The organism is Prosthecobacter sp. (genome assembly GCF_044236155.1).
Classification (GTDB): domain Bacteria; phylum Verrucomicrobiota; class Verrucomicrobiia; order Verrucomicrobiales; family Verrucomicrobiaceae; genus Prosthecobacter.
The window spans coordinates 1-57671 of the sequence record NZ_JBIIHA010000021.1; the positions used below are offsets into that span (position 1 = coordinate 1).

General features: G+C 60.8%; 46 protein-coding genes (1 of these 46 running past the window's edge). 5 read left to right on the plus strand and 41 right to left on the minus strand.

The genetic code is table 11. From position 1 onward, the window contains the following. Positions 1 to 136 precede the first annotated feature (136 nt). Together ACILSE_RS16615 and ACILSE_RS16620 are read right to left on the minus strand one after the other, a co-directional pair. A complete protein-coding gene (locus ACILSE_RS16615) occupies positions 137 to 1639 on the minus strand; it encodes a sulfatase (protein ID WP_395718541.1) in 1503 nt (500 codons plus the stop codon). Positions 1640 to 1866: 227 nt separating this feature from the next. Beyond that, entirely contained in the window at positions 1867 to 2505 is a 639-nt protein-coding gene (locus tag ACILSE_RS16620) for a DUF1080 domain-containing protein (protein WP_395718542.1), read from the minus strand. Positions 2506 to 2644: 139 nt separating this feature from the next. Here ACILSE_RS16620 and ahcY point away from each other — a divergent pair, with 139 nt between their 5' ends. After that, positions 2645 to 4048, plus strand: coding sequence for an adenosylhomocysteinase (ahcY, locus tag ACILSE_RS16625; protein ID WP_395718543.1), 1404 nt, complete (start codon positions 2645 to 2647; stop codon positions 4046 to 4048). A gap of 113 nt (positions 4049 to 4161) precedes the next feature. On the opposite strand, the gene ACILSE_RS16630 is transcribed toward ahcY, so the two are convergent. Continuing rightward, the gene (locus ACILSE_RS16630) at positions 4162 to 4890 is read right to left on the minus strand and encodes a pseudouridine synthase (protein WP_395718544.1); all 729 of its coding nucleotides are present in this window, start codon (positions 4888 to 4890) and stop codon (positions 4162 to 4164) included. A gap of 89 nt (positions 4891 to 4979) precedes the next feature. On the opposite strand from ACILSE_RS16630, the gene ACILSE_RS16635 reads away from it, so the two are divergent. Beyond that, complete coding sequence (locus tag ACILSE_RS16635; protein WP_395718545.1) at positions 4980 to 5702, plus strand: L,D-transpeptidase; 723 nt, start codon at positions 4980 to 4982, stop codon at positions 5700 to 5702. A 2-nt stretch (positions 5703 to 5704) separates the two neighbouring features. Here the strand turns inward: ACILSE_RS16635 and rsgA are convergent, their stop codons facing one another. Both rsgA and ACILSE_RS16645 read right to left on the minus strand, forming a co-directional pair. Beyond that, positions 5705 to 6826, minus strand: coding sequence for a ribosome small subunit-dependent GTPase A (gene rsgA, locus ACILSE_RS16640; RefSeq protein ID WP_395718546.1), 1122 nt, complete (start codon positions 6824 to 6826; stop codon positions 5705 to 5707). Next, positions 6823 to 8340, minus strand: a complete 1518-nt coding sequence (locus ACILSE_RS16645) for a glucan biosynthesis protein (RefSeq protein WP_395718547.1) — start codon at positions 8338 to 8340, stop codon at positions 6823 to 6825. Before ACILSE_RS16645 ends, rsgA begins: the two co-directional genes overlap by 4 nt. Positions 8341 to 8443: 103 nt before the next feature. On the opposite strand from ACILSE_RS16645, the gene ACILSE_RS16650 reads away from it, so the two are divergent. Then, complete coding sequence (locus ACILSE_RS16650; RefSeq protein ID WP_395718548.1) at positions 8444 to 9067, plus strand: DUF2238 domain-containing protein; 624 nt, start codon at positions 8444 to 8446, stop codon at positions 9065 to 9067. Here the strand turns inward: ACILSE_RS16650 and ACILSE_RS16655 are convergent. From ACILSE_RS16655 to ACILSE_RS16680, 6 genes are all read right to left on the minus strand, one after another. Then, entirely contained in the window at positions 9057 to 9653 is a 597-nt protein-coding gene (locus ACILSE_RS16655; protein WP_395718549.1) for a family 16 glycoside hydrolase, read from the minus strand. The two genes, ACILSE_RS16650 and ACILSE_RS16655, sit on opposite strands and share 11 nt — an antisense overlap. A 5-nt stretch (positions 9654 to 9658) precedes the next feature. After that, positions 9659 to 10639, minus strand: a complete 981-nt coding sequence (locus tag ACILSE_RS16660) for a C-terminal binding protein (RefSeq protein ID WP_395718550.1) — start codon at positions 10637 to 10639, stop codon at positions 9659 to 9661. Next, entirely contained in the window at positions 10636 to 12048 is a 1413-nt protein-coding gene (locus tag ACILSE_RS16665) for a DUF1501 domain-containing protein (protein WP_395718551.1), read from the minus strand. The genes ACILSE_RS16660 and ACILSE_RS16665 overlap by 4 nt, the downstream gene beginning before the upstream one ends. Before the next feature lie 148 nt (positions 12049 to 12196). Beyond that, positions 12197 to 13663, minus strand: a complete 1467-nt coding sequence (locus ACILSE_RS16670) for a sulfatase (RefSeq protein ID WP_395718552.1) — start codon at positions 13661 to 13663, stop codon at positions 12197 to 12199. A 54-nt stretch (positions 13664 to 13717) separates the two neighbouring features. Then, entirely contained in the window at positions 13718 to 14473 is a 756-nt protein-coding gene (locus ACILSE_RS16675; RefSeq protein WP_395718553.1) for a sialate O-acetylesterase, read from the minus strand. Between the two features lie 102 nt (positions 14474 to 14575). Continuing rightward, complete coding sequence (locus ACILSE_RS16680; RefSeq protein WP_395718554.1) at positions 14576 to 16075, minus strand: sulfatase; 1500 nt, start codon at positions 16073 to 16075, stop codon at positions 14576 to 14578. A 75-nt stretch (positions 16076 to 16150) separates the two neighbouring features. Here ACILSE_RS16680 and ACILSE_RS16685 point away from each other — a divergent pair, with 75 nt between their 5' ends. Continuing rightward, positions 16151 to 17641 carry an aminoacyl-histidine dipeptidase gene (locus ACILSE_RS16685; RefSeq protein ID WP_395718555.1) on the plus strand — a complete coding sequence of 497 codons (1491 nt, stop codon included), beginning with the start codon at positions 16151 to 16153 and terminating at the stop codon, positions 17639 to 17641. Positions 17642 to 17643: 2 nt separating this feature from the next. Here the strand turns inward: ACILSE_RS16685 and ACILSE_RS16690 are convergent, their stop codons facing one another. From ACILSE_RS16690 to ACILSE_RS16705, 4 genes are read right to left on the minus strand one after another with little or no spacing between them, the layout of a single operon-like run. Continuing rightward, complete coding sequence (locus ACILSE_RS16690; protein ID WP_395718556.1) at positions 17644 to 19095, minus strand: arylsulfatase; 1452 nt, start codon at positions 19093 to 19095, stop codon at positions 17644 to 17646. Further along, entirely contained in the window at positions 19092 to 19757 is a 666-nt protein-coding gene (locus tag ACILSE_RS16695; protein WP_395718557.1) for a hypothetical protein, read from the minus strand. Before ACILSE_RS16695 ends, ACILSE_RS16690 begins: the two co-directional genes overlap by 4 nt. Positions 19758 to 19792: 35 nt before the next feature. Further along, on the minus strand, positions 19793 to 19918 hold the full coding sequence (locus ACILSE_RS16700; RefSeq protein ID WP_395718558.1) for a hypothetical protein: 126 nt from the start codon (positions 19916 to 19918) through the stop codon (positions 19793 to 19795). Positions 19919 to 19920: 2 nt separating this feature from the next. Continuing rightward, positions 19921 to 21141 (minus strand): substrate-binding domain-containing protein, encoded by a 1221-nt coding sequence (locus tag ACILSE_RS16705; protein WP_395718559.1) that lies wholly within the window; start codon positions 21139 to 21141, stop codon positions 19921 to 19923. 176 nt (positions 21142 to 21317) lie between these two features. Between ACILSE_RS16705 and ACILSE_RS16710 the strand changes: the two genes are divergently transcribed. Next, positions 21318 to 23198, plus strand: a complete 1881-nt coding sequence (locus ACILSE_RS16710) for a T9SS C-terminal target domain-containing protein (RefSeq protein WP_395718560.1) — start codon at positions 21318 to 21320, stop codon at positions 23196 to 23198. A 5-nt stretch (positions 23199 to 23203) separates the two neighbouring features. On the opposite strand, the gene ACILSE_RS16715 is transcribed toward ACILSE_RS16710, so the two are convergent. The 26 genes from ACILSE_RS16715 to ACILSE_RS16840 all read right to left on the minus strand — a co-directional run. Next, positions 23204 to 25066: an alpha/beta hydrolase family protein gene (locus tag ACILSE_RS16715; RefSeq protein WP_395718561.1), complete on the minus strand. Its 1863-nt coding sequence runs from the start codon at positions 25064 to 25066 to the stop codon at positions 23204 to 23206. Positions 25067 to 25078: 12 nt separating this feature from the next. Then, the gene (locus tag ACILSE_RS16720; protein ID WP_395718562.1) at positions 25079 to 26371 is read right to left on the minus strand and encodes a DUF1552 domain-containing protein; all 1293 of its coding nucleotides are present in this window, start codon (positions 26369 to 26371) and stop codon (positions 25079 to 25081) included. A 90-nt stretch (positions 26372 to 26461) separates the two neighbouring features. Beyond that, entirely contained in the window at positions 26462 to 28972 is a 2511-nt protein-coding gene (locus ACILSE_RS16725; RefSeq protein ID WP_395718563.1) for a DUF1592 domain-containing protein, read from the minus strand. Next, positions 28969 to 29940 carry an alpha/beta hydrolase fold domain-containing protein gene (locus ACILSE_RS16730; protein ID WP_395718564.1) on the minus strand — a complete coding sequence of 324 codons (972 nt, stop codon included), beginning with the start codon at positions 29938 to 29940 and terminating at the stop codon, positions 28969 to 28971. Before ACILSE_RS16730 ends, ACILSE_RS16725 begins: the two co-directional genes overlap by 4 nt. A gap of 71 nt (positions 29941 to 30011) precedes the next feature. After that, a complete protein-coding gene (locus ACILSE_RS16735; RefSeq protein WP_395718565.1) occupies positions 30012 to 30719 on the minus strand; it encodes an SGNH/GDSL hydrolase family protein in 708 nt (235 codons plus the stop codon). Between the two features lie 291 nt (positions 30720 to 31010). Then, positions 31011 to 33230, minus strand: coding sequence for a hypothetical protein (locus tag ACILSE_RS16740; protein WP_395718566.1), 2220 nt, complete (start codon positions 33228 to 33230; stop codon positions 31011 to 31013). 16 nt (positions 33231 to 33246) lie between these two features. Next, complete coding sequence (locus ACILSE_RS16745) at positions 33247 to 34488, minus strand: DUF1552 domain-containing protein (RefSeq protein ID WP_395718567.1); 1242 nt, start codon at positions 34486 to 34488, stop codon at positions 33247 to 33249. Positions 34489 to 34546: 58 nt separating this feature from the next. Further along, entirely contained in the window at positions 34547 to 35377 is an 831-nt protein-coding gene (locus ACILSE_RS16750; protein ID WP_395718568.1) for a GxxExxY protein, read from the minus strand. A 51-nt stretch (positions 35378 to 35428) separates the two neighbouring features. Beyond that, positions 35429 to 38026, minus strand: a complete 2598-nt coding sequence (locus ACILSE_RS16755) for a DUF1592 domain-containing protein (protein WP_395718569.1) — start codon at positions 38024 to 38026, stop codon at positions 35429 to 35431. Positions 38027 to 38115: 89 nt separating this feature from the next. Beyond that, a complete protein-coding gene (locus ACILSE_RS16760; RefSeq protein WP_395718570.1) occupies positions 38116 to 38943 on the minus strand; it encodes a GDSL-type esterase/lipase family protein in 828 nt (275 codons plus the stop codon). A gap of 116 nt (positions 38944 to 39059) precedes the next feature. Beyond that, the gene (locus ACILSE_RS16765) at positions 39060 to 43790 is read right to left on the minus strand and encodes a DUF1592 domain-containing protein (protein WP_395718571.1); all 4731 of its coding nucleotides are present in this window, start codon (positions 43788 to 43790) and stop codon (positions 39060 to 39062) included. Between the two features lie 87 nt (positions 43791 to 43877). After that, the gene (locus tag ACILSE_RS16770) at positions 43878 to 45152 is read right to left on the minus strand and encodes a DUF1552 domain-containing protein (protein ID WP_395718572.1); all 1275 of its coding nucleotides are present in this window, start codon (positions 45150 to 45152) and stop codon (positions 43878 to 43880) included. A gap of 174 nt (positions 45153 to 45326) precedes the next feature. Continuing rightward, positions 45327 to 46343 (minus strand): BPSS1187 family protein, encoded by a 1017-nt coding sequence (locus ACILSE_RS16775; protein ID WP_395718573.1) that lies wholly within the window; start codon positions 46341 to 46343, stop codon positions 45327 to 45329. A 66-nt stretch (positions 46344 to 46409) separates the two neighbouring features. Continuing rightward, a complete protein-coding gene (locus tag ACILSE_RS16780; protein WP_395718574.1) occupies positions 46410 to 47357 on the minus strand; it encodes a hypothetical protein in 948 nt (315 codons plus the stop codon). Continuing rightward, a complete protein-coding gene (locus ACILSE_RS16785; protein ID WP_395718575.1) occupies positions 47354 to 47869 on the minus strand; it encodes a sigma-70 family RNA polymerase sigma factor in 516 nt (171 codons plus the stop codon). Before ACILSE_RS16785 ends, ACILSE_RS16780 begins: the two co-directional genes overlap by 4 nt. A 63-nt stretch (positions 47870 to 47932) precedes the next feature. Continuing rightward, positions 47933 to 48817 carry a ThuA domain-containing protein gene (locus ACILSE_RS16790; protein WP_395718576.1) on the minus strand — a complete coding sequence of 295 codons (885 nt, stop codon included), beginning with the start codon at positions 48815 to 48817 and terminating at the stop codon, positions 47933 to 47935. A 27-nt stretch (positions 48818 to 48844) separates the two neighbouring features. Next, a complete protein-coding gene (locus ACILSE_RS16795; protein ID WP_395718577.1) occupies positions 48845 to 49564 on the minus strand; it encodes an SGNH/GDSL hydrolase family protein in 720 nt (239 codons plus the stop codon). Positions 49565 to 49568: 4 nt separating this feature from the next. Continuing rightward, entirely contained in the window at positions 49569 to 50456 is an 888-nt protein-coding gene (locus tag ACILSE_RS16800) for a DUF6528 family protein (RefSeq protein ID WP_395718578.1), read from the minus strand. Positions 50457 to 50538: 82 nt separating this feature from the next. Continuing rightward, positions 50539 to 51102 carry a DUF4304 domain-containing protein gene (locus tag ACILSE_RS16805; RefSeq protein ID WP_395718579.1) on the minus strand — a complete coding sequence of 188 codons (564 nt, stop codon included), beginning with the start codon at positions 51100 to 51102 and terminating at the stop codon, positions 50539 to 50541. Between the two features lie 160 nt (positions 51103 to 51262). After that, entirely contained in the window at positions 51263 to 51397 is a 135-nt protein-coding gene (locus ACILSE_RS16810; RefSeq protein ID WP_395718580.1) for a hypothetical protein, read from the minus strand. A gap of 34 nt (positions 51398 to 51431) precedes the next feature. Beyond that, on the minus strand, positions 51432 to 52412 hold the full coding sequence (locus tag ACILSE_RS16815) for an alpha/beta hydrolase (RefSeq protein WP_395718581.1): 981 nt from the start codon (positions 52410 to 52412) through the stop codon (positions 51432 to 51434). A gap of 21 nt (positions 52413 to 52433) precedes the next feature. Then, positions 52434 to 54104 carry a sialidase family protein gene (locus ACILSE_RS16820; protein ID WP_395718582.1) on the minus strand — a complete coding sequence of 557 codons (1671 nt, stop codon included), beginning with the start codon at positions 54102 to 54104 and terminating at the stop codon, positions 52434 to 52436. Positions 54105 to 54159: 55 nt separating this feature from the next. After that, positions 54160 to 55878 carry an alpha/beta hydrolase family protein gene (locus ACILSE_RS16825; protein ID WP_395718583.1) on the minus strand — a complete coding sequence of 573 codons (1719 nt, stop codon included), beginning with the start codon at positions 55876 to 55878 and terminating at the stop codon, positions 54160 to 54162. Between the two features lie 74 nt (positions 55879 to 55952). Then, positions 55953 to 56171, minus strand: a complete 219-nt coding sequence (locus ACILSE_RS16830; RefSeq protein WP_395718584.1) for a hypothetical protein — start codon at positions 56169 to 56171, stop codon at positions 55953 to 55955. A 29-nt stretch (positions 56172 to 56200) separates the two neighbouring features. Then, entirely contained in the window at positions 56201 to 57037 is an 837-nt protein-coding gene (locus tag ACILSE_RS16835) for a hypothetical protein (RefSeq protein WP_395718585.1), read from the minus strand. 17 nt (positions 57038 to 57054) lie between these two features. Further along, positions 57055 to 57671, minus strand: the end of a protein-coding gene (locus ACILSE_RS16840) for a FlgD immunoglobulin-like domain containing protein (RefSeq protein ID WP_395718586.1). It continues 2566 nt past the right edge of the window; only the last 617 of its 3183 coding nucleotides appear in the window; the start codon falls outside the window, past its right edge; its stop codon occupies positions 57055 to 57057.

The window sequence follows — 57671 nt, forward strand, 5'->3', positions numbered from 1 at the left end:
GCATGCAACGCGTGGCCACCCGGTATGACAAAACCGATGTTTCATTCATGGCTTTTGTCCTTCTTGCCATCTGCACTTTATCCCTCAGAAACCAATTTTAAAACACGCCCTAGACTCCAACTTCTGTCTGCGGCCGCTACTTCCTCCGCTTCTTCCCTTCCGCGGCGGGCGGGGCTTTGAACTCCTGAACGGGGAATTTTTCTCGCAGGCGTTTACCGAGGGCTTCGATCACTTTTTCGTGCTCGGGCTTCGCGGCGACGTTTTGGTTGTTCTGCGGGTCTTGGACCATGTTGTAGAGCTCGCGGACGGTTTCGGCGCCGGGCTTGGTCCATTCGACGTAGCGCCATTTATCCGTGCGCATGGCGACGCCGAGGTAGCCCTGGCCTTTCGGATACCAACTGAAGGCCGCGTCGTTCACCTTGGCCTCCGGATCATCGAGCACAGGCTTCAAACTGCGACCTTGGAAGGCCGTGTGCACGGGCAGGCCGCACAATTCGGTGAGCGTGGGCGCGAGATCGACGCTCTGCGCCAGCGAATGCGTTTTCCCGCCGGCGTGCTTCATGCCGGGCTGCGAGATGATGAGGCAGTTGTTGGTGGCGCCTTCGTAGTTGTTGTGCTTCGCGCCCCACCAGGTGTGCTCGCCCATGTAGTAGCCGTGATCGCTCCAAAACACGACGATCGTGTTCTTCGCGAGGCCGGTTTCATCGAGCGCGGCCATCAAGCGGCCGACTTGCGCATCGACGTAGCTGATCGCGGCGTAGTAGCCGTGCAGGCACTGGCGTTTGAAGGTCTCTGGCAGCTTGTCGCCCGTGACCTGCGGCACGTCGCGATACCAAAAGAAGTCCGCGCCGCTTGTGGCGGCAAAATCGGGCGCGTCCTTTGGCAGGAACTCGTTGCTAGCGAGCGTGAACTTGGCGGGATCGTAGAGATCCCAGTATTTCTTCGGCGAGATCCACGGCACATGCGGATTGGCAAAACCGACGGCGAGGAAGAAGGGCTGCGCGGGGTTTTTCGCATGCTCTTTGAGCTGCGCGATGGCCTGCAATGCGCAATCGCCATCCAGCAGATCATCGTCGCCGCATTCGACGGACTCAAACGCGGGCACGGCGCTGTTGCGGCTGCCTTTGCCCTTCTGCGGCAGCGCGATGCCTTTCGCCTTTGCCTCCTCGATGAACTTCTTCACGCCCTCCTGCGTGGCGGTGCTGGTGCGCGGCATCTTGCTGTGCCAGGCCGGCACGGTCCACGAGGCGTCGTCATCAATGCCCACATGGTAGATCTTGCCGAGGCTGCGCGTGTGGTAGCCGTTGTTTTTGAAGTGCTGCGGCATCGTGGTGATGTCCGGCATGGTGGTGCGCAGCGTGCGGCCGATTTCAAAGATCTCCGTCGTGGCCGGATACCGCCCGCTGAGCATCGAGATGCGCGAGGGCGAGCACAGCGCCTGCTGCACGTAGCTGCGCTGAAACACCATGCCGCGTTTCGCCAACGCATCGAGGTTCGGCGATTTCACCGTCGTATCGCCATAACAGCCGAGCTGCGGTCGCATGTCATCGCTGGCGATGAAGAGGACGTTGGGCCGCTCCACGGCCAATGACGAAACCAGAATGGCGAATGACGAAACGAAGACGAGGAGTGATCTCATGGCGGGGCGTGAACGATCAGGAGAGGCGTTTCCTTCCTGTTCTTGGGTAAGGAAGATGGCGTCAGCAAAGTAGTCATCTTGCTCCGCAAGATGAGCCGAGGGCTTTCACAGCTCCTGAAGTCGTCCGAAATGGGATGAAGCTGGTGGGAATCACACGCTGAGTTCCTCTCGCGGAGCTAGAGGACCACTTTGCTTCGCCTGCTCGATGACGCTGGGGTTCCCAAGTGCTACTTCAGCTCCTTGATCCGCACATTGCGATACCACACGCGTAGCGCCTCATCTTGGAAGGCGATGTGGCCGAGATTGGGGCGGTCGGCCATGTTCATGGCCTCCAGCGTGGTGTCGATGACTTGCTCGCCGTTGAAGACGACCTTCACAGTGCGGCCTTGGACGGTGATGGTGTAGCGATTCCACTCACCAGCGGGTTTGACCATGTTCTTCGAGGGGCCGGTGCCGTGGACGATGCCGCCGCAGTCGTGGTGGCCGGGCTTGGCGAGGCCGTAAGTGTCGAGGATTTGGACCTCGAAGCCGGTCTTAACGGGCTCCTTCATGTCCGCCACGCGCATGAAGACGCCGCTGTTACCCTTCGCGTTGATCTTGAACTCGAGGTCGAGCACGAAGTCGCCATACAGCTTTTCGGTGGCGATGTAGGCATCGAAGCGTTTCCAGCCTTTCTCGCCTTCGCGAGGATGCAGCGAGACACTGCCATCCGGCTCGACGAGCCAGTTGCCGGTCGTTTTCCAGCCGGTGAGGTCCTTGCCGTTAAAAAGTGGCACAAATCCGGTGGCGCCGGCAGCAGGATGGAGGTCTTCGGCTTGGAGTGAAAAGGCGACGAGGAGGAAGGTGAGGGCGTGAGCGAGCTTCATGGTGGTCAGCCTCAAACGGCGACACAAAGCCGGATAAATCCCCGATTGACACCCCGGCATGCCTTTGGAACATATCAACGCATCCTGATACGTTGATTTGTTTCTTTTCACCCCAAACCTGAACCCACACACGCCCACTATGAGCGACTACAAAGTCAAAGACATCGCCCTCGCCGACTTCGGCCGTAAGGAACTCACTATCGCCGAAAGCGAAATGCCCGGCCTCATGGCCACCCGCGAGAAGTACGGCCCGAAAAAGCCCCTCGCTGGCGTCCGCATCACCGGCTCCCTGCACATGACCATCCAGACCGGCGTGCTCATCGAGACGCTGAAGGAACTCGGTGCCGACGTGCGCTGGGCCTCCTGCAACATTTTCTCCACCCAGGACCACGCCGCGTCCGCCATCGCCGCCTCCGGCACGCCCGTCTTTGCCTGGAAGGGCGAAACGCTCGAAGAATACTGGTGGTGCACCTGGCAGGCCATCATGTTCCCTGGTGAAAAAGGCCCGCAGCTCATCGTCGACGACGGTGGCGACGTGACCCTCCTCATCCACAAGGGCTACGAAATGGAAAACGGCGACAAGTGGGTCGAGACCCCCTCCGACAACCACGAAGTGAAGGTCATCAAGGACCTCCTCAAGGACATCGCCAAGAAGCAGCCCGGCATCTTCCACGAGATCGTGAAGGAACTGAAGGGCGTCTCCGAAGAGACCACCACCGGCGTGCATCGCCTCTATGAAATGGCCAAGGCTGGCAAGCTGCTCTTCCCTGCCATCAACGTGAACGACAGCGTCACGAAGTCCAAGTTCGACAACCTCTACGGCTGCCGCGAATCCCTCCTCGACGGCATCAAGCGTGCCACCGACGTCATGATCGCCGGCAAGGTTGGCGTCGTCTGCGGCTACGGCGATGTGGGTAAAGGCTGCGCCTTCGCCCTCCGCGGCATGGGCGCCCAGGTCGTCGTGACCGAAATCGACCCCGTGTGCGCCCTTCAGGCCGCCATGGAAGGCTTCCGCGTCATGCCCATCGAAGACACCCTCGGCTGGGGCGACATCTACGTCACCACCACCGGCAACAAGGACATCATCCGCCTTGAGCACATGGAGAAGATGAAGGACCAGGCCATCGTCTGCAACATCGGTCACTTCGACAACGAGATCCAAGTCGATAAGCTCAACGCCCGCACGGACGTGAAGCGCCTCAACATCAAGCCGCAGGTGGACAAATACACCTTCCCGGCCGGCAACAGCATCTTCATGCTCGCCGAAGGCCGTCTCGTGAACCTCGGCTGCGCCACCGGCCACCCGAGCTTCGTGATGAGCAACAGCTTCACCAACCAGTGCCTCGCGCAGATCGACCTCTGGGAAAACAAGGACAAGCGCCCCGTCGGCGTCACCGTGCTGCCGAAGAAGCTCGACGAAGAAGTCGCCCGCCTGCACCTCGCCAAGATCGGCGTGAAGCTCACCGTCCTCTCCAAAGACCAGGCCGACTACATCGGCGTGCCCGTCGATGGCCCCTACAAGACGGATCACTACCGTTATTAATGTGGATTCAGCCCTCCGGGCTGAAAACGCAGGCCAGAGGCCTGCACCACACTTCCCATCACCACCCCCAAAACCCCAAAGCGCGTCCGGTCGAAAGGCCGGGCGCGTTTTGGCTATCTCATCGCGGCCACTTCGCGCTTGGTCAGTTCCCGCCATTTTCCTTTCGGAAGATCGCCCAAGGCAAGAGGTCCTATCGCAACGCGCACGAGACGCAGCACTTCGATGCCAAACGCGTCGAGCAGACGCCGGATGTGCCGGTTGCGGCCTTCGTCGAGCGTGAACTCGAGCCAGGTGTTCTTTTCACCCGTGCGCAAAACCGTCACGTTCTTTGCCGAGAGATGCTCGTCATGGTCATGGATGCCGCTTTTCAGCCGAGAAAGCAGCGATTCATCCACAAGGCCGGTAATCTGGACGTGATAAGTCTTGTCCAGGTGCGTCGTGGGATTTGTGATCCTGTCCGCCCAAGTGTTGTCATTTGTGAAAAGCAGCAAACCCTCGCTCGCCTTGTCGAGACGGCCCACGGGGGAGAGATGCGGCAACCTGGAATGCTCGAAGCACGAAAACACCGTCTCGCGGCCGAGTTCATCCGAAGCGCTGGTCACCAGGCCGCGCGGTTTGTTCAGCATGACGTAAACCTGCTTCGCCTGGTTGATGCTCACATCATCCATGATGATGATGTCCTGTCCGAGGATGACCGGGAACTCGGGATTCTTCCGCACCACGTGGTTTACGCTCACCTTGCCCATGCGGATGAGCTCCGTGGCACGGCTACGCGAGCAGAAACCGAGCTTTGACATGGCTCGGGCGAGTCCGGTGCGTGTGGCGGCGGGCGGCGGTGGCATGGCGCAGACTTAGCTCAGCAGAAGCCGCTTTGCCGGAGGAATCTCGTGCAAGACATGCGAGAGACGCCACAGTCCCCTCCTCACACACCATGTCCCGGCGTTTCAGCCTGCTTTTCATTTCTCCATGCCTGATCGCGATCCTGCAGATCGCTTGTCCGGCCGTGTCGCTCGGCGGGACCATTGAGGCCATCACCTTCCACGCGGAGCCGGGAAAGCTCTTTCTACCTGTGGACGAAGCGGTGGACGAGCTGAAGTGGCCGGTGCGGCGAGACGACATGGGCAAAGTTTTTCAATTGAACGAAATGATGCTGCCGCCTGCATCGCTGCGTACTTTGACCGACGGAACGGAAGTGGTGAGCACGGATCAACTGACCCAGGCCGGCGCTGAGGTCTCCCCGCCGGATGAGAATGGCCGTGTCCGTGTCGGCGGCTTCTTCCGTGGTTTCACCCTCGTGGTTTCACCGCAGCGTGTGGTGGTCAGCTTGAAAAGGCAGCAGCTTCAAGGCTGGCAGGGCGATCGCCTGGTCCTGCAAACGCGCATTAGTTCCGGCCGCAACGGCCGCACCCCGGCGGGCGAGTTTCGCGCAGGTCCGTTTCGCACCGTGATGCACCACTCCACCCTTTATCAAAACGCGCCCATGCCCTGGAGCGTGCAGATCAACGGCAATGTCTTCATCCACGGCTTCACCAGTGTTCCCAATTACCCCGCCTCGCACGGCTGCATCCGCGTGCCGCTCAACGAGGGCAATCCGGCGAAGTTTTTTTATGAATGGGTGCTCGACAGCACGCCAGTGAGCGTGACGAGAGACTGATCTCAGGCCCTCGGTTTCAAATCACGCTCGATGTCCTCACGGTCCACGCGGTTGCGCGCCTTGATCTTGTGATCGCGCTTGTTGCGGCGTTCGACAGTCATCTGACGCTTCTTGCGCTTTTTGCGCAGCGCTGCGATCTCGTCCTCAAGCTTCAAATAGCCTTCGTAGCGCTCCGCATCCAGCGTTCCGGCCTCCACGGCACCACGAATGGCACATCCGGCGTCCTTGCCGTGTTTGCAGTCGTGAAAGCGGCACTGTAGCGCGATCTCGTCGATGTCAGCAAAGCGTTCGCGCAGCGTGGTTTCGTCCGTCCACATCTGCACTTCCTTGATACCCGGGTTATCGATGAGGATGCCGCCTTTTTCGAGCACCAGCAGCTCGCGCGCTGTGGTGGTGTGGCGGCCTTTGCCAGTGACCTCATTCACCTCGTCCACCCACTGCCAGTCTTCGCCGAGCAGCAGGTTCACCAGTGCTGACTTCCCCACACCGCTGGAACCGATGATGGCGACGGTTTGACCACGCCTGAGGTGATCCTTGAGCACCTTGAGTCCCTTGCGCTTCTTCACGCTGGTCACATGCACTTCGGCCTCCGTGTTTAGCGCACGGATCTCTGCAGCGGCCTGCTGGTTCTGCTCGTCAGGGTAAAGATCGGCCTTGTTGATCAGCACGACGGCTTGGGCGCCGCTGCGGGCGATGAGCGTGAAGTAGCGCTCCATGCGCCGTGGACTGAAATCGGGTCCCGCATCAGTCACGACGATCACCGTGTTCACATTCGCCGCGATGACCTGCTCCTCGGCGCTTTCACCAGCCGCTTTGCGGGAAAAACAGGTCTGCCGCTGCAAGCGGGCACGGATGACGTTGTCGCCGTTCTCGCCGCCGACTTCCAAAGCCACCCAGTCGCCGACCGCTGGCAGTTCGGCATCGGTTTCAGCATCGTGATACACCTTGCCGCTCAAAACGACCTCGAATTCGTCGAAGCCATTCGCTCCGTCTTCCAGCAGAGCGCCGTAGCTGATCTTGTTGTCACGGATCAACCGTGCTGGCTTCCAGCCTTCCGCCCGGAACGGCTCAAACTGCCGTTCGAAGAAGTCATTCCAGCCGAGATCGAGGAGGTTCAGCTTCATCGACGCCACTGGTACATCCAGCGTTCGGAGATCACCTTCTTGCCATCCTTCAGCTCCATCATGATCTCCAGGAGGTTGCTCTTTTCAGGGATGTCGAGCTTGAAGAAGGCACGCCAGCCGCCGGTCTCGTTGTTCTTCATCACACGTTTGTCGATCACCTGTCCCTCGCCACCGCTGAGCACCACGTCGATGTCCGGCGTCCATTCCTTGTCCTGCGGATTCCGCGTGACTTTCTGCGGCGCGAAGTCGATGACGTAGAGATGATCGTCCGAGTCCATCACGAAGCCGCGGCGTGAGCTGATCACCTTGTACAGGCCGGCTGGCTCGTGCTGGTCAAGCCAGTGCAGCTTGTACTCGACTTTGAGCGGCTCGGCGGGTGTGGCGGGCAGTTGATCCGGCTTCCACATCGCCACGATGTTGTCCCAAGTTTCCTCACCGGTGGAAAGCTCGACCAGCGTCACCGCTCCTTTGCCAAATCCGCTCACCGGTTCCACCCACACGGCGGGACGACGGTGGTAGTTTGCCTCGAGGTCCTGGAAGTTGTTGAAGTCGCGATCACGTTCCGCAAGACCGAAGCCCTTCAGCCGGTCCGTCTCGAAAATGCTCAGGCGAAGATCGCGGCTGACATCCAGAGGCCGCCAGATGGACGGGCCGCCTTCGATTTCAATCTGCAAGCCGTCGGAATCATGCACCTCCGGACGGAAATCGTAGGGCTTCGGGTTCGAGTTCTCACCAAACCAGAACATGCTCGAGAACGGTGCGATGCCGAGCATCTTCACCGCCTTGCGCAGGTGCAGCGTGGCCTTCACCTTCATCTCCGTCGTCACGCCCGGCGTTGATTCGAACTCGTAGGCACCGGTGATGCTCGGCCCGTTCAGCAGCGCGAGCAGCTTGAAGGACTTGTCGCCTGGTTTGGGCTGCTGGAACCAGAAATGCGTGAAGTCCGGGAACTCCTCCGGTTCCCCGCCGATCGTGTTCACCGCGACACCGCGTGCCGAGATGCCGTAGCCGAGCTCGGTGGTCACCGCACGATAGTAACTCGCGCCCATGAAGACCATGAACTCAAATGGCCGCTTCACCAGCGAGTCGGGCGCCAGCACGCGGAAGCCGGCGTAGCCCACCGGGTTCTTTGCCTCCGCAGGCACTTTGAGGTCGCCGTACTCGAAGTGCGTCCGGTCGAAAGGCACATCCACCGTCTTCGCCGCCTGCATGTTGTAGAAGACGACCGGCTTCTTAAACATCCAGCCAGGATGGAAGAACTCGATGCGATACGTATCGCCAAGCTCGGCAAAGAGCGCCTTGTCACGCAGGAAGCGGATCTGGCGGTGCCCGTCGTATTTCAAGCCTTCGAAGAAGGGATCAAGCTGCTGCGAAGGTGCTTGGTAAGGCTGCGTGGCGAGTTGAGCAGCGACTTTCTCAAGATCACCAAACCCCTTCACCGAGTCCAAGGCCACCTGTGAGAACACGGGCGTGGCAAGCAACGACAGTACAGCAAGGGGGAGTGGAAATTTCATGCAGGGGAGAGGGCGGCGCTAGGATGCAGCACGAGGGATGCCAGTCAACCACCCTGGCAGGAAGCTCTTGCCACGGGGCGGGCCACCTTGTCATGATACGGCCATGAGCACCTCTCCTCCCGCGAAGCTGCTACCCGTCCTGCTTTTCAATGCGGCCTACATCGCCCTGGCGGCCTCGGTCTCCGTCTCGCGTGGCAACCGCGAGTTCGTCTTTTACATCGTGGTGATGCTCGTGCTCATCGCGGTGATGAGCCTCGTTCACAGCCGCGTGAAGCTCACCACTGGCCTGCTGTGGGCCTTTTCGATGTGGGGACTGGCGCACATGGCAGGCGGCCTCTGCCCGCTGCCTTCGGGATGGCCTTACAATGGCGACCAGGAGGTGCTCTACAGCCTCTGGCTCATTCCAAACCGCCTGAAATACGATCAAATCGTCCACGCCTACGGTTTCGGCATCACCACCTGGCTGTGCTGGCACATCCTGCGTCAGGCGTTGCGTCAGCCAGACGGTGGTTCCGTGCGGCCGACCTTCGGCATGCTGGCGCTCTGTGCTGCCGCAGGCATGGGCTTCGGCGCTTTGAACGAGGTGATCGAATTCATCGCCGTGCTCACGATTCCGAACACCAACGTCGGTGGTTATGAGAACACCGGCTGGGACTTGGTCGCGAATCTCGTCGGCAGCACCATCGCCGCGATGATCATCCGCCTGCGCACCCACCCTACTGCGTGATCTTCAGGCTGCGGAACTCCAACGCGCCCGCTTTTTCGCCCTCCGGCCCGCCTGAATCACCGCCGAGGCCGAAGGTGAGCTTTTCCTCGGCGATGCAGGCGTTCTCGGCGGAAATCGTCTGGTCATCGATCGTGGCGGTCATGGTGGGTCCTTTGAAAACGAGCTTCACGCGATGCCAGTCACCCACGGCGAGCTTCGCGGGCGTTTTTAGCAACTCCTTCGTCTCGCCCTTCTTCGGATGCGCCAGGATGCGCAGTTGATCCTTCCCCATGACCAGATGCACGAGGTGTCCACGCTCCTGCGAGCCATTGAAAATGATACCGGCAAACGTTGCCCGGCCTTCGAGGCGGAACTCGCACTCCACCGTGGCGTCCTTCAGCGGCAGCTTGCGCATCTTCACGGGACCGTGACGCCGTGCTCCAGACTCAAAGCCGCGCAAAACGCCGTTTTCAGCCTTCCAAGTGCCGAGACCCCAGAACCAGTCTTTGGACAAGTCTTCTTGGAATGACTCCTGAAGCAACACCGCCGGCTCAACGGCACGGAGTTGCATCACGAAAGCGAAAATGAGGGCGGCGAGCAGGCGCATGGCCATCAAACGACACCGTTGACGACATTTTCCAATCTTTGCCCTGTCACCGCCGCCAGCGCGATGCGTGCGGAGGTACTGCGCATCTCGATCTTCGATTCCACACTGCAAAACGCCGCATGGCACGTCGCGATGAGATTCGGTGTGGCGGCTTCTTCGGCGCTGCGCAGCGGTTCATCCTCGATCACATCCAGCCCCGCGCCTGCGATACGGCCTTCGCGCAACGCCGCGAGAATGGCGCTCTTCTTGATCACACCGCCGCGTGCCGTGTTCACCACAAACGCGCCCGGTTTGAGCAGCGACAGCTCGCGCTCGGCGATCAGATGACGCGTTTCATCATTCAGCGGGCAATGAAGCGACAATACATCGCTCTGCGCGAGCAATTCATCGAGTGTGCGCACCCGCATGACGCCCACGGCCTTGTCCGCGCCGTTGGCCAGATACGGATCGTGAAACACCACGCGAAAACCAAGCGCCTTCGCCCGCAGCGCCGTCGCCGTGCCGATGCGGCCGAGGCCGACGATGCCAAACGTCAGCTCGCGCAGCCGCCGCAGCCTCGCGCCGATCTTGATGTTCCATCCCAGCGTCTTCGCCTCCGCATCGAGCGGGAAAAGCTGCCGGCAAAGCGCCATCGCCAGCGCGATGGCATGATCCGCCACCTCCTCCGTGCCGTAGTCCGGCACATTGCACACCGCGATGCCTCGCTCACGAGCCGCCGCAATGTCCACGCTGTCAAAACCGACGCCGTTGCGGATGATCGCCCGACAATTCTTGAGGTTTGCGATGCCTTGCGCCGTCAGCGGCATGTTGTGCCAGATGATGATCGCATTCGCGCCCGTGATCTCGTCATCGAGGTCCGCATCCGTATCGCAAAGATGCCGCGTCACCCGCGCCATGCTGCCGATGATACCTTTTTCAATAGCCGACTCCACATCTCCCTGCGGAGCGGTGCGCCAGTCGATGATCGCGATGTGTGGCAAACTCATGTGATGATCCCTTTGATGACGTGCCCGTGGACATCCGTCAACCGGCGCTGGATGCCGTTGTGGTAGTAGCTGAGCTTCTCGTGGTCGAGGCCGAGCAAGTGCAGTGCGGTGGCATGAAGATCGTAGCAGTAGGCGGGGTTTTCGGCGGCTTTGAAGCCGAGATCGTCGGTGCTGCCATACGCGGTGCCGCCCTGAATGCCGCCACCGGCCATCCAGGCGGTGAAGGCGCCGGGATTGTGGTCACGGCCTTTGCCGGCGCCTTGCGCGGCGGGCTGGCGGCCGAATTCGGTGGTGCAGATGACGAGCGTGCTGTCCAGCAGGCCGCGTGATTTCAAGTCGGTGAGCAGCGCGGCGGCCCCGCTGTCGAGAATGGGGCCCCAATAGCCGTGATCGCGCACGAGGTCCTCGTGGCTGTCCCAGTTCGGGCGGATTTTCTTCGCGGTGGTGTTTTCCGCGCCGCAGAAGAGCTGCACGAAGCGCACGCCGCGCTCCACGAGCCGTCGTGCGAGTAAACACTGCCTTCCAAACGGCCCGATGTCCTCGTGATCGAGCTGGTAGAGCTTTTTCGTCGCCTCAGTCTCGCCGTTCACGTTGGTGGCTTCGGGCGCGCTGAGCTGTAAACGCGCTGCAAGCTCGTAAGCGGCGATTCGGGCCTCCAACTCGCTGTTTTCGCGTCGTTGGGCTGCGTGCGTGCGATTGAGTACTTGGAGGAATTCGCGGCTTTTTTCCTCGGAACCGTCGATGTAGCCCTTCGGCGGGAAAAGATCGGCGATGGGCGGTTTTTCGGCATCGGTGGTGATGACGGTGCCCTGATGAATCGCGGGCAAAAACCCCGCGCCCCAGTTTAGAACGCCACCGGGCGGCAAACCGCGCGGATCAGGCAGCACGACGAAAGCGGGAAGATCTTCGCTGAGGCTGCCGAGGCCATACGTGACCCACGCGCCCATGCTCGGAAAGCCGGGAAGAATGAAGCCGCTGTTCGCCATGAACATCGCAGGGCCATGCAGCGCGGTTTTGCTCTGCATGGAGTGGATGAAGGCCATGTCATCGACCTTTGTGGCGAGTTTCGGAAACAAATCGCTCATCCAGCGTCCGCACTCGCCATGCTGGCGGAACTTCCACCAGCTCTGCTGGCAGTTGCCGGGCTTGGAAGCGAAGAACTGCAGTTTGCCATCCGGATCGAAGGGTTTGCCCTGCCGCTTTTCGAGCTCGGGTTTGTAATCCCACGTATCGACATGCGACAGGCCGCCCGGGCAGAAAATCTGGATCACTGCCTTCGCTTTCGCCGCATGATGTCCGCCCTTCGGCGAGAGCGGATTCGCCGATGCCGCGCTGGCATCGCGATGCAGCAGCGAGGCCAGCGCGGCTCCGTTGAGGCTGTGAAGGAAGTTACGGCGGGTGGGAGGCATGAGAATTGGTCAGACCAATTCAAAAAACGCCTTTGGCGAGGGTTTCCTTGCCAGCGGCTGCAAGTTCATCGGTTGGAGTGCAGGCTTTAGCCGATCTGGAGGATCGTTCGTATCGGCTAAAGCCTAGACTCCAACACCTGCTGCTCGATTACTTCTTCAGCCCCGCGAGCATCGCCTTCATCTTCGCGACGGTTTCGGCGTGCGCGGGGTCTTTGGAGAGGTCTTTGGACTCTTGCGGATCGTTTTGCAGGTCGAAGAGCGTCGCGCCTTGGCGGCCTTCGTCCCATTCGGTGTAGCGGAATTGCTCGGTGCGCACGCTGAGGCCGAAGAAGGCACCGGCCTTGCCTTTGCCCTTTCCTTTCCCTTGAGCCTTCTTGCCTTTTTCGAGGTTCTTCGGGTCAAAGCTCGGCGCTGTGGTGCCCTGAGGTGCGCCGCGCAGCGTTTGGGTGAAGGCGGGCTTGTCCCAGGCGGCCTGCGGATTGTCGAGCAGCGGCTTCAGGCTCACGCCATCGCTTTGAGGAAGAGGCAGGCCGCACACATCGGCGAGCGTGGCGTGCACGTCGATGAGCTCGACAGGGCGCGGGCAGCTCTTGCCGTTGTTCGCGTTGCCGGGGACGCTGATGATGAGCGGCACGCGGGCGGAGTTTTCCCAGATGCTTTGTTTTTGCCACAGGCCGTGATCGCCGAGGTGGTAGCCGTGGTCGCTGTGAAACACGATGACCGTCTTCTCACGCAGCCCGAGACGCTCGACCGCAGCCACGACCTGCCCGACCTGATCATCCATGAAGGTGGTGGAGGCAAAGTAGGCCTGCAGGATCTCTTTGCGCATCGGGTCGGTGAGCTGGTCCTGCTCTTTCTTGTAGCTGGCGTAAGCGGCGGTCGGCATGCCCGGCGCATCCTTCATCGGGCCGGTGGCGAGCTGGATCTTGTCGATGGGATAGCCTTCGAAATACTTCGCCGGGGCGACATACGGCGTGTGAGGACGGTAAAAGCCGACCGCGAGGTAAAACGGACCGTCCTTCTTCGCTTCGAGCAGCTTGATGGCCTCTGCGGCGCCAATCGCATCGGTTTGCGGCTCCTCGGAGGGATCGTTGAACCAGCTCAGCGTGCCGCCGAACTGCCCCGGCGTGAGCGTGTGGATCTGGTCCTCGACTTTCTTGTCATGACCGATGGGATTCACGACCTGCTGCCACGACGGCTCGTCATCGAGACCGCTGGTGCCGATCTGCGTCGGCACGCCGTAGTGGTAAAGTTTGCCGACGCGGGCCGCGAACGCGCCTGCCTTCGAAAACGTCTGCGGGATGCTCAGCACGTCGGGCAGGGCTTTGCGGAAGTGCGTGCTGTTTTCATACACCTTCGTGCTGCCCGGGCGCATGCCGGTCATGAAGGACGCGCGGCTCGGATTGCACAGTGGATACTGGCAATAGGCTTTTTCAAAGCGCACGCCGGTGGCCGCGAGCTTGTCGATGTGCGGTGATTTCACCTGCGCATGCCCGTAGCAGCCGAGGGAGGTGTTCAAGTCATCCGAGACGATGTGAAGCACATTGAACTTCGGCGGCGCGGCCAACGCAGTGGCAGCAACGAGGGCAAAACTAGCGGCAAGGAGCGATTTCATGGTGGCGCGTGGTAACGCGCCTGATCGCCGCACTTCTCAACGAAATGCACCCGCTCACTCCGGCCGCCCATTCTCTGCGGGCTTCTTGCCTTCGATGAGCGCCTTGGCCTGACGCACGAAACGGCGGCCGAGGAGTTCGTAGCCGGGTTTGGTGTAGTGGAGGTCCTGGGTCATCGCGCCTTTGATTTCTTTGTCGTTGAGGTCGTCGCAATCGACCCACGCGCCGCGTGGATCTGCCTTGGCGACTTCGACCTGGCTTTCGCGGACGACTTTCCAGGCGGGCGGGTTGATGCGGTCGTGGTCGCTGATGCGGCCGATGACGACATGCATGTTTGGCTGCTTCAAATCGCGGCGCAGGTTGGCGATGAGCTGCTTCAAGGCATCGGCGTAGGGCGCGTGGAGGCCGGTTTTGGAGTCGTTCTCGCCCTGCATCCAGCAGAAGGTGACGGACTTCACGTTCGGGTGCGCCTTCAGCATGGTGGCGAACTGCTCTAGGATGCGCGGGTAAAAGATGGTGCCCTTGCTCTTGTCCTTCTCACGTGCCTTCGCCACATCGACGCCGTGCTTCGTCGCGATGTCGTTCCATTCATCGACCCAGTAACGAATGGGCATGCCGCCGACCGCGACTTTGATGTAAGCCACGTCCGCATCCGGAAACGCGATCTTCGCCTCCGGCTCAAATCCGAGCTTCGGGTCCATGCCGGCCATGTTTGACTGCCCGGTGAGGATGAAAAGATGCGCCGGACGGTCCGCGGCGGAAGCGAAGAGCAGAGGGCAGAGAGTAAGGAGGAGGATGGCGAGGTGTTTCATGAAGCGGGGAAAGAGAACCACGGAATACACAGAATACACGGAAAGGGTTTCAGCCGATTGCTTCTGAGTTCCATGTATTCCGTGTGTTCCGTGGTCGAAGAACTACTTTGCATAATCGCCGCCCGTAAGGCTCTTCAAAACGGACTGCTGCCACGTGCGGAGCTTCGCCTGGAGCTCCCACACGCGTTCGGCTTGCTGTTTGGCGAGGTCGTTTTTCTCCTCGGGGTCGGCTTCGAGGTCGAAGAGCTCGGTTTTGGCACTGGCGGCTTTTTTGCCGTCGTGGATGACGAGCTTGTGGTGGCCGTCGAGGATGGCGCGGGGGCCGAGGAAGTCGGCTTCGATGATCTCACCGGGGTGGCGGATGTTTTTGAAGTCACGCGTGGCTTTGCCGCCGGAGAGCTTGGCCAGCGGGGTGGTGCCTTCTTGCTGCTTCGGGTCGATGTAGGGCTCGGTTTGGAGGCCGTTGAAGCGAGCGGTGTTGTAGTCCCAGAGGAAAATCGGCGACGGGCGCTCGGTGATCGTGCCATCGAGCACGGGCGTGAGGTCGATGCCGTCGAGCGGTCGTTTGGGCAAAGGCTGGCCGGTGAGCGCGGCGAGCGTGGGCAGCAGATCGCTGGTGTGCGCGACGACCTGGCTCGTGCGCGGTGCTTGGATGCGTGCCGGCCATTCGATGAGACCGGGGACGAGCGTGCCGCCTTCATACATCTGGCCCTTCACACCGCGATGCGGCCGCACGAGCGATCCATCGGGCGAGGTGCCGTTGTCACCACAGTAAAACAGCAGCGTGTCCTCGCGCAGCCCGGTGGCGGCGAGATGCTTTCTCAATTGCCCGATGGCGCGGTCCATCGCGGTGATCTCGGCGTAGCGCTCGCGTAGCACCTCGCCCTGCGGTCGGGTGACGGGAGCGCCGGTTTCGTTCGAGGTGAGGCGCACTTTGTTCTTCGCGTATTTTGCGGGCAGGTCGTCGTAGAGCGCCAGATCCTGCGGCAGGCCGCTGTAGGGCTCGTGCGGCGAGCCGAACCAGATGACGGTGAAGAACGGTTTCGCGTCTTTCTTCACGCGGTCAATGAACTGCATCGCCTCGCGCACGAGGATCTCGGAGCTTTCACCTTCAAAGACCTGCGGCGGCCCGCCGTTGCGTGAGAGCGAGGGATTCAGCTCGAAGAAGTTGTCGTGCGAGAGCCACTCATGAAATCCCATCGCGCCCGGATTCGTCGGCGAGCCCGCTTTGACCGTGCCAACATGCCATTTGCCGAAATGCGCGCACTGGAAGCCCGCTTTCGAAAGGACATGCGCCACGGTGATCTCCTCTGGCCGCAGCGACCAGCCCGGCGCGAAGGTGCCCATGCGATTCGGATGCCGTCCGGTGAGAAAGCTCGCGCGTGTGGGCGAGCAACTCGGATGCGCCGAGTGAAATCGCTCCAGCCGCAGCCCCTGCGCCGCCATTTCGTCGAGCGTGGGCGTCTTCACATGCGGATGCCCATGGTAGCCCGTCTCCTCCCAGCCATGGTCATCGCCCATCATGAGGATGATGTTCGGCTGTGCCCAGGCGGAGAGCAGAGGGCAAAGAGCGAAGAGGATGAGCGCGGCGGGGAGCTTCATGGCGGCTAAAAACGTGCGTGAAGGCCTCATCTCCCAGTTTTCTCATCGCGTAATCCACGCCATACATGCCGCCTCATGTCCGACGCCATCCGCTCCCTCGAACCCCGCGCCCTCTGGAACTGCTTCGCCGACCTCAATGCCGTGCCGCGGCCGTCGAAGAAGGAGGCGAAGGTGAAGGCCTTTGTGCGGGCGTTTGCCGACAAGCATGCGCTGGAGTGCCTGGAGGACAGCGGCGGCAATTTGATCGTGAAGAAACCGGCCACCGCCGACCGCGCGGGGCATGCGCCGGTCATTTTGCAGGCGCATCTCGACATGGTGCACAAAGCGGCGGACGGCGTGAGCTTCGATTTCGAGAATCAGGGCATCGACATGTGGATCGACGGTGATTGGGTGCGTGCCCGCAGCACCACGCTCGGTGCTGACAACGGCCTCGGAGCCGCCGCGATCCTGGCGGTGCTCGCGTCGAAGGATCTGTCGCATCCGCCCATCGAGGCGCTGCTCACCATCGACGAAGAGCAGGGCATGAGCGGCGCGCGGATGCTGCAAGGCGGTCTCTTGAGCGGCAAAACGATGCTTAACCTCGATTCGGAGGAAGATGACGAATTCACCATCGGATGCGCGGGCGGCATCGACACGCTGGTGAGCTGGCAGCACTACACGCACTCGCTTCATGCGCCCGAGCCGCGCTATGAAATCCGCATCGAAGGATTGCGCGGCGGTCATTCCGGCCTGCAAATCCACGAAGGCCGTGCGAATGCCATCAAGCTCATGGCGCGGCTGTTGGATACTTGTGGCACTGAAATGGTCGCTCTGAGCGAAATGAAGGGCGGCAGTGCTCGAAATGCGATTCCAGCGCGATGCACGGCGGTGGTGGTCGTGCAGGCAGGATCGTGGGAAAAGGAAAAGGCCGACGCGGAGGATGAGGCAGCTTTTGAGAAAAGAATCGCTGACGAAGCAGCGGACATCCTGGCGGAGTTTCGCCGCATCGAGCCGGACATGCGGATCACGACGCAAAAACTCCCTCCATCGCCTCACGGCTTCACGCCCACGATGACCGATGAGAACCAGCGGGCTTTCGTGAGCGCCCTTCGGGCCGTGGTGAACGGCGTGTATCGAATGAGCCCTGAAATCACCGGTTTGGTCGAGGCTTCGTCGAATTTGTCCCTCATAGATGTCGCGGAGGACTGCGCCGAGTGGAGCGGCCTGCAACGCAGCAGCGTCGAATCCAGCAAGCGTGATGTCGCAGCAGCCTTCGCCGCTCCGTTCCGCCTCATCGGCGCCGAGGTGCGAAACGACGACGGCTATCCCGGCTGGAGTCCCAGCGCCAGCTCCGCGATCCTCGACCAGATGAAAGGCATCTACCGCGAGCTCTTCGGCCACGACGTCGGCGTCAGCGCCTGCCACGCCGGTTTGGAGTGCGGCGTCATCGCGCAGACCTATCCAGGCCTCGACATGATCTCGTTTGGACCTGACATCGAAGAAGCCCACTCTGAGAACGAACGCGCCAGCATCTCCTCGGCGCAGAAGTTCTGGAAGCTGCTCACGACGACCTTGGCGCGGCTTTGAGATTATTCCTTCGCCGCTTTACGGTTGGGTTTGCTCACGATGACGGGCGCGTCGTTCGTTTGCGGCGATCCCGCCGTGCTGCGGCCGTTGGCGATGATGTCGTTGAGCAGCGTGGTGAGGCGTTGCACGACTTCGGGGTGTTTGTTGTGCAGGTTGATGGTTTCGGCGGGGTCGGTGCTCAGGTCGTAGAGTTGCGCGGCGGGCAGGCCTTGTTTCGCGGCTTCGGCGTCGCCGGGCTTTCCCCAGCCGCCGCTGCCGGGACAGAGGGCGAGTTTCCAGTTGCCCTGACGGATCGCAAAGCGTCCGCTGATGCTGTGATGCACCACATGCTCGTGCAGCGGCGCTTGGTCTTGGCCGAGCAGCGCGGGGAGAAGGCTCACGCTTTCCTCGGCGGTGTTTTCGGGCAGTTTCGCCTCGAGAATGGCTGCGCAGGTGGCGAGGAAATCGGTGTGGCAGATGGTTTGCGCGCTTTTCGAGCCTGCGGCGACCTTTCCGGGCCAGCGCACAAAAAAAGGCACGCGATGCCCGCCTTCCCAGATGTCCGCTTTGTAACCGCGAAAGCCCGCGCTGGCGAAGTGGCCGCTCTTTTCGAGCTGCGCGGTCTTGGCGGCAGGCGAGCAGCCGTTGTCGGAGGTGAAGAAGACGAGTGTGTTCTCCGCGAGGCCATGCTGGTCGAGCGCGGCAAGCACTTCGCCGACGATGGCATCGGTTTGCATCACGAAGTCCGCGTAGTCGCCGAGGCCGCTTTTGCCTTTCCACGACGCGGAGGGCACGATGGGCGTGTGCGGTGACGTGAGCGGCAAGTAGAGGAAAAAGGGCGCGTCCGACTTTACGCAGGCCGCGAGGTGGCTCACCGCGCGTGCGCCGAGCCGTGGCAGCATGTCGATGGTCTCGATGTGCTCGATGACGCGATCATTCTCGATGAGCGAGGTCATCGTGCGGGCATTCGAGCAGCCAAAATAACGATCAAAGCCGCGTGTCGTCGGTCCGCCGATGATGCGTGCGCCTACTGGCAGGCCGGAGCGGTCTTTGCCCTTGTTTGAATCCATGTCGGACTGGAAGCCGAGATGCCATTTGCCGATGCAGGCGGTGCTGTAGCCCTGTTGTTTGAGAAAACCGGCCACCGTGAGCCGGTCGGCGGCAATAAGCGGCTCGTCGTTGCCGCCATCGAGCACGCCGCTCTGCAACCGCGTGCGCCACGCGTAGCGCCCGGTGAGCAGGCCATATCGCGTGGGCGTGCACACCGACGATCCGCTGTGCGCATCCGTGAACGTCATGCCCTGCGCCGCGAGCCGGTCCAAATGCGGCGTGGCGATTTTTCCGCGCTGCGGATTCAGGCAATGCACATCGCCATAACCAAGGTCGTCCGCGAGGATGTAGAGGATGTTCGGCTTCGCCGACAAGGACGAATGTAGAAGGACGAATGACGAAACAAGCAGCAGGAGGGGCTTCATGGCGCGGTGGAGATCACTTGGATGTCATCGAGCTCGATGCCGGCCTCGCCGCCGTTTTGCATCCAGAGGAGTTTGCGCTTCGCGGCGTTCAAATTGGGCCTTGTGAGCGTTTTCGACCACGTCTGGCCATCGAGCGTGATTTGGACCTCCTCGCCGCGGAAGACGAGTTTCACCGCTCGCCACGTGTTGGTAGTCAGATCGACTTTTTCGAGCGGGAAGACCTCGTTCAGGCGATAAGCGCCGCTCTTTTTGTCGGGTGGGCGACCGTTTTTCTGCCGCAGCGGATGGTTGGCGTCTTTGGAGTGCGCATCGACCTGCAACTGCACGCCTTCACGCAGCAGTTTGACGCGCAGCATGTGATCCTCGCTGCCGAAACCATCGTCGCCATCGACGAAGAACCACAACCACCCGCCCGGCGCGAGATGGCGATAGCGAAAGGAGATCGTGAGGTCTTTTCCCTCGACCGGCAGATAGACCATCGGCGGATACTTGCCTCCGCTGGCCCCACGCGTCCAAAGCACGCCATCGCGCACGCTCGTGTTCTTGTTCGGAATCGGCGTCAGGAAGCGCTTCGCATCGAACTCGGGGCCAAAGGTTTCACGAATGGGCTCGGCGGCAAAGCTGGTGGAAATGAAAACGAGGGCGAGGAGAGCACGCGACATCCGGTGAGAACGTCGATAGCCATCGAATCTGGCCGCTACTCCCACACCAGCCTCAAAAACTCCGGCGCGGGGCCTTTCGACAGCGGGGCGTCGCTCGCGGTGCTGCCTTTGGCGGCAAAGTGGGCGCAGAGGCCGAGTTGATCGACATCAAGACAGCCCATTATCACTCCGCCCGCGCTTGATTCCGAAACTGCGCGGGCGTCTGCTTGGTTTGCCCTTTGAAGACCACGCCCATGTATTCCTGATGGCGGAAGCCGCAGCGCTCGGCGATTTCGGCGAGGGAGAGATGGGTGTCGAGGAGGAGGCGCTGGGCGGCGGTGACGCGTTGGGTGATGAGTTCCTCATTGATGGTGCGGCCGAGGGCGGCACGGAAGCGGCGTTGCAGCACGCTGCGCGAGGCTCCGACGAGGGTGGCGATCTCATCCAGTCGGATGGCATCGCAGACGCGCTCGCGGATGATGTGCAGGGCTTTGGCAACGAGTTCGTCCTGCACAGCGAGGGTGTCGGTGGACTGGCGCGTGACGGTTTCATTCGGCGGTGTGAGAGTGCGCGCGGGCACTCGCTTTTTGCCGCGCATCATTTGGTCGAGCAATCGCGCGGCTTCGTAGCCGACGAGGGCGTGATTTGGCCAGATGCTGGTGAGCGGCGGATGGCAGAGGTTGCAAAGCGGTTGATCGTTATCCACGCCGATGACGGCGACCTCATCAGGCACGCGGACGCCTGCGCGACGGCAGGCTTCGAGCACGTGACTAGCGCGGTGGTCACTGCACACCATGAGTCCTGCGGGCTTTGGCAAGCCGTCAATCCACAAGGCAAGTTTCTGCTGATGCACTTCCCACGAATCATCATGCACCTGACGTGGGCTGACGCGGCGCACGCTGGTCTCGCAGCCATGCCGTTTCGCTTGCCGGACAAAGGCGCGCTCACGAGCAGCGGACCAGTTTCGCTCTTCGAGTCCGAAGAAGGCGAAGTGTTTGAAGCCGCGCACGATGAGATGCTCGGCGGCCATGACGCCGATGGCTTCATCATCAACATGCACCAGAGGAAACCCGGCGTCTGGCACCACGCCGAGCACATCGACCACGGGAAGACGTGTTCGGCGAAGCACAGCCGCCATCGCTGGAGTGAAGACGCGGGCGATGATGCCGTGGCCTTTCCAGTTCTTGAGCCAATGCGGGAGTTCCTGATCGATGCTTCGTGCCTCGTGAAAGAGCAGCCAGGGATCGTGCTCGCGCACGTAGCGGGCGATGCCTGTGAGGATGTCGCGTCCACTGCCGAAGGAAGTCTCGACCACCAAGGCGACCTGCGGCGGCTCAGATTTCGCAACATCGCCGCGCGGGCTCTTTCGTGCGGCTTGTCTCAAAGATGAACGTCGGGCGGGCATGACCCGGGATGCTATGCGGTCTGAGGCCGGATATCTACATAAATAGACCTGATCCCTCTTTGCGGAGCGAGCGGCCGTGTGGCTTGATCGTGGCGTCGCTGCGGAAGCGTGTCCGCATCCGCTCTCGCTCGGCCATGCAGAAACCCCCATCAATTTTTATCCAGATTTCAACCGTCATGAACCTGACCTTCGCTAGACCATTCGGCCTGATCAGCATGATGTCCGCCCTTTGTTGCGCACCAACGCAAGCGGTGCCGCCGCCCAGTTCGTTTGGTGTGTGGGATCGCGGCGACAAGTTTGATCGCAGCGACTTTCCCTTTCTACAGGGTCTGGCATTCACCCAATCCTGGGCAGAAGTGGAAAAGGAGCCGGGCGTGTTTGATTGGAGCAGCCTGGATCAGGCGATGAAGAAGGCGGTCCAGAGCAGCCAGTTCCTCTACCTCTCGCTGAACGTCGGACCCGATGCGCCGAAGTGGATCTACGACAAGGGCGTCCCCGCCGTGAAAGCCGACAGCCAAATTCATGACAGCTGGCCGGTGTATCCTTTCTATGCCTCGCCGGAATACAAAACGTTCTGCCAGCGGTTGATCACAGAGTTTGGGAAGCACATCCGCAGCTGCTCGAAGGAGATGCAAGAGCGCATTGCGTTCATTCAGGTGAAGACCGGCTGCACGGGCGATGAATGCGCCTACAAGGGGAATGTCATCGACAAGCAATACGACCTGCCCATGACGTCTGATGCGTGGCGGGAGTTCCGGCTGTGGGAGTTCGATGTGTATGTGAAGACCTTTCAATCACCTGCCGACCAGCCACAGATCGCGCTGATGTTCAACAATGTGTCGCCGGATGACGACGCGGCCGAGAACAAGGGCTTTGCGAAGGAATGGGAGTGGGTGATGGCGAATGCCAAAGGCGGCCTCGGGATCAAGATCGCAGGCAGCGGACGCGGCCACCACTTGAGCGGTGAGCGCAGCAAGATCGAAACGTGGCAGCATCGTCTCATCGCCGCGCAGGGCACGCCGCTGTTTGCCCGGTCAGAGATGGATCAGACGTGGACGCGTGCATGGTATCAGCTGAACGTGCCGCTCAGCTTCTACTGGGGCGCTCTCACCGGCCTGCAAAGCGGACAAAGCATCTGGGACATCAGCTCCAGCGCCATGGAGGCCTGCAAGGAGCAGGGGTTCGATTACTCCTTCCGTTTCTTCAATCGTTACGCGGGGCAGATCCAACCGCAGACGGCCACCGATGCCTTTTGTGCGCTCCACAAGGGATTGGATGCTGCTGACACGCAAGCCTATCCGGAGGCCAAGTTCGGCGAGGCCAGCAAGCACAACGCAGAGCGCATGCTGAAGATCTGCGCCGCCTATGCCAAGTATGGCGCTGCAGTGGATGACCAGAACGCGCTGCTGCTGAGCCAGGTCCGCCAGCGCGACACGCAGACGGGATTCAACGATGTGGGCTGGGACATCTGGCCCGATAACTACGGACGCTTCCTCGATCAGATCGACGCCGATGCCACGTCCATTCCCCTCTGGCGCGTGGGCGGACCGATCACGAAGACCTCGTCCATTTACTCGCGCTTTGCGCGCGGCTTCGAGCACGCCTCTGGCAAAGACGCGATGCATTTCAAACTGCACGATGGATTCTCCGAAGGCAATGATCCCAAAGCGATGGCGATCACCGTCGTCTGGTATGACGCGACAGCAGGATCGACCTGGAGGCTTGATTACGATGCGGGCAAGTCAGGCATGAAGACCGCACTGAACATCACCGGCAAAGGCGACAAACAATGGCATCATGAGCGAGTGATCATCGAGGACGCGATGCTGCGTCACGGCGGCACAAAGGGCGCGGACTTCTCCCTCGTGAACACCGATGCCAAAGACGACATCTTCAGCCTCATCGAAGTCCACCGCGGCAGACTCGACACGCCTCCGCTGCTGCCTCCCACCGATTTCAAAGTGTCGAACGAACCGCCCAAGCCACCCAAAGCGGACAAGGCGAACAAGCCCGACAAAGCGAAGAATCGGAAGAAGAAGACCGAAGACGACCGCTGATCACTTCACTCCCACTCGACACGCAAGAGTTCCATCGCGGCGCCTTTCCAGAGCGGCACGTCTTTGGCGGGAGCACCGCCCTGTGCGTAGTGCGCGCAGATGCCGAGCTGGTCGATTTGAGCCCAGGATGTGAGCGCGCCGTCGGTTGAAGTGAAGTCTTTGGCTTCGAGCATGATTGTCTGCACGGCTGCATCGCCATGCACTTCGTGTTCGAAGACGAAGGTTTTGCGCTGGCCGCGATAGCTGCGCCATTCGTTCTGCTGGAGCACGATGGCGATGCGATTCGTCTGCGGCATCTTGAGCGTGAGCTTTAGCTTCGCACCGTCGGCACCGCGATACAGCTGGTCGGTGACTTTGCGCGTCCAGAGCTGCTGATGCGTGAGATTGCCGGCGTTGAGAGAATACCAATCGCGTTGGCCGTGGGCGAAGTCCTCGATGAGTTTGGAAGGCTTCGCGGTGAGCTTGGGAGCGGCTTGTGCGACCTCCGCCGCGTTGTGCGTGTGCATCAGCGAGCTGATGCAGACTTCGGTGACCGGTTTGGAGTTGCCTGGCAGTTGCGCCATCGATTCGGGCTTTGGCAGCGTGTAGTAAACGTTCGCGAAAGCGAACAGCGGCGTGTCGAGCGTGTGGATCGGCAGTTGGGCGATATAGCCCTCCGTTTCGTGATGAACCTCGGCACTGCGCCAGAAGCGGGCGCGGGGATCGGGATCGACGCTGTAAAAAATCTCAACGCGGGCCACGGGCAGCGTTTTCACATCCGGCCGCACGCGCAGCATCGGCACGTCGTCGTTCGATTTGAGGCGGAGTTCGCTCTGTGGTGTGTCGGGCAAAGCGGGGCCGCCTTTGAGATAGTGGTCGAACCAAAGCGGCATCGTGATCGCCACCTCCGGCGTGAGGCGGTGGTTCATGTGGGGCACCCAACTGTAGCGCGTCGGCTGTTTTTCGATGAGGGCGTTCGTGCGATACACGTCGTCCATCCAGCCGTGGAAGTCGTTCGTGGCACTGCGATGCAAAACCGGGCAGTGAATGCGCGGCGCATAGCTTTCGAAGCTCAGTGTGCGCTTGAAGACCTCGATGTCGCCCTTGATCTGCTCCTGCTGCGCCTTGCCGCCGAGGTAATCTCGCCCCTGCCAGCGCCAGCCCTGACCGCCAACGGCCGGCACCGCGGCCTTTACGCGATCATCGGTGCCTGCGACATACATCGTGAGATTCCCGCCCATCGAGTAACCATGCACGCCGAGGCGCTGCGCATCGACTTCCGGCTGCTGTTCGAGAAAGGTGAGCCCGCGACGACAGCCAAGCGTAAGGAGATACCAGTTGTTGTTCTTCGGATGCTCGCGGTCCTCAAACACATGCTTCGGACCTGGCAGCATCGACGAGTAACCCGGCACATTGAGCTGCGAGGGATCGACCGCGCCCCAATCGGTGTTCGGATCGCCCGGCTCGGCCTTCTCGCAGGTGTTGAAGGGCGCTTTTCCATTGCCGCTGCCGCCCCAGTTCACCGACAGCGCCGCGTAACCTCGCGCCACGAGCAGCTTCACCTCGCTCACCGAACCTCGCTGACCGCCACCATGAATGTGCATCACTGCGGGGAGTTTTTCCTTCGTCCCTTCGGGAAAGCCATACACCGCCGCCATGCGTGCCGGCTTGCCTTTGAAGCTGCCGATGAAGTAGCGCACATGCCGCAAAATCATGCCGTCCTCCTTCCACTCGCGAATGACCTCCGTTCCGATGGGCTCTTTGCGCGGATCAAAATCCGCCCAAAGCTCCTGCACCGATTGGGGAATGCTTTCAGCGGCGGAAGGAGCCTGCGCGGGGATCAAGGAAGCACAGGCGAGCAGTGAAAAGGTGAAAATGGCGATGCGCATGCTCAGTTCAGTTTAAACGGTGAGAGTTCCCGTGCTTGATCCAAACGATTCGGTCTCGACACCCATGTGCTGGAGCATAGAGACGAAGAGATTGCAGAGCGGTTTGTCGTGATCGCCTTTGAAGGCGTGGTGCTGGCCGTGTTTGAGGCCACCGCCGGCAAGGAGGATGGGGAGGTTGGTATTGTCGTGCTTGTTCGCATCACCCATGTTGCTGCCGAAGAGGACCATCGTGCGGTCGAGCAGTCGGGCGTCGTCTTCGCGCTTCGTGGCGAGGTTTTGGATAAGTTTGCGGAAGAGCACCATCTGCTGGCGGTCGGCGTCTTCGAGCTGTTTCACCTTTGCGGGAGCCTGGCCGTGATGACTGAGGCCGTGGTAGCCTTCGGTGGTACTTTCGTGGTCGTCGATCTTGAAGGCGGGCGTGGCAAAGGCATCGACCATGAGCGTGATGATACGCGTGGAATCGGACTCGAAGGCGAGCTGCGCCATGGCGAGCATGAGATCGAGCTTTTCAAAGATGCGCTTCTTGTCCTGGATGTCGGCGGGCTCGGGGAGCTTCGTGACGGGCTTCGGCTTCAGCTCCCACTCGCGGGCAGTGAGCAGTCGCTCCTCCACCTCGCGCACGGAGGTGAGGTATTGATCGAGACGGGAGCGATCATCGCTGCCGAGGTCGCGACTGAGCTTCTTTGTGTGATCGAGCAGCGTGTCGAGAATGCTGCCGCGTTCGTCGAGCGCGTTGAGTTGTCGTTTCACCGCCGCTGGATCGCCCTGGAGGAACATGCGACGAAACAAGGCCGGCGCACTGTCCTCGGCGGGCAGCAAAACGCCGTCGCGTGTCCAGGAGAGGCTGCGGTTCGCTTTGTCGATGTTCACGCCGAGGTTCAGCGTGGGAAATCGCGTGAGCTGGCCGAGCTTTTCCACGGCGAACTGGTCGAGCGAGATCTGATTGCGAAACCCGCTCTTCGTCGGCCCGCGTGCGGCTGTGAGGAAGCAGTTCTCCGCGCTGTGCCCGCCATTCACATCGGGGTGTGACATGCCGCTGAAGATGCTGAACTCGCCCCGCACATCCGCCAATGGCGCGAGCGTCTGCGTCAGCTCATAATCACGCCCCGCGGTCGTCGGGAAAAACGGCTTCGGCAGGAAGCCGAGGTTGTTCGAGATGATGAGCATCCGGCGGGGTGCTTTCGCTTGCGCCGCACGTCCAAACACGGGCGTCATGCATTCGAGCAAAGGCAATCCAAGCGTGACACCCGCGCTTTGCAGAAAGCGGCGGCGTGAGAGGGACTTGGCAATGTGAGGAGCGTTCATGGAAAAGCAGTTATCCCGCAGATTCAGAGAACCCGCAGATTGGGCTGATCTGATTTTAATCGGTGGGTTTTCTGAATCTGCGGGAAGTCTTCATTTGGACTGCCCTCCGGTGAAAATCTCACTTTCCACCAACGCGAGCATCAGATCCCGCACGCGATAGCCATCCTTCTCGCACGCATCGAGCAGCGACTCGATCTCACGGCGGTCGGAATACCGGACGGGGGTGCCGGTGGCATAGACGGTAAACTGGTGGAGCAGATTCCGCGCGAGCTGGCGTGGGTTGGCGGCGAGGATGGCTTTCAGAGCATGCACATCGTTGAACGTGCGGCCGTCGATGAGTTTGCCACTGGGATCAACGTTCGCGGAGAGCGTGTAGCTGTAGTCGTGGCCCGCACGGTCGATGCCGGTGATGCGCTCGCCTTCTTCAATGCCGCGATAACGCGTGCGCCAACCGCCGAGAATATCAAAACTCTCCAAAGCGAGGCCGACGGGATCAAACTTGGCGTGGCAACTGGCGCAGGATTTTTCCTTCGTGTGCAGCGCCATGAGATCACGGATGGTTTTGGCACCGCGAATGTCCGGCTCGACGGCGGGCACGCTGGGCGGTGGTGGCGGAGGAGGCTGACCGATGAGCCGCTCCATCACCCAGGCACCACGCACGACAGGCGAGGTGTTCGTGCCATTCGCGCTGACTTTCAAAGCCGCGGCCTGCGTGAGCAATCCACCAAACGGACTGCCCTGCGGCACGGCGACTTTTCGCATGGCGGAGCCGCTGAGTGGCGGGAGCTGGTAGTGCTTCGCGAGACGGTCGTTGGCGAAGACGAAATCCGCCTTCACCAGCACGCTGGCGGGCAGGTTGTCGCGAAGCATCGCGGTGAAAAAGGTGCGCGTCTCGCGCTCCATGCTCTCCACGAGATACTCGTCAAAGCGATACTCCGGAAAGAGCCGGATGTCGGGATCATCGCGGCGGATGTGGCGCAGGCTGAGCCAGTAGTCGGTGAAGTTTGTCACGAAGCGCTCAAAGCCACCGCTGGCGATCAGACGCTCCGTTTCCTCGCGCAGCGTCTTGGCATCTCGCAGACGTTTCTGAGCCGCCAGATCGCTCAAACGCGCATCGGGCCGCGAGTTCGTAAGAAAGTGCGAGAGACGTGAGGCGATGGCGAAGGGATCGTCCGCCGATTCCGGCTCGCGGAGGTAGATGAAGTCGCCGGAGGCCAAAAAGGCTTTGTAACCGGCCAGCAGCGCCTCTTTGAACGCCGAGCCCTTCTCCAAGCGCTCGGCGATAAGCGCTTCAAACAAACGCAAATCATCCTCCGACACTGGTTCGCGGGCAGCGAGGCTCACAAAGCGACGCAGCAGGCGTTTTGCATCCTCTTGGGCGTTCTTCGGCGTCACCTCGATGCCGAGATCGTCAAACAGCACGCGATGCGAAGGCGGTGGCCAGCTTGGCGGCGGAAGGGGACCTTCGACTTCGAGCCATTGCACCGCGACACCCGGCTGACCACCCTCCGGGAAAGGCGGGTAGCGATACGTCGGCGCGGAGCCGTTGGGGTTCTGCGCCAGCGGCATCGGCAGGCCGAGCAGGCTGTATTCAAAGGACTCTCCCGCCCGCAGCGTGATCGTCGTCTCATAGACTCGCTGCTCAGGCTGGATGTCGATCACGCCGCCGGAGGCGCGCACTTCATTGATGATGTCCACGCCGGCCGGTTTCCGCGTGCGGAAGGTCATCGGCACCGGTTGCTTCGCGGGCAGCAAGGCGTAGCCCGGCTGCTGCAGCACCGCGCGAGCCGAAAAGCGCACCTTGTAGCGCCCCGCGTGCTTCGCGACGACACCACGCGGCGTGCCGAGGTAGGGCCAGCTCGCCGAGCGAAACAGCGCCATCTCAAGCGACTCATCCTTCGCGGACTCTTTGGCCTTTTTGCCATCCAACTCGATGAACTTGTTGTCCTTGGCGAAGAACATCGCCTCGCGATTTCCAAACGTGCCCGTGCCCGGAAACAAATCCGTGCCCACCACTCGCTTTTTCACCACCGGCGGCGGCGCAGGCTCCGTGGCCATCGCCGCACGCAGCGCGGCCTCCGCAGCATCCAGATAGGCCGTGAGCTGCACGCGCGACATGTCGAGCATGCTGCCCGTTTTGTTAAACCGATGCCCCTCGCGGTCCTCCGGCAAAGTATCGCGAATATCGAGATCGGGCAGTTGCAGCACATCACGCAGATTTTGCTCATACTCGTCGCGATTCAGCCTGCGCAGCGGTCCCCGGCCATTCGCCAGCACCTCCGCACGATCCGCTTCATTCAGCGACACATCCAGCGCCTTCACCAAAGCCGTGCGATCCGCCGCAGACATGTCATCGACCTTCGGCGGCATCTCGCCTTTCTCCACACGATCATGCACCCGCACCCAGCGCTCACGCATGGCTCTATCCCGCAGATCAAAGGTCAGCGCCGTGAGATCGAGCCCGCCCTTTTTTGTCTCCGCATCATGGCACTCGATGCAGCTCTGCTCGATCTGCGACGGCATACCCTGGGCATGAGCCGCCGAGAGCGGCAAAAGACCACAAAACAGGAAGAGCGGAAGGATGCGGCGGCAGAAAATCATCGACTGGGGGATGATGAAACGCGCTCCAAATGCTTTTTCATAAAGGCGGCCGTCTTTATCATGATTTCTTCGAGTGTCGGACTCAGCGGGCCGCCGACCTCGCGCCAGTTGTGGCCGGAGTTTTGGACGATGAAGGTCTCCACAGGCGCTTTCACCGCAGCGGCGCGTTCCTTCATGTAATGCGCATGCTGCACGGGGATGGTCGGATCTTGAGCGCCCTGCATCATGAGCAGCGGCGGGCTGTCGGGACGCAGGTAGTTCACCGGGCTGACCTCGCGATAGGCGGCGATCTTGGTGTTCTCGTCTGCGCCCGCTTTGAGGATGCGGGAGCCGAAACGATCCCGCACGTCGCTGCCGCCGGGCGGAGTGAAGAGGTCGATCTTCTCGAAATCACACGGCCCATACCACGACACACCGGCGATGAGCCGATACTTCGCCTCCGCGAGCGCTGGATCGCCGGGAAACGACTCCGGCGGCGAGAGCAGCAGCATCTGCGCGAGATGGCCGCCCGCCGAGTCGCCCCAGGTGAAGAAGTGCTCCGCATCGAGCGAGAACGACACGGCGTTCTTTGCGAGAAAGCGCAGAGCGTCCTTCGCATCCGTCACGCAATCGCGCACGGTGATTTCTCCCTCCTTCGTGCAAAGCCGGTAGTCCACCGACGCCACGCAAAAGCCCTGTGCATTCAGCGCCTTCACGCCCATGAGTCTCACGCCGCGCTCAATCTTCTTCGTGCCCGCCGCCCAGCCGCCGCCATGCGTGAAGAGCACGAGCGGAAACGTCGCTCCAGCCTTCGGCGCGGTGGGATAATGCAGATCGAGCTTCAACGGACCCTGCTCAGTCGTCTTGTAAACCACATCGAGCTTCGTCGTGGTCGCTGCAGGTGCTTCCGCGTGTAACGCGGCGAACTGAGTCACCCAAAAGGCGGCGATGAGTGAAAGCTTTGAGTGCATCTGAAGTGAGTTTGTCATGAAAGCGCCAGCAAATGTGGTGCAGCCGTCCCGGCTGCTACATCGGAGTCCAGAGGACTCCACCACATTCTCTACTTCGATGCTGGCAACGCCTTCAGCACCTCCTCCACGCACTTGTCACCGAGGATTTGATACGCGGGCCCGTTCCAGTGAAACTTGTCTTTGCCGCCGCGGGCGAGGTCGAGCTTGTCCACGAGCAGGGCGTAGAAGTCGCTCACCGGCACGCTGCATTCGGCCATGACTTTGGCGGCCATGCGGTTGTGGTCGATGATGGTGCCGTTGATGACGGGATCGAGCGTTTTGACATCGCCTTCCAGCATCACCGGCGTGCTGCTGGCCCAGATGAGCTTGGCGTTGGGGAGCTTCGCGCGGATGGCATCGACGTAGCCCTTGGTCAGCGGTTCAAAGGTGCCCGGTTTGATGCGGCCCTCCTGCCAGCCGTGCAGGCCCATGTTGAAATGGATCACGTCATACGGCCCTTTCGCGAGCACGTCGGGCAGGATCTTCGTGTTGAGATGCTCGGACTGGTTGTAGGGGTTCACCCAGGCATCGACGTAGGCCTTGCCGTCGAGCTTCTTGATCGCATGAGCCATGTAACCGCTGAGGATCGAATCACCGATGAGCAGCACGCGTGGACGCTTTGGGTCTTTGATCGTCGCCTGATTGAGCTTCCAGCCTTGGCCATCGGAATGCAGCCGCGGATCGGTCTCGACCGGCGTTTCGGCCGCGAAGGTGTGGAAAGCGAAAGCAGTGGCGAGGAGGAAGGTGAGGCGGTTCATGGGAGGATTTGGAGGTAACGGCGCTCGATGATGACGTCTTCAAAGGCTTTGAGAAGAGCGTTCTCGCGTGGTTGGCGGTGTTGATTTAGGCAGGAACACGGACTGCCGCGTGACTGGATGTTGGAACATGGAGTAACTTTTCGTTGGTAAAAGATGGTGGGTAAAAGATCAGAAAATAGTGGTTCCCCTTCTTTTACCCCCAATCTTTCCCAGCCAAGTTAGGCAGGAGAATGGATACCATCATTCTCTTGCCCCCATTCTTCTGCCTATTTTCAGTCCGAATCGGTCAGATCATTCATCCGCCTTGTCCAAAACGACCTCATGCTCCAGACCAGCAGCCACATTGCACACAATCTGCCAGCGTTGTGTCGCCGCATTCCAGTCGGTCTGCCAATGCGTGACCGGTTGGCCATCCACGAGCACACGATGGCCCTTCGGTGACTTCAAACCGGCGAAAGTCACCGGCAGATGGCCGAGTCCGCCTTTCACGAGGCACTGCGCACGCTGCTCATCATCGACGGTGATGACCAGTGGGTAGCTCTTCGTGATAATACCGCATTTCGCGATGGGTATCAGCGCGTTGCCTTTCGCCTCGCGATGCACGGGACGCCAGGTGTCGGCAGCGTGGGTGAGCATGTCACGCAGCTTGGCATCCGGGCCGTAGTAAGCGGCGGCATCGGCGGGGAAGATGACGAGTTCGAGTTCTGCCTCGACGAAGTCGCCCGGCTGCAACTCGGTGAGGCCAGGCAGCGGCGAAAGCTCGATGGCGGTCTTGTGGTTTCCTTTGCCCCACTCGGTGCAGAAGGTGGACACATGGGGCGCGGCGGGTTTTCCGCCGAGAACGGCACGCCACGAGCGCACGATGAGGCCTCGACTCGCCATCGCGTGGCCTTTTTTCAAGGCCTCACGCTCCACGCCATGCACGGAGATCCATGCACTCTCGCAATCGAGTGGCAGCGCGGTGCGATCATACTCGTCCTTCGCACGTCGCGGCTCCCATTCCTCGCGCAGGCCGGTGACATCGCCGATGGCCACGCGGCGCGCGGGCACGTCGTTGTAGAAATCCGCGCCGAGTTGGAAGAACGCGAGCCTTTGCCAACGCAGCGGCTTCCGCACGTCGTAACGCAGCCGCAGCAAGGTGCGTAGATGATCATTCGCCGCAGGCACGGACACGTCCATGCGTGCCGCGATCTCGCCGCCGCTCGATTCCTCGCTGTAGCTCACATCGGTGAGGCACGGTCCATGTGCTCGATAGTCCGTGCGCGTGCCGATCATCTTTTGATAGCACCCCTGCGCATCCTTCCACATGAGGAAATCGCCGCCACCGCAGTTCTCGGCCCAGCCCCAGCGTTTCGTCTTTGGCTCGACGGGCAAGGTCATCAGAGGACGCACATCGGTGATGAAGCAACGACGCTGCACGCGTCCCGGCTCGAAGCAGATGCTCTCGCCAAAGCTGCCCACCGCCGCCTGATCCCAGAATTGATTGTGTCCCCAGCCGATGAGACAGAGCTGCGCATGAGAGGCCGCGCACACGCCGCCGTAGCGAGCATGCACCATTTGGAAAACCAACTCGCGCCGCGACTTCGCCGGCACTCGCACATACGCGAAACCATGAAACCACGACCCGTCATGCGGCAGGCGACCCTTCTCCGCGCGGATGTGCCAATTCTTTGAAAGCTGCACCGGAATGCCCGTCGGCGTGCCATCGAGTTCGCAAAGCATCGGCGTGAAGCCCGTGATCGGCAGATGCTTCTCCTGCGTGAACATCAACCGCGCCACCGTGGGCTCATCGGTGTCATTGCGCAGCGTCACACGCCAGCGGTCGATGCGATCCAGGTGCTCTTCGGGATAATAAGTGCCACCTGCATTGCTCCACGGCTTTTGAGGCAACGCCAGCCGATGACAACCCAGCGCCTCATCCCGCGTCACCGTCAGTTCCGACTCCACCACGGCCTTCGTATCGCCCGCGAGCACCTCCAGCAACACGCTGCGACTGCCGCTCGCCTTCTTCTCACCATGCCGCAGCTCTATCACCGCCTCGCATTCGCTCTCCAAGCGAAACGCCAGCCGATCCGGCCACACGCTGATCTCCAGTCGCGCCGTGCCGTCGAAGGCCTTGCCCTCCGCATCCGCGAACGTTAGCCCCTCAATCACCACCCGCTGGAAAAAGCGACCACTCTCCACGAAGCGAACTGGCTGCTGCCACTCGTCATCCGACTGCGTGCGCCCGTTGCAAACAAACCTCCGCCCCTCAACGATCACCGCACACTCCCACCCACTGTCCACCAAGCGCACGTGCCGTGTATCGAAGCGCATCGTCTGCTTCCCAAACTCAAAGCTCAGTACCTCCTCCTTCGGTCGCGCCGCATCGCCAAACATCTTTGGCGGCCCTTCCGTCCACCAAAGCGCCGTTCGATCCTCCACGCCTGGCATCCAGTCCGCCGCCGTTGGTTCAGCGGCGAACGTGTGCGTGGTGAGCAAACTCAGAAGGATGCGGGCGAAACGGTTCATTGATAAGGAATCGCTTTTAAATGCGGGAAACTTCACTCAGCGTTCCCGTGCTACTTGCGAATTTGTCCACCTCGATGCCGAGGTTTTGAAGCATGGACACAAAGAGGTTCGCCATCGGTGTGTTGTTTTGCGTGTCGAAGGCGAGGTGCTGGCCGTGCTTGAAGCCGCCACCGGCGAGGATGAGCGGGAGGTTTTGGTTGCTGTGGGAGTTGGCGTTGCCGAGGCAGCTTCCGTAGAGGATTTGGGTGCGGTCGAGCAAACTACCGCCGGTTTCGTTGACGGATTGAAAGGCCTTCAGGAGGTCACCTAAGGCTGTCATCTGGGCTTCTTCGATTTTCTTCAACTCGGCGATCTTGTCGGGTTCGTTGCCGTGGTGGGTGAGGCCGTGGGTTTCGCTCTTCACGCCAGGGACATGCGGCACGACGCTGAAGGTGCTGAGCGAGAGCGTGACGACGCGCGTGCTGTCCGTCTGCAAGGCGAGGCGGATGAGGTCAAACATGAGCTTGGACCTGGCGATGACCTCGTTGGCATCGGCGATGTCCTTGGGCTGCGGGTAGTCCACTTTCGGCTTCGGGCGGTTTTCCCACTCGATGTTGCGCTGGAGGCGGCCTTCGAGTTCGCGCACGCTTTGGAAGTATTGCTCGAGTCGCGCCCGATCCTCCGCGGCGGTGCTTTTTTCGAGTCGCTTGGCTTTGTCGAGGATCAGATCGAGTACGCTGCCACCGGCTTCGATGCGGCGCATGGTCGCGGCTTTTTCCTCGGGCGTTCCGGCGACGAACAAGCGTCGATAAAGCCTCTCGGCGCTGGTTTCGGAGGGCAAAACAACGCCGGAGCGCGAGACCGCGATGGAGTCGGCATAGTGCTCGCCCTTGCGCACCGACACGGCGAGCGAGGGAAAGCGCGTGTCGAGTCCGATCTGCTCCGCGACGAACTGATCCAGCGAGAGGCTGTTGCGGAAGGTTGGCTGCCCTGGATGCGGCGCACCCGTGAGGAAGCACTGACCTGCGTGGTGATTTCCATCGACCCCTGGATGTGACAGGCCGCAGAAAGTGGTGAAGTGCGGACGATGCGCGGCGATGAGGTCGAGATAGGGGCTGGAGGTCTCGCCAGCCTTTGGAAAGAAAAACTGCGGCATCATGCCCAGCGGCACATGAATGGCGAAAAGCCGCGTCGGCGGCAGCTTTTCAGCCGCCCGCCCGGTGGAAGGTAGAGCGAGGCAAGCGCCAGCAGCGCGGAGGAAGTTTCGGCGGGTTGTCATGGTGGGAATCGACAAAAGAATGGGGACAAGAGAATGGATTAAGGATTTCTGTTTCGGGCTATTCTTCTGTCCCCATTCTTTTGTCGATATCTGACTGAATCGTCGTCACCTCCAGCCGGGAATGGTTCAGATTGATCCACTGAATACCTTTCAGCGACGGCGCGTGCTGCAATAGAATCTCCAGGTGCTGTCGATAGCCGGATTGGGGTCGCGTGAATCCTGTGACAACGAAACCATATTCGTCATCGTGATGCGGCACGGGATGAGTGCCAAGCGAAACGCTTCCAGTTATCAGTTCTGTCCGCAGCAAACAATTGGACTCACCTCCGAAGTGATGGATGAGGGCTTCATTGTAGAGCCGATAATCCAAACGAGTTCCCCAGTCGCGGATGAGTTCTTTGAGATGTTCGATCAACTCCGTGCAACGAGGTCCTAATGGTCTCCAGCCTGTCTTTCGCATGGTGGGCTGATGGCGTTCGGGTTCACCTATGGCATTGCGGAGCAGTTTTCCGCGAACTTCGGACTCGCCAAAGTTCAGGAGCTTCACGAGACGGATGTTTTGCAGCATCGCATAGTTGAGCGCTTGGGCGTCATGCTCCCGGAGCAGCGAGGCAACGACCTTCAGCTCGTAGAGCATCTGGTTCACGACAAGATCAAGATAGTAGGTCTTTTCGAAGCTTCCATGACTGACTTTGACCGGGACTTGTGTGTGAACCTCGAACCCTTCTGCACGCAACCTCGCCGCTAGGTCGTTCTCATAGATGCGCTCGTCGAACAGCCGACCAAAATGGTTCTGACTCGCGTAAGCACAACGCATCACTACCTCGTCAATCTCGGCGAAGGCTTTGTCGGAGATGCTTTGGAGTTCAAGTGTGCGGTGAATAGGCATGACAGTAAAGAATCGACAAAAGAATGGGGACAAGAGAATGGAACAAAGAAATCATTCTTCTGTCCCCATTCTCCTGTCGATAAAGACTTCGCTTCGAGCCAAAGCATGGATCAACGACTTGATGCCATACCCGCTGCTCTTCGTGCTTTCGACGATCTGGCGGATCTGGGCTCGGTCGGCATAGCTGACTTCGGCTCCGGTTGCGAAGCGGGAGAGGTGGGCGACGAAGGCGCGGGCGAGTCGGGCGGGATCGCTGGTGAGGAGGGCATTCAGATCATTCGGGCCGCTGAACGAGCGGCCATCGGTGAGGGTGCCGCTAGGGTCCACTTTGGGGCCGAGCTTGTATTGCACGCGCCAGTCGGTTTTGCCTTTTTCGGGTGGCTCATCTCCCTTTCCGTTGGAGCGGTAGCGATCACGCAGGCCTCCAATCGGATCGAAGGCTTCGAGCGCGAATCCAGCAGGGTCGATCTTCGCGTGGCAGGCGGCGCAGTTGGCATCGGCGCGATGTTTCTCAAGCTGCTCGCGCACGGTGGTGGTGCCGCGAGTATCGGGATCGACCGCGGAGACGCCGGGCGGCGGTGGTGGGGCGGGATCGTTCAACACGCGATCCATGACCCATACGCCGCGCTTCACGGGCGAGGTGGTGGTGCCGTTCGCGGTGAGCTTGTGAATGGCCGCATGGCCGAGCAGGCCTCCGCGCAGACTCTCGGGTGGCAGCGACACTTTGCGCGGCTCCACACCATGCACATCTTTGATGCCGTAGTGCTCGGCGAGGCGCTGCGTGAGCATGGCAAAGCCCGGTTTGAGCAGCGCAGTGATGGGGAGATCGTTTTGGATGAGTTCGCGCAAAAAGGCACGCGTCTCGGCGGCCATGCCTTCGTGGAGCAAAAAGCGATACTCGGGGTAAAGCTGCGGATCAGGCGTGGTTTCATCGAGACGGCTAAGTTCGAGCCATTGATTCGTGAAGTCCTCGATGAAGCGCTCGCTTCTTTTGTCCGCGAGCAGGCGATCCACCTCTTTGTGGAGCACGGCTGGGTTTTGGAGGTCTGCGGCGAGCAACTCGGCATCCGGTGGGCCGTTCCAGAGCCAGTAGGAGAGTCGAGAGGCCAGCGAATCCGGCGCGTGAAACAAAAACTCCGGCGAGGTGAGCACCGCGACATACACACGCCGCATGGCATCCTCAAAGCAGTCCTTCGCGGCAAGTCGAGAGCGCAGCAGAGCCACATAGGGCTCGATCTCTTCGGGCTTCACCTCCCGACGAAACGCCTTCGGCAAAAACGTCGTGAGCAGCTTGCGGGCATCCGCTTCCGGCTGCGCGGACTGCACGGTCTCCAGCGTCGGCTTTCGCTCCTGCGGCGTGAGATCGAAATGCATGCTCGGCACATAACCGCCGATGCTGCGCACCTCCTCGCGTTGCGGCGGAATCGCCTCACTGCCTTGCTGCCATGGCTTGATCGGCAGATCGCCAAAGAGCCGCTTGTGACTCTCTGGCGGCCACATGGCGTTGATCGGCCCTTCGATCTCGAACCAGTCAATCGCCACGCCCGGCCCCACATGCTTTTTCGCCCGCCCGGCGACCTGGCCGATGCGCAGACCGTTCCACGGGACCGAAACGGGATCAAAGACGATGCTCTCATGCGCATCGAGCCACTCGGTGATCTCCGCCTCGTTCGATTTCATCGACGGCGCGGTGAAGGCACGCAGCAAGCGCCCGCCTTCCTGTTGCTTGCCCTCCTCATGCGCCCGCAGCACCGCAGCTTGAGGCGCGGCGCAAGGCTCCGGCTTGCCCTCGTTCCAATGAAAACCCCACAGCGAGAGCTTCATGCGATACATCCCCGCGTAGATCGGCGACACATTCATCGCCGCCTCATAACCCGCGAGATTCGGATTGAGTAAACCGACTGCGCTTTGCGATTTCTTCGCGGTTTCGAGCAGCTTGCGCCTTTCCTCCAAGTCCGGCCCCGCATCGCCCACATGGCCTTTTTTGTCCTCAAAGCCGCCACGCACCGGCAGCGCGGGATCAGGCTGCTTGTCCTTCAGCAGCACGAACTGCCCCTGGAGCAGGTTCCCGCCAAACTTGAACAACCCAGCCGGATAGATTCGCTTCTTGAAGACTCGCGGCGGCGCACTGCTCGTGGCGATTGCCGCATCCAGCGCCTTTTCCACCGCCTCCTCATACGCCGCGAGATGCGCGGGCGAGATGTCCAGCGCTCCCGCCATCTTGTCATAGCCCGCCACGCGACCATCCGCCGGCAGCAGCGCCGTGATGTCGAGCCTCGGCAGTGCCAGCAGATCCTGCAGCGTGTTTTGAAACTCCACCCGCGTCATCCGCCGCATCCGAATGCGACCCTGATCGCCCGCCTTCGCCAGCGCCATCAGCTTCGCGTCCATCTCACTTACAAACGCAGCCTTTTCCGCCTCTGCAGGCTGCATTTTCTTCTTCGGCGGCATCTCGCCACGCTCCACCGCATCATGCACTTTGACGAGCAGGTCCAGATGCTGCGCGTCGAAGCTGAGCGCGGTCAAATCGAGGTCGCCCTTCTTCGTCTTCGCATCATGGCAGTCATAACAATGCTGCTTCAAAAACACCGTCGGTGGCGCAGCGAAGAGCGAGGTGGCAAACAGGCAGGCGAGGAGAATCTGACGCATAATACTTGGGGAACGTAGGCAGGAGAATGGTGGCAGAAGAATAACAAACAGATTCATTCTCTTGCCCCCATTCTTCTGCCTAATTCCGGTTACTTCACCACCAGCAGCGGCTTCAATTTGGCGGCATACACCGCATAGCCCGCAGGCGAGAGGTGGATGTTATCCGGGGTGAAAAGGTCCTTCTTGATGGTGCCGTCCGCATTGGTGAAGTCGGGCCATAAATCGAGGACTTTCACGTTCGGATCGCTGTCGAGCTTGAGCGGATCGAGAGCGGCGTTGGTCTTCTTGATGTCTTCGTAGAAGGCGTTTCCGGGTGTGTGGGCTGGCAGGATCTTCGCCACGATGATGGCGGCGGCGGGGAACTTCTCGCGGAGGTTCTTCAGGCACATCTCGATGCCTTTGGCGGCGGCTTCGATGCCGGTCTCGGGGGTGAAGAACATGTTGTTGTTGCCGATCATGAGCACGATGGCCTTCGGCTGAAGTCCCTCGACACCGCCGTGGTCGAGCCGCCAGAGGACGTTCTGCGTTTTGTCGCCGCCGATGCCGATGTTGACGGCTTTGAGGTCGGGAAAGTGCTTCTTCCACGACTCGCCCCACTGGATCGTGATGCTGTCGCCGACGAGCAACACATCGAGCGGGCCTTGATTCGCCTGCACGGTCTTCACATGCGCCTCGTGGAGCTTCAGCCATGAATCGCCGCCGAAATGGCCCGCCGTTGGCACTTGAGGCCAAAGTTGCGGCAGATGCTTGTTCGACTCACGACCGGGGCGACGCTCGTATTCCGGCTTATCGACGACATAGGCCCGTTCTTCCGCCGTGAGCGGCCAGCCGGTCTTTTGAGGCTCGGCGGTGACGTGGGGGTAATCGAGAGCGGCAGCGGTGGAGGCAACGAGGAGGAGGAAGGTGGAACGGATCATCTGGGTTGATACGGAGAGGTGCGCTGACACTCGACAAAGCAATTTAGGCAAGAGAATGGGGGCAAAAGAATAGAAAACAGATTCATTCTCTTGCCCCCATTCTTTTGCCTACATCTCTATTTCTGACCAAACTCCCGGCTGGTGACGAGTGCGAGGATGAGCTCGCGAATCGCAAAATCCTTCGTTTTGGCTTTTCTCACGATGTCTTCGGCGAGAGCGATGTCCGTAAACCCATACGGCCTGCCGAGCGCATACTCGATCAGTGCTTCGGTGAAGCCTTGGGCGAAGTTTTCGCTCTTGGCGGCGATTTGGTCGCGGAGGTCGAAGTAGGTTTGGAAGGTGGGGCCGTGGTGGAATTGGCCGGCGGGGTCGATGGGCCAGTCTTTTTTGGTTTTGGGGTCGTGATCGACGTCGCGCCATTTGCCGGCGGCGTTGAAGTTTTCGAGGCCGAAGCCGATGGGGTCGATCTTGCGATGGCACTGGAGGCACTGCGGCTCTTCTTGATGAGCTAGCAGACGCTCGCGCGGGCTGACAGGCTTGGTGGCGAGTCGGTCGAGCTGCGGCACATTCGGCGGGGCGGGTGGTGGTGGGTTGTGGAGGAGTTTGCGCAGCACCCAGGCTCCGCGCTCGACGGGACTGGTGCGCTCGCCGTTGCTGCCCATGGCGAGGATGGCGGCCATGCCGAGCAGGCCGCCGCGTGGGGAGTTGGCGGGGAGTTTGATCTTTTGAAACACATCGCCGCTGATACCTTCGATGCCGTAGTAGGTGGCGAGCAGGCCGTTGACGTGGATTTCGTCGCTCTTGAGCAGTTTCGTGAGGCTGCCGCTGTTTCGCAGCAGGTGGGCGAAGGTTTCATAGACCTCGCGGCGTGCGGCGGCCTTGGCGCTTTCGTCAAAGTCACGGAACTGCTTGGTGTCGAACTGGAAGAAGTCGAGCCGGTCCATGCCAAGCCATTGATGCACGAAACCGCTGACGAACTCGTCCGCCTTCGGGCTGGTGATGAGGCGGTCCACCTCGCGGGTGAGGATGTCTGGCTTGGTGAGGTCGGCGGCGAGCAAAGCTTCATCGGGTGGAGCGCTCCAGAGGAAGTAGGAGAGGCGGGAAGCGAGTTCAGGTTGGGAAAGTAGCTTGGGCTTTAGCCCAACTTCTGCCTTCTCATTTGGGCTAAAGCCCAAACCACTTTCCTGAAGATACAAAAACCCAGGCGAAGCAAGAATCACGCTCAGTGGCTCTTTGAGAGCTGCTTCGTGCGCATCGCCGGCTTTGCGGCGCACTTCGTAGAGGGCGGTGAGTTTGTCCAAAAAGGCGGCGGAGGGCTTTTTGCCGCGAAAAGCTCGTTCGGCGAAGGTTTGGAGCACGGTGCGGGCATTCGTTTCTCCGGCGGCGATGACGGGTTGGGCCTGTGAACTGGTTTCGGCCTTGTTCAGCGGGCCTTGCCACTCGATCCAGTCGATCCAGAGCACGGGATCGCGTTGTTTGGCTTCGGTGATCTGGCGGGTGCGTCCTGGCAGACTGATGGTTTCTTTTTTCAGCGGACGCTTTTCCATGAGGATGAACTTCCGTGGACCGCCGGGGCGGATTTGGAAGGGCAGCTCGATGATCTCGGGCTGCTCGAGCGTGGCGGTGATCTGCTTGTTCGCGAGGAAGGTGCGGTCGTCTTTGTCGATGGGGCTGGCTTCGACAAAGGAGAGAAAGGCGCGCTCTGTGGGCATGTCGGGCACGCGGCCGATCTTCACGCGCATGATGTAGTCGCCGGTGGCGAGGTCTGCGGGCAGGTCGATGGCGTGCTCGCAGGTTTCCTGGACGGTGTTGTCGAGATAGAGGCCGGTCTTCGAGAGAGGACGGTCGAGGTATTGCTGGAACCAGCGGTTGTTGCTGTCCCACACGACCTTGGCGAACTCGGCGTGCGATTTGTCGGTGAAGTCGAACTCCTTCAGCCGCTTCTCATCGCCACCGGCGGCCTTCCACTTGGCGTATTGCTCGTTGAGGTATTGGAAGCGCAAATGACCGCGCTCGACATCGGCGCGGCGTTTCTCCGGCTCGATGCGCTCGACTTTGGCGATGGGTGCTTGCTTCACCAGCGGGCCTTCCCACTCCACCCAATCGATCCACAACGCAGATGGCGGTCCCACGCCAGTGGCTTTCTGCGCGGTGGTGAAAAGCTCGTGATCGAGCTTCACATCCCGCTTCTCGCGCAGCACAAAGGTGCGCGGACCATCGGCGGCGAGGCTCACCGGCACCTCGATGATCTGCGGTGCGTCGGTGGTGCCGCTGATTTGGAAAGTCTGCATCAAGGTGAAGTCTTCATCGCCCGCCTTGCGACTGCCGAGCGCGACGAAGTGCCGCTCCTTCGGAGTGCCCTTCACCGCACCGATGCGGAAACGCAGCATGTAATCGCCCGGCTCGGCTTTTTCGACCTCGTGCTTCGTTTTGAGCCAGCCGGAGGGCTGATCCGGCGGCAGCGTGATGACCTCTTCTTTGTGGACGTTGTAGATGGTCAAATACGCGCCGATCTTGGTGAGCGGATCGTTCAGGTAACGCTCAAACGTGGGCCCATGCTGCTCAAAGCCACGGATACGAAACTTCGCCTCCTGCTCGTCCGGGATGCCCTTCTGCGGCTGCTTGGTCTCCATGAACTTCTTCGCCGCCTCGTAGCCGCCTTTGAAGTAGCCATTGTAAGTGCCGCCGACCATCGCGTTCGCATGCAACTCGACCTCGCGACGTTGTTTGATGGTCTTGGTCAAAACGGGCGCGTCATTCACCGGCCCTTCCAGCTCGACAAAGTCCACCCAAATGCACGGACGCGGGCCTGTGCCGGTTTTGTCCCAGGCCTCGCGGAACATCGCGTATTCGGCCTCGCGCTTGTTCGGGCGTTTGTCGCGGATGGCGAAGTTGCGGTCGCCGCTGGCATTGATCTCGACAGGAATCTCCAGCGTCTGCGGACTTGCGAGCGTGCCGGTGACTTGATGCGAGCTGAGCACGTTGAAGTCGGCCGCGTCGGCCTTGCCGGTGCCGATCTCGATGAAGCGACGCTCTTTGGGCGACTCATCCGAGGCGGCAAGGCGGATGCGCAGCGTGTATTTGCCCGCAGGCCATTGGTTCGGCGCAGTGATGCCCGTGTAGCGGCCAAGCGAGTAAAGCATGAGCCACGTGCCTGTTTCGCGCTGCGGGAGCTTCGCGTAGTCGGCATAGTATTGATGATGGTAGCTGTATTCGCTGCGGGCGAACTGTGCGTCGTCCACGTCCTTGAAACCAAACTTCGTCGGCGCAGGCGCACCCGCGATCTCAGCGAAGCGATTGTAAAACACATGCGGCGACTGCTTCACCTTCGGGTCATCGCGAAGCTTCTTCACGATGTCCGCGTTCGCCGGTTGCTTCGCCGCCTCATCAATCGCCGCGCACCATTTTTGGAAGCGCGAATACTTCTCCACATAGCCCTCGGCATAGATGGGCATGTATTTGTTCGCCCAATGCTCGGGGTCTTTGCGGAGCTTCTCGACCTTCGTAGCGACAGGTGCGGCCTTTGCACCATTGGCGCTCTCCACCTCGATCCAATCCAGCCACAACGCAAACTCCGGCCCGATGCCGTTGCGCTGTTTCGCTTCGGCAAAGAGGCGGCTGGCAGAGGCATTGGACTCGTGGGAGCCCCGCTCGCGGAACATGAAGAGCCGGGTTTTTGACTCCGTGAGCTTCAGCGGAATCTCCAGCACCTGCGGCTGAGCGGCGGTGCCGGTGATCTCGTGAGTGCTGCTCACGGTGCAGACGCCGCTGGGATCTTGCGGACCGAACTCTACAAACCGCCGCTCACGCGGAAGGCCGTTCATCGCGGCGATGCGGACGCGGATGACGTAATCGCCCGCTGGCCAGTCGGCAGGGAGCTGGAAGATTTGGCGGGAGTTCACATAGGCATCGTCAATGGTGAGGAAGGTGCCGGTCTTCACCAGCGGATGCTGCACATAAGCGCGATGATGCGGCACGAAGTGTTCCCAATCCCGTCGGCCCATCTGCTCGGCATGAATGGCGTCGGTAAAGCCGAAGGTGGTGGGTGATGGGGCGCCCGTGAGCCGTTTCCATTGTTCGTGCAGGTGTCTCGCGTCGTCTTTCTTCTCCGCGCGGATTTGTTCGCTGAGCTTCGCGTTCTCAGGCTTTGCGGCTGCCGCGTCCACGGCTGCTGTCCATTTGAGATAACGGGCGCGTGCATCGTCGCGTTCCTGCAGTCCTCTCACGATCCGTTGATTGCTCGCTTCGGTTTCAATATGGACACTCAGCGGCTTGGCGGGCGCGGCGACGACATAACGTGCGAAGTGCTCATCCAGCGCCTGACGTCCAAGCGCGAGGTATTGCTCAAATTGATCCGAGGACATGAAGAGCGATGATCCCACGGTATCAAAGGTGCCCGCGCCGCCATCGGCAGGCAGCTCGTTCACACGCAAGTCCACGCCGAGCAGATCGCGGATCGTGTTCTTGTATTCGCGACGATTCAGGCGCCGCATCGTGATCTTGCCACCGGAGTCACTGAGGGCTGTGCGAGCCGTGACGAGCGTGCGGGAGAGGTCGTCGAGGAAATCGGTCTTCGCGGCGGGATCCGGCTGCTTTTCGTCCTCCGGCGGCATTTCGCCCGAGTTGATCGAGTTCAGCACCTTTTGCCAAAGATCAGCCTTTTCGACTGAATCGAGCGTGAACTCGATGTCATCGAGCCGGACCTTGCCTTTTTGCTTCTCGGCATTGTGACAATTGAGGCAATTGTCTTTGAGAAAGGCGCGGTGCTTGGTGTCGAGCAAGGCCTGGGGTGGCTCGGCGAGGAGCGTGGAGCTGAAGGTGACGAGAACGAGGACGAGCCGAGTCATGAGATTCAATAGGCAAGAGAATGGGGGCAAAAGAATGAAGGGATTGATTCTCCTGCCCCCATTCTTCTGCCTAAAGTGGCTTGCGGATCACACGATGAGTTCCTTCACCACACCGGTGCTATCTCCATGTCGCTCGGCTTCGATGCCGAGGCCGTGGAGCATGGTCAGCCAGACGTTGCACAGCGGCGTGTCTTTGGGCAGGACGAGGTGGTGGCCGAGTTTGAGGTTCGCGGCTCCGCCAGTGAGGACGGTAGGGCAGTTGTCGAGATAGTGGATCGTGCGGATGTTGCTACCGTAGGCGAGGGCGATGTGATCAAACAAGGTCGTGCCATCAGCTTCCTTCGTGGCCTTGAGCTTGTCGATGAGACCGGCGAGCAGCTCGCTTTGAGTCTCGTCACGCTTCTGCGAGGCTGCCATGCGATCACCGGGGCTGTAGTGGCTCATGTCATGCGGCGCGACCTTGGTGCCGAGACTTTGCAGCAACGTGCCCACCGGCTGCCGGTAGGTGAGCACCCGCGTGCTGTCCGTCTGCAAGGCGGCGACGATGAGGTCATACATCACTTCAATTTCCGCCTTTCCCGCAAGGCCCGGCTTCGGCTCGGTGACGGGCGGTTTGGACTTCGGCACGCTGAGCCACTGCTCGTCTTTGCCGAGCCGCACCTCGATGTTGCGGATGCTTTGGTAGTATTCGTCGAGCTTGTCGATGTCCGCCTTCGTGAGGCCGTTCTGCACTCGCTTCGCATCCTCCAGCACGGCATCGAGCACGCTGCGCTTTTGCGCGAGCATCGCCTGTCGCTCGCTCAGCGGCGTGGTGTCATCGGAAAACAGGCGGTGAAACGCCGCGACGGGATTTTCGAGCCCCGCCATCGGTTTGCCGCGCGGGTCCCAGGCCATCGACAAGCCGGGTCCGTGGCCCGAGTTCGCCACGTCCGGGGTATTGAGCTGGATCGAGGCAAAGCGCGTCTCTTTCCCCAAATGCGCCGCCGCCACCTGATCCGCACTGATGCTGTTGTGAAAACTCTGACCGGGTTCGGCATACCGATTCGCGCCCGTGAGCCAAAACGTGCTGCCCCAGTGCGCCTCATTGGCGAACTTGTTCGCACAACCCTGCACTACCGTGATGTCCTTCTGATGCCTAGCAAGCGGCTTGAGGCCCTCAGAGATCTGCCAATCGGCCCCGACCTTCGTTTTATCCGGGAACCACGTCTCATTCGTCACCCCCCAGCCAAAGCCGAGGAACACCATGCGCTTCGGTGGTGTCGCGACTTTCGGAGCGGCGAACGCCTTGAAGCCGATGGATTCGAGTGCAGGCAGCGCGATGAGCGTGCCGGTGCTGCGGAGGAAATGGCGGCGGGTGGTCATGGGCGAAAATGAGCTGAGTTTAGGCAGAAGAATGGGGGCAAGAGAATGGGATGATAAGTCTGCGATTACCTACGAGGAAAAGGAACCCGCTCGATCATATGGCTAGACAGCGATTGAGCTCATGAATGGATTCTTTTGCCCCCATTCTCCTGCCTAGTTGATTGGGTTCCAGGTTCACTTCCGCTGCTGTTGATCCATCTCGCAATCCGCATCCATCGGCACTGCGGGGCCACTTTGATCGACGGGATGAGTGAAGAGGTAGCGGAAGACCTCATCATACACCCACTGACCCAAAAGATCCTTGCCGCCGGGCACGACGATGGTGTGGGCACGACCGGCGTTGTTTTTCACATCGATGTTCGTGATGAGGCGGCGCGTGTTGCCGTAGGGTGGCTTGGCGGCGTCGATGTTCACGATGGGGCCGTGGTGGTGCATCTTGAGCAGTTGCCAGGAGCGGCAGTAGTGATCGGCGGTCCAGCCGCCGTCGAGAATGTGCGTGAAGCCGAAAAAGCGGTTCGAGGGCGTGGCGGAGGGGCCGCCTTGCCAGGTCTCGGTGTTGTCACGAGGGCCGGAAAACATCACCACACGATCCACCTTTTGATGCATGGCAAAACGCGCTGATGTCGTGCTGCCGTGCGAGATGCCGCTCATGATGACTTTCTCCCAGCGCAGGCCGTTGCCGTCGTCGGCGAGGAACTGCTGCCACTTGCCCTCAGGGTTCGCTTTGACGAGCCATTTCACGAACTGCAACGAGCGCTCCATCATGCCATCCGGCTTCGGGATGTTCACCAGCGGGCTGTGATCGTCGCCCGTGGCGGCTTCGAGGCGGATATTGCCCAACACAGTGCCGGAGCCGTCCTCATACTGTGCTTTGGTGATGCCAGCGAACCAGCCGTTCGAGTAATGCGGCTGAATGCCGTGATAGCCGTAGCTGGAGATGCGCTCGAACAGCCCTTGATTGTGCCCCATGAGCCAGATCACGAGTTTGCCCTGCGACGGCACACGCGTGTCCACAACGGCATGTTGAAGGTCGGCGGGCTTCCCCTTGTCATCGGTGAAGGTGAATTTGATCTCCGGGTGCTCCTTCGCTCGCGGATCGATCTCGCTGGCCCGCTTCGAGAGGTCAAAACGCTGGCCCTCGGCAGCGCGGAGGTGGGTGACGAGGAGGAAGGTGAAAAGAAGAGGTTTCATGCGGATGTGGAGTGGACTGTCGGCAGAAGAATGATCGGAATAAGGCTGCCCCCATTCTACTGCCTGCTAACGCTGTGCTATACGAACGGGCAATGCAGGCTGGGTCTTCAGCGTGAGGCGCACATCGTCCGCATAAAGTGAGTCGAGCACCGCACGGCGGATGTTGGGCCTGGCAGCGAGCTGGATGACGGCGAAATCGGCCTCCGAGGGCATGAAAACACGCGTCGATCCATGCCGCCAGCGCCCCGCATCGCCACCAAGCGTGGTCAGCATCGAAGAACCGCTGGCGAGCGACTCCGGCGCGGCGAAGGGCCACTTTGCATGCATGTCGGACGGATCACCGCTGAAGAGAAAAATCTGCGCGGTGAAAGTGACCGAGGGTTTCGTGTTGGCCGGCCTGTCATCGAGAAACCGCGCACTCAGCTCCAGCACCGCATCCGCCTCGAGAGCCAGCCCGGCACGAAGCGGACGCAGGTCCACGATTTGAAAAACATCACACGAGATGGCAGGGCCAGCCGGATCTGCTTCATCGGCCCCTGGGCTCACAAATCGCAAAACCTGCCGTCCATCGCTCGCCGTGCGCTCCACGATGTCCGCCTCGTCTCCGCTCCACACACCACTTTCACGCGGAAAGCCGCGCCCGATGGCTCTTTGCTCAAAACTGCCGTCCACCAAGGAAGAAAGCCGCTCGGTAGTCGCCTTGGGCGATGAGATGGCCCAGACAATCGAAGCGCTGAAAAGGCCGATGACGAGTCCGGCCGCCATCGCGGCGATCGGGCGGGTGATCCAGGTGAAACGCTTCTTTTCCGGAGTGCGGCTGAAGCCGCAGCCACTTTGGAAAGCCTCCTGACGGAAGCGATCATGGAGGGCCATCGAGCGCAGTTGAGTCTCGGCAAAAAGCTGGCGTTTCGCTGGATCATCTCGCATCACGACTTCGAGCGCGGTCATCTCATCCGGAGTGAGCGTGCCGTCTTGATGACGCATGAGCAGGTGGAGAAAGTCGGTGTCGTTCATGAGGCGGATTCGGTTTGAAGGCGGGCGCGGATGCAGTCGCCGAGGGCTTTGTGCAGGCGAGCGAGAGCTTGATAGACCGTTTCGATCTTGCGGCCCATGATCGCGGCCACGTCAGTGCAGTTGCGACGTTCAAAGTAGCGCAGGCGGAGCAGCTCGCGGTTGTTCGGCGTGATTTGCTCGACGCATTGCCCCAGCGCCTCCTGCATGACATCGACGCGACTCTGCTCCGGCCACTCGTCCGCCAGCAGAGCCAGCATTTCATCGCTCAGGCCCACATAGCGACCATCACGAGCCCGCAGGATGTCGATGGCGCGATTCTTCCCGGAAAGCCGCGCCCAATTCATCAGATGCGCCGTCGTCTCGAAGCTGTCCGCCCGCGCCACGGCCTTCACGCACACTTCCTGAAACACATCCTCCGCCAGATGAAAATCCCGCGTCACGCTGGCAAAGAACGCCGTGAGCGGCAGCCGCTCAGCGAGCAAGGTGGCGGTGATGGTTTCGGGCGGGAGCATGTTCACCGAAACTACGGCGAATGGAGCCGAATCTCGACATCGCAGAAATCAACCCCGTGGGAATCACCTCGTGCCCAGCCACCGCACCGCATTCTCCACCACGCGTTGCGTCTCGGCTTGCTGGAAGATGCCATAGGTCTCGTGACCGGGTCGGAAGTAGAAGACGCGGCCCTGGCCGACCTGCCACACACAGCCGCTGCGGAAGTGCTCGCCCTTGTCCCACTTTTCCTCGAACACGACCTCGTCCGGCGGCGGCACGTGGAAGGGCTCGCCATACATCTCCGTGCGCGGGATGTCCCACTGCGCGGGCAAACCGGCGGCGATGGGATGATGCGGCAGCAGCGTGGTGACGTGCGAGGGCATGCCGTCATTACGATACACGGGGAAGACGCAGGCTGGCAGGGTGAGCTTCCACACGTTGCCCTCGCCCTTCTCGACAAAGGGGGTGACGCGGGCGGCACGACCGACGCCCTTGTAATACGGCGCTTCATTGAGGAATTCCCACTTCGCCGTGGCACGCTCGGCTTCGGGCAAAGCCTTGACCGCATCCGCCTTGGCCCGCTCCTGCATGAGCCGCACGAAGGGCTTGCCCCAATGAGTGGAGTGCAGACCGATGAAGCCGATTTTCCCCTCCATCACACGCTTCACGATAGCCTCCATGCGGGCATCGTCCTGATCCTTCACGCGGCGATGACACCAGAAGATGAGCACATCGGTGGCATCCAGCGTGGCATCGGAAAGGCCTTGATCCGCCTCGTCGAGCTTCGCCGTCTTCACCGTGAGTCCCGGCAGCTTCGCCAGATGCGCGGCGATGGTCTCGCCGAGGAATTTTTCACCATAGCCCTCCTTTTGCTGCGGCTGCTGCTCGTCCCAAACGAGCACATGGATGGGTTCGGCGGCAAAGGTCGGGCCAACGAGAGCCGCAAGGAAGAAGACGATAAGTTTCATGGTTGGAAGAGGATATGAGCGGGGAAGTTAGTTCTTTGGAAGCGCTTGTTGAATCCTCTCCGCCACCTGCTTCGCCATGACGGATGATCCTTGGGTTTGAAAGTGGACGTTGCGTGGGATTTGCAGCTCGGCCTGGCGGGCCTTTACCAGCGACCAGAGGTCGTTCCAGATCACGCCTTCTTCCGTCATCACGCGTTTGGCGACTTCGTTGTAGGGCAGCTCGGAGTCCTTCACATACTTCGTGGCATCGCTCTCTGGCACGGGCGTGGTGCTGGCGAAGATGAGTTTGGCACCCGTTTGTTTCAGGCGGGCGATGATCTGGCGCAGATTCTTCTCATAAACCTCAGGCGGCACGTTTTGATGCCCGCCGTTTGTGGGTGAGGCGTATTCGCCCTGGTCGTTCTTGTCGCGATCATCGGCGAAACGATAGGAGAGATCATGCAGGCCATGGTTGAAGTGAATCACGTCCCATTTCTCGTTCGCATCTGGCAGCCATCGTTTGAGGCCGTAGTAGCCGACCGCCACTTTGGTCGAGCCGCAGTTCGCGGGCACGCGATGCACATTCGCCACGCCTGTGAGCAGCTTTCTCACCTCCAGCGCATACGCGATGGACACGGAATCGCCCATCAGGAGCACACGCGGGAGCTTCGGATCATCCGTGATGGCGGCAAACTCGGGTGGGGTGGTTGGTTTGTCCGCCGCGAACGCGGTGCAGGCAGTGAGCAGGAGGCAGAGAATGGTTTTCATGAGATCAGGGCATCCAGCGGGCTTTGTAGGGGCGGGCGTCTTGGAAGGTGATGGTTCCTTCCGTCGCGAAAAGACGCAGGGTCGCGCCCCAGGTGCTGAGGACGATCTGTTGAGTCACTGGATGGATGTCCACGGACTTCACCTTGGCATGGTCCTTCAGTGTGGGATGAGGCCTGAAGGTCGCTCGATCGCGATCAAAGAGATGTACGCCGTGCTCGCTGGTGAGCAGCAGATCCGCACTGGCGGGCACGGGGCGCAAATCATGGCCATCGGCGTCCGGCAGCTTGTGCGTGCTCTTGAGCTGGAGTGAGGGCGAGGCCGTATCCCAGCCGGCGAGGGTGTAGCAGCGCAGTTCGTCGAATCCGAGCGACCAGAGGCATTTCCGCGCCTCATCCCAAAGCACGCCATGCGCGGAACGCAGCGGTGTTTTGAAAACGGGCGTCGCCCCGCCTTTCAGATCGAAGACCTCCAGATGATCGCCGCTCAGCGAACTGGCCACGACCACACGATTACCCGGCAGCAGATCGAGCGAGTGCGCATTGCGTGATTTGGCACGCCACAGCACACGTTTGGTGGCCCGCTCGATCAACGCACAGCCGCCATTCGAGGCACACACCAGCAGCTTCGCGCCCTGCTCGACTGCTTTGCACTCATCCATGTGATGAAACTCCCGTTTGACCTCCTCAGGCACGTCGGAGGCCTCTTGGGCGTTCCAGCGCCAGAGTTTGTTCAGCTTTCCCGCAGCGGCCTCCGACGCATCGACGATGAAAACCTCACCGCCACCAGCGAAGATGATCTCATCGGCATGAAGGAAGGCCAGCGGGGCGAGCAGCAGCGCAGCCAGCCAGACTGATTTCAAGGAGATGCAGGCAACGGTGGGACAGGTTTTCATGTCGCTCAATCGGGAAGGCATTTGTGAATGTCGTCGGAAGACCGGTTTTTCCCTGCAACGGTCCCTGGCTTCTGATTTGGGCTCATGGCTCACGCTGCTCCGTGAAAATCTTGACCGCCACCATGTCCGCAGGACTCGGCATGCGGATCATGGCGGACGCCCTGTGCCGCGCTTCCATCCACGGAATCATGCGCGCCTGGATCACTGTCATGACGCCGTTGCGGAAGCCGGCATCGTCGTGCAACCGGACATAGCACAATTCGTCCGCCACATCGTTGTGCGGCAATTCGGGACAGAATTTCGCGATGCGATGACACTGGATCCCGTCGTGCGTGTTGGCCAGTGTCGGCGACGGAACGTCCAGCGTCCCGAGCGTCCCGGCGTTGAAGAAGCAGCCGAACCCGTAATGGCTCTTTTGAAAGCCGAAATAACTCCGCCCGAACGGGGATGTCTTGCGCCATTCGCTGCCCGTCCGCTCGTAGCCGAGCGGCTCCAGCATGGCATTGATCTCCTTCGCCAGCTTCCTTTGCACGGAGGCGCGCTTTTTCTTCAGAACCTCGAATTCCTCATTGCTTTTCGGAAGACAACGCTCGGTTCTGCGGACAGAATCGAGCGGGATGAGGGGCAGTCCGTGATCGGTAAACATGCCGCTGTCAAAACCGCCCCCTTCATCCTGCGAGGGGCGTGTCACTCCGAGGAGACGGGCGATGGGCCTGAGCCATTTCATGCCCTTTCCTCCGTGAGTTGGCGCGGTTTGTCTAGAAAAACGGGCCTGCCAGGGAAGTGAATATTAGGAACCCTCATTCTCAACTCCTCGGCATCATTACCGCTGACTCGTCCGTGATAATGAGCAGGACGTTGGGCTTTGGCGTCAGCATCCCGGCGGCGTGCAGCGCGGCAAACGAGGCCAGCGACAGGGATTCAGCCAGGAAACGCTTCATTCTTCAGACGATAGCTGGGTTGGCAGGACGAACTTCACTTCAGCTCAGGCCGCAGGTGGGCCTTGATGTAATCACTGTCGGTGGCGTGCTTGACGTTCGGAGCACCGGGATAGATGAGGTCGCAGGGGACTTGGTGGGCATCGCAGTGTTCTTTGAGCTTCACGCCGAAGTTCGCGGTGTGGGTGGGGTCTTTTTCGTCGTGGCCGAGGTTGGGAGGGGCGCTGTAGTAGAGGCCGACGGGCGGGTCGCCGGGGGTGACGAGTTCGTAGGGCGAGTATTCTTTGATCCAGGGCAGGAGGCGCTCGCGGGCGTCGTAGAACATCTGAAAGGAGCCAATCTTCTTCTTCGCGTCCCACACGATGCCGAAGGCGTGGGAGCCGTATTTGCTGTTGGGTGTCCACTCGCGCATCTGGTGAGGGTCGAGCGTGGTCTGCGCACCAGACACAGCGGCGCAGAGGACGCGAGTGGATTCGCGGGCGACGGGGTCGGCGTTGTTGGGGTCGGCCAGATCATCGTGAAAGGCCAGCCAAAGGCTCGTGCAGGCACCAGCGGAGCCGCCGGAGAGGGCAACCTTGGTTTTGTCGAGGTTCCAGTCCTTGGCCTTGCTGCGGCAGAACTGGAGGGCGCGGGCGCAGTCGAGCATCGGTCCCTTCACGGGCGGCACCAGTCCATCAGCAGTGGAGTCTTTGATGGTGCGGTATTCCACGGACGCCACCGAGATGCCGGCCTGGAGTGCTGGCAGGATCATGCTTCGAGCCACGGAGCGATCGCCTCCCTGCCAGCCACCGCCATGGATGTAGACGAGCAGCGGCGTGGGCTGGTCCGACTTCGCCCGCCAGAAGTAGATCACCTGCATGCGATGCGGTCCATACGCGACGTTTTCATCGGGCTCGACGGGCAGTTCATATTTCCGGAACTCGGGTGCGGGCTTTTGTTCCTTAGGCGGAGCATCGGCGGCGATCAGTGTCGTCAGTGGAGCGAGAAGGAGGGCGATGAGGGTGAGTTCGAGTTTCATGTTTGGAGTGGCATGTTGCCTTCAAGGCTTCGTCTTCTCCACGTCGATGTAGAGCGAGTTGATCCGAGCCAGGGTGCCGGGGATCTGGCCGTCGTGCATGTAGAGCAGGCGGCCGGGGCTGATCTCGCGGATGGCGGTGTAGTTGAAATTGGCGCGGTCGGAGATGACGCGGTGATCGCGCCAGGTGCGACCGCCATCGAGGCTGAACATCAGATTGGAAACAGGCCGTCCATAGCTGCACGCGAGCACGCCATGACTCATGAGCACGAGGTCGGGCATGACGCTGCCTTCTTCCAGCGTGCGCTCGAACTTCCACGTCTTGCCGCCATCGAGCGAGCGATGCTGGAGGAGGTTCGACATGTGCGCATCGGGCCGCGTGACGGCGAGCCATTCGCTGTCGCTCAGTCGCACGACGGCGGGCTCGCCACCGAGACCGATGTGCGCGAGGTGCGTCCACGTTTTTCCCAGATCCGTGCTGCGCAGCAGATGTGTGTGGCGCTCCGGAAAGCCGCGGCCGTTGGCCAGTTTCAGCGTGGCTCGGCGGCTCCAGGCGACGGCGGTGATGCTGCCATCCTTCTCAGCCCAGATGTGGCGTTCAAACAGAAGCACCTCGCCATTTTTTGACGGCATGAACTCCGCAGGCATCGAGATGGTGCTGTCGTGCATGGTGAGGTTCTCCGCCTTGGCATCGAGGAGTGAGGTTTTGCCCGTGAGCGTGCCGTCCGGCTGCAATCGTGTCCAACGCGACGGCCCGAGGATGCGACCATCGGCGAGGCGCACGAGTTCCTGCGGCGAATCGCTGTTTTGTTCGGTGCCGGGCACGGCTTGCCACGTTTTGCCCGCGTCCCTGCTCCGGCGCACGATGTAGGGCTCCAGCAAGGCATCGCTGCCTTGCGGATTGCTGGTCAAAAGCAGGCCCTGGCCCATGTCGTAGAGGTAGGGGCGCGATTCGGTGTTCTTCTTGTCCACGTTGAGCGGCCACGGCTCGCTGACGGTGATCTTTAGCGGCGACTTCTCCACCGCCGCACTCGCCGCAGGCCGCAAACCGAGCCGCACAAACTCCCACTGCGCCTCGCCCGTGAATGGCTTCGACGTGGAGCCAAAGCGGATGAACTTGCGCGGCGATGTCGCGGGTCGCCAAAAGGCATCGCGGCCTTCGATGATGCGTTTGCCATCCCTTTCGACTGCCATGTCCTCACCGCGGATGATGAGCCGATACGTGTGGAAGGCATCCCGCGTGTCCGCCTGCGCAAAACGATCCGTCAGCGTGCGCACATACCCTTTCGCGGCCTCGGGATGCTTGTCCTGCGCTGGCGTGAGCAAAATGCCTTCGACATGCTTTCCATCGCAAACCTCCACGCAAATCGGCGCCCCATCCCGCTGCGGCCACGTCGCCGTCGGCGAGTCCCGATGCCCGATCATGCTCACCAGCTTCACCCGCGCCTCCACGATGATCTCCTTGCCATCGAGATCGCCCGTCCACTCGGCTTCAAAGGCACTCATCTCGGCTTTTGAGTCATCACTCAAATGCAAGATACCGTCTTCGAGCTTGGCGTTGGGTTTGCTGATGGCTGCCCACGGACCGGTTGGCAATGAGCTACCATCCCATTGAACGATCCATGCAATGTTGGAGTCCTCGGCATTCAGGGGAACGAGCGGGGCAAGGAAAAGAGCGGCGAGGAGGGCTTTCATGACTCGGATTGCTTCAAAGTAGGCTTTCCCGCGAAACGTCTGCGCGAGGTGAGCCTTACGGCACCCACTTGAAATCGGCGAAGATCACCTTGGTGAGATCGGAGCCTTGTTTGGGCAGAAAGTGGATTTTTCCCACGCTGGACCAGTTCGACATCGGCTTCTGGCTGAAGCGGTTGATGAGGCGCTCCGGGGCGATGGTCATCTCTTGCCACTGGTCGGAGGCAGTGATCTCAAGCTCGACCGAGTTGTAATCGGCAGCAGTGAGGACAACGGTTTGCGGCTCGGTGCAGTAGAACTTGAAGCTCAGCCGCGAGTTGGCCGGAGCTTGCCATTTGGGATCGTGCAGTTGCTCGGTGCCGGAGCCGCGACCGTTGTTCGTGGGACGAAATCCCTTGATGCCGCGTGGGCCTTCGAGTTCGGCGATGTGGCTCCAGGCGCTGTAACCGCTGTCGGAAAGGTCGCTCGATGGTTTGTCGGTGGCCACAGCCTTGCCGAGCTTGGCAGGGATCGCCGCGTTGAATTCGGTCGAGCGGACGATCGTGGTGTCGTAGGTGATGTTGGCGTAGCCAAAGACATAGTCATCCACCTTGAGCACCGGCATCTTGCCCACCCATTGCTGGCCCTGACGCACGCCGGGCGTGTCGCGCCAAGAACGGGCGTAGCTGCATGGGTTCTTGAGCGCATAAAACATCTCGACCTTGCGCACGGCATCGGGTGAGGCCGGCGTGATGACGAGTTCCGGCACGCCGCTGGCGTCCAGACGGATTTCCGACTTCGGATGCTCCGGCCAAGTCACGTCTTTGCCGAGCACATGCTTCTCCAACCAAAACTTCGTGTTGTGCCCGATCTTCTCGGTGTCGTGATGTCCGCGAGCTTGAATCGCAAACGACCACGGCACGCCCTTTGGGAACTTCTTGAAGCTCTCCAGCCCGCGTTCATGCCCGCCGTGATGATCGTTGGAGCCATTCAAAAACAAGGTCGCCGCCGTGATGAAGGGCACATGGGCCTCAGGCGCGATGGAAGCCAAGATGATCTCCTCGCCCGGCGACTTCGGCGGCTCCACGTAAGGCACGTTGTAAAGCCAGACCCGCTTGTCGCGGTAGTAGTCGTTGTAGCCGATGCCGAAGTAAGCCGCGACCGCCTTCACGCGCGGATCGGTGGCGAGATTCCACATCAGCGTGCCGCCATACGAATAGCCCGTCGCCCCAAGCCGTGTGCGATCCACTTCCTTCTGCTGCTCGAGATAGCTCAGCACCCGCCGCTGGATGGCATACCAAACATAGTCGGAAGTCTGCTTCGGATCGGTGATTTCCTTTCCATCCAGGTCCTTCGCCCGCGCCGGTCCAGCCACCATGCGATCCATGTTTCCATGCCGCAGCTTCTCCGGATACTTCGTGAAGTGAGGCCGGCTTCCCGTCTTCCCGCAATAGTCATGCGCCATCACCGCCCAGCCATCCTCGACATACTTCTTGTCCGGCTCCGGCGCACCCATCCAACCATGCACCACCAGCAGGCCCGGAGCCCTCGCCGCACCCGTCTTCACGCGGTAACGGCAATAAACACGAACCTCCTCACCGAGCACATACGCGCTGATGTAAGCGTCCCGGTTGAAGATGCCGTCTTTCGTTTCCACCTTCACGACCTCCTCTTTAAAGTCGCCCTGATTGGGATCGTAGTCCTTCCACAGAGCGGCAGGAGTTGGGAAGGGTTCGGCGGCGTGCAGCGATGCCAGCGGTGTGAGCAGTAGCGTGAAGAGAAGGGAGCGTTTGAGCATGAAAAGGAGCAATCGTCGTGAGTGACGATTCTCTACGCCCACCGTCCTGAGAATCTACCGCCGCAGCGCATTGATCAGCTCATCCAGCTTGTCGAAGAGCATCGGCATCTGCCACTGCTGGCGATTTCGTGGTCGATTTTACCGATGTATTCGCGAATGATGCCACTCTCACGAGCAAGGCCGTATTTGCTCAGTCCGCAGCGTTCCCGCAGCTCCTGCAGTCGGCACCGCAGTCGCTCGCGGATGCGCTCGGCGTAGTCGTGGGCGTCGTGGTTGTCCGGCGCTGTGGGCATGACGGTTCATGCGTGAGTGTTTTCGAGCCTCACTTCTCTGGCTGCGTTGGAAAATCCTTCGCGTATCGCGTCAGCAGCGCGGGCACGTCATTCGGCAGGATGTAGATCTTGCCCTTGATGGACTTCGTCTCGCCGGGTTTCAGGCCGCCGATGCGGAAGTCGGTGTGGAGGCAGCGGGCGACGCCTTGGAAGAGTTCCTGGTAAGGGTCGAAGGCGACGGCGAAGAGTTGTTTCTCATCGCCGCTGAAGCAGCCGATGAGGCCGTTGCTGGGCACCAGCGGACTGAGCGGGCGCGGGTTCACGTCGGTGCGTGGCACGTCCTTCGGGCACCAGACCTGGCCGGGGATGTAGCGGGCTTCTTTGATCCATGGCTTGATGTCGCTCATCCGCGTGAGCTTGCCGTCGAGGAAGAGGAAGCACTTGGGAAGGTAGTCGTCGATATCCTTGCCCTTGTTGTCATAGCCGGTGAAGTCGCCGAGGCGGATGCAGGGCTGCGCCCAGTGCGCATCTGAGGCGGTCGGGGTGGGATTGTGCGCGGTGATGGCAAAGGTGACATCGTCGGCGCTGGCGGTGATGGTGTGATCGACAATGACGCCGTCTTTGACGGTGCAGCGCAGCTTCATGGTTTTCTTGTCGTCGCTCAGCGAGAGGAGTTCCGTGGTGTGGCCGATGGTGGTGTCGTGCCAGTCGGCGGTGGTGGAGTTGGTGCGGCAATACGCTTCGAGATAGTTGATGCGAATCTCGCCCTTCGGCAGATGCGGCCCTTGGATGATCAGCCAGTTCTTGTCGCGCGCCAGCGTCAGGTCGGGTGTCTGCGCGAAGGCGAAGCTGGTGGTGAGAAGGAGAAGTGTCAGGATGGTCTTCATCGATCGTTGCTCAATATTCAGCGAGGTGTGATCGGATAGAGGTTCGCGGTCGGAACCGACTGGCGGGGCTGGAGCGGGGTTGACCATTCAACTTTGATGCCGCCGCCTTCATGGCCGGTAGTGTGGGTGAGGGAGATCGGAATGCGGCGACGCAGGAGCTTGATGGGCTTGCCGGTGAGTTCCTCTCGTATGGGCTTTGCTTCGGACTGTTCGATCAACGGCGAGCGGTTGATGAGGAGCGTCGCCTTGCCGTCGGTGGTCGCGGTGAAGGTGTGGGGCAGGCCCGCGTCGTCGTAGTCGTGGCCGTCCACGATGAACTTGTCCACATGCACCCAGGAGTCGCTCGATGCCTTGTTGCGCGGTTTTCCATGCCAACCGACGACGGTGATGGTCACTTCGTGGTCGCCGTCGGGCAGGCCATCCTTCGCAAAGAGAACGGCATCGCGTTTCACCTCCTGGCTGTAGGCATCGAACTGCGGTTGCGGCTGACCATCGAAAGCGATGTCGACTAAGCCGCCGTTCGGGCCGGTCTTGCCGATGACTCGAATCGAGCTGCCGCGAAAGCGGAAGGTGACGCTGGCTTGGTTGTCGCGTGCGCCGCGGCTGGCACCGTCGAAGGCATCCTTGTCCTTCT

Coding starts and splice junctions, on each gene's coding strand:
- ACILSE_RS16615 (WP_395718541.1), bottom strand. CDS start 1,639: ATGAGATCACTCCTCGTCTTCGTTTCGTCATTCGCCATTCTGGTTTCG.
- ACILSE_RS16620 (WP_395718542.1), bottom strand. CDS start 2,505: ATGAAGCTCGCTCACGCCCTCACCTTCCTCCTCGTCGCCTTTTCACTC.
- ahcY (WP_395718543.1), top strand. CDS start 2,645: ATGAGCGACTACAAAGTCAAAGACATCGCCCTCGCCGACTTCGGCCGT.
- ACILSE_RS16630 (WP_395718544.1), bottom strand. CDS start 4,890: ATGCCACCGCCGCCCGCCGCCACACGCACCGGACTCGCCCGAGCCATG.
- ACILSE_RS16635 (WP_395718545.1), top strand. CDS start 4,980: ATGTCCCGGCGTTTCAGCCTGCTTTTCATTTCTCCATGCCTGATCGCG.
- rsgA (WP_395718546.1), bottom strand. CDS start 6,826: ATGAAGCTGAACCTCCTCGATCTCGGCTGGAATGACTTCTTCGAACGG.
- ACILSE_RS16645 (WP_395718547.1), bottom strand. CDS start 8,340: ATGAAATTTCCACTCCCCCTTGCTGTACTGTCGTTGCTTGCCACGCCC.
- ACILSE_RS16650 (WP_395718548.1), top strand. CDS start 8,444: ATGAGCACCTCTCCTCCCGCGAAGCTGCTACCCGTCCTGCTTTTCAAT.
- ACILSE_RS16655 (WP_395718549.1), bottom strand. CDS start 9,653: ATGCGCCTGCTCGCCGCCCTCATTTTCGCTTTCGTGATGCAACTCCGT.
- ACILSE_RS16660 (WP_395718550.1), bottom strand. CDS start 10,639: ATGAGTTTGCCACACATCGCGATCATCGACTGGCGCACCGCTCCGCAG.
- ACILSE_RS16665 (WP_395718551.1), bottom strand. CDS start 12,048: ATGCCTCCCACCCGCCGTAACTTCCTTCACAGCCTCAACGGAGCCGCG.
- ACILSE_RS16670 (WP_395718552.1), bottom strand. CDS start 13,663: ATGAAATCGCTCCTTGCCGCTAGTTTTGCCCTCGTTGCTGCCACTGCG.
- ACILSE_RS16675 (WP_395718553.1), bottom strand. CDS start 14,473: ATGAAACACCTCGCCATCCTCCTCCTTACTCTCTGCCCTCTGCTCTTC.
- ACILSE_RS16680 (WP_395718554.1), bottom strand. CDS start 16,075: ATGAAGCTCCCCGCCGCGCTCATCCTCTTCGCTCTTTGCCCTCTGCTC.
- ACILSE_RS16685 (WP_395718555.1), top strand. CDS start 16,151: ATGTCCGACGCCATCCGCTCCCTCGAACCCCGCGCCCTCTGGAACTGC.
- ACILSE_RS16690 (WP_395718556.1), bottom strand. CDS start 19,095: ATGAAGCCCCTCCTGCTGCTTGTTTCGTCATTCGTCCTTCTACATTCG.
- ACILSE_RS16695 (WP_395718557.1), bottom strand. CDS start 19,757: ATGTCGCGTGCTCTCCTCGCCCTCGTTTTCATTTCCACCAGCTTTGCC.
- ACILSE_RS16700 (WP_395718558.1), bottom strand. CDS start 19,918: ATGGGCTGTCTTGATGTCGATCAACTCGGCCTCTGCGCCCACTTTGCC.
- ACILSE_RS16705 (WP_395718559.1), bottom strand. CDS start 21,141: ATGCCCGCCCGACGTTCATCTTTGAGACAAGCCGCACGAAAGAGCCCG.
- ACILSE_RS16710 (WP_395718560.1), top strand. CDS start 21,318: ATGAACCTGACCTTCGCTAGACCATTCGGCCTGATCAGCATGATGTCC.
- ACILSE_RS16715 (WP_395718561.1), bottom strand. CDS start 25,066: ATGCGCATCGCCATTTTCACCTTTTCACTGCTCGCCTGTGCTTCCTTG.
- ACILSE_RS16720 (WP_395718562.1), bottom strand. CDS start 26,371: ATGAACGCTCCTCACATTGCCAAGTCCCTCTCACGCCGCCGCTTTCTG.
- ACILSE_RS16725 (WP_395718563.1), bottom strand. CDS start 28,972: ATGATTTTCTGCCGCCGCATCCTTCCGCTCTTCCTGTTTTGTGGTCTT.
- ACILSE_RS16730 (WP_395718564.1), bottom strand. CDS start 29,940: ATGACAAACTCACTTCAGATGCACTCAAAGCTTTCACTCATCGCCGCC.
- ACILSE_RS16735 (WP_395718565.1), bottom strand. CDS start 30,719: ATGAACCGCCTCACCTTCCTCCTCGCCACTGCTTTCGCTTTCCACACC.
- ACILSE_RS16740 (WP_395718566.1), bottom strand. CDS start 33,230: ATGAACCGTTTCGCCCGCATCCTTCTGAGTTTGCTCACCACGCACACG.
- ACILSE_RS16745 (WP_395718567.1), bottom strand. CDS start 34,488: ATGACAACCCGCCGAAACTTCCTCCGCGCTGCTGGCGCTTGCCTCGCT.
- ACILSE_RS16750 (WP_395718568.1), bottom strand. CDS start 35,377: ATGCCTATTCACCGCACACTTGAACTCCAAAGCATCTCCGACAAAGCC.
- ACILSE_RS16755 (WP_395718569.1), bottom strand. CDS start 38,026: ATGCGTCAGATTCTCCTCGCCTGCCTGTTTGCCACCTCGCTCTTCGCT.
- ACILSE_RS16760 (WP_395718570.1), bottom strand. CDS start 38,943: ATGATCCGTTCCACCTTCCTCCTCCTCGTTGCCTCCACCGCTGCCGCT.
- ACILSE_RS16765 (WP_395718571.1), bottom strand. CDS start 43,790: ATGACTCGGCTCGTCCTCGTTCTCGTCACCTTCAGCTCCACGCTCCTC.
- ACILSE_RS16770 (WP_395718572.1), bottom strand. CDS start 45,152: ATGACCACCCGCCGCCATTTCCTCCGCAGCACCGGCACGCTCATCGCG.
- ACILSE_RS16775 (WP_395718573.1), bottom strand. CDS start 46,343: ATGAAACCTCTTCTTTTCACCTTCCTCCTCGTCACCCACCTCCGCGCT.
- ACILSE_RS16780 (WP_395718574.1), bottom strand. CDS start 47,357: ATGAACGACACCGACTTTCTCCACCTGCTCATGCGTCATCAAGACGGC.
- ACILSE_RS16785 (WP_395718575.1), bottom strand. CDS start 47,869: ATGCTCCCGCCCGAAACCATCACCGCCACCTTGCTCGCTGAGCGGCTG.
- ACILSE_RS16790 (WP_395718576.1), bottom strand. CDS start 48,817: ATGAAACTTATCGTCTTCTTCCTTGCGGCTCTCGTTGGCCCGACCTTT.
- ACILSE_RS16795 (WP_395718577.1), bottom strand. CDS start 49,564: ATGAAAACCATTCTCTGCCTCCTGCTCACTGCCTGCACCGCGTTCGCG.
- ACILSE_RS16800 (WP_395718578.1), bottom strand. CDS start 50,456: ATGAAAACCTGTCCCACCGTTGCCTGCATCTCCTTGAAATCAGTCTGG.
- ACILSE_RS16805 (WP_395718579.1), bottom strand. CDS start 51,102: ATGTTTACCGATCACGGACTGCCCCTCATCCCGCTCGATTCTGTCCGC.
- ACILSE_RS16810 (WP_395718580.1), bottom strand. CDS start 51,397: ATGAAGCGTTTCCTGGCTGAATCCCTGTCGCTGGCCTCGTTTGCCGCG.
- ACILSE_RS16815 (WP_395718581.1), bottom strand. CDS start 52,412: ATGAAACTCGAACTCACCCTCATCGCCCTCCTTCTCGCTCCACTGACG.
- ACILSE_RS16820 (WP_395718582.1), bottom strand. CDS start 54,104: ATGAAAGCCCTCCTCGCCGCTCTTTTCCTTGCCCCGCTCGTTCCCCTG.
- ACILSE_RS16825 (WP_395718583.1), bottom strand. CDS start 55,878: ATGCTCAAACGCTCCCTTCTCTTCACGCTACTGCTCACACCGCTGGCA.
- ACILSE_RS16830 (WP_395718584.1), bottom strand. CDS start 56,171: ATGCCCACAGCGCCGGACAACCACGACGCCCACGACTACGCCGAGCGC.
- ACILSE_RS16835 (WP_395718585.1), bottom strand. CDS start 57,037: ATGAAGACCATCCTGACACTTCTCCTTCTCACCACCAGCTTCGCCTTC.